The 55,283-nt window shown below is 73.4% G+C and carries 48 protein-coding genes (2 of these 48 running past the window's edge); 21 read left to right on the top strand and 27 right to left on the bottom strand.

The genetic code is table 11. The annotated features are described in order from the left end of the window. The 3 genes from EDC50_RS08605 to EDC50_RS08595 form a co-directional block, all read right to left on the bottom strand. Nucleotides 1-1,379, bottom strand: the 5' portion of a protein-coding gene (locus EDC50_RS08605) for an OprO/OprP family phosphate-selective porin (protein WP_123770069.1). The gene continues 97 nt to the left of window position 1, outside the view; the window shows 1,379 of its 1,476 coding nt (coding positions 1-1,379); the start codon lies at nucleotides 1,377-1,379; its stop codon lies beyond the left edge, outside the window. A 384-nt stretch (nucleotides 1,380-1,763) separates the two neighbouring features. Further along, nucleotides 1,764-2,012: a hypothetical protein gene (locus EDC50_RS08600; protein ID WP_123770068.1), complete on the bottom strand. Its 249-nt coding sequence runs from the start codon at nucleotides 2,010-2,012 to the stop codon at nucleotides 1,764-1,766. 144 nt (nucleotides 2,013-2,156) lie between these two features. After that, on the bottom strand, nucleotides 2,157-3,155 hold the full coding sequence (locus EDC50_RS08595) for a chorismate transformation FkbO/Hyg5 family protein (protein ID WP_242003003.1): 999 nt from the start codon (nucleotides 3,153-3,155) through the stop codon (nucleotides 2,157-2,159). Between the two features lie 241 nt (nucleotides 3,156-3,396). Between EDC50_RS08595 and EDC50_RS08590 the strand changes: the two genes are divergently transcribed. After that, the gene (locus tag EDC50_RS08590; RefSeq protein WP_123770067.1) at nucleotides 3,397-3,831 is read left to right on the top strand and encodes a hypothetical protein; all 435 of its coding nucleotides are present in this window, start codon (nucleotides 3,397-3,399) and stop codon (nucleotides 3,829-3,831) included. Nucleotides 3,832-4,094: 263 nt separating this feature from the next. Here EDC50_RS08590 and EDC50_RS08585 read toward each other — a convergent pair whose 3' ends face one another. Both EDC50_RS08585 and EDC50_RS08580 read right to left on the bottom strand, forming a co-directional pair. Next, the gene (locus tag EDC50_RS08585; RefSeq protein ID WP_123770066.1) at nucleotides 4,095-4,958 is read right to left on the bottom strand and encodes a glycosyltransferase family 2 protein; all 864 of its coding nucleotides are present in this window, start codon (nucleotides 4,956-4,958) and stop codon (nucleotides 4,095-4,097) included. 178 nt (nucleotides 4,959-5,136) lie between these two features. Continuing rightward, nucleotides 5,137-6,948, bottom strand: coding sequence for a DUF885 domain-containing protein (locus EDC50_RS08580; RefSeq protein WP_123770065.1), 1,812 nt, complete (start codon nucleotides 6,946-6,948; stop codon nucleotides 5,137-5,139). Between the two features lie 119 nt (nucleotides 6,949-7,067). On the opposite strand from EDC50_RS08580, the gene EDC50_RS08575 reads away from it, so the two are divergent. After that, nucleotides 7,068-7,991: a 2OG-Fe(II) oxygenase gene (locus EDC50_RS08575; protein WP_123770064.1), complete on the top strand. Its 924-nt coding sequence runs from the start codon at nucleotides 7,068-7,070 to the stop codon at nucleotides 7,989-7,991. A 74-nt stretch (nucleotides 7,992-8,065) separates the two neighbouring features. Here the strand turns inward: EDC50_RS08575 and EDC50_RS08570 are convergent, their stop codons facing one another. Next, nucleotides 8,066-10,270, bottom strand: coding sequence for a S9 family peptidase (locus EDC50_RS08570; protein ID WP_242003005.1), 2,205 nt, complete (start codon nucleotides 10,268-10,270; stop codon nucleotides 8,066-8,068). Nucleotides 10,271-10,308: 38 nt separating this feature from the next. Further along, nucleotides 10,309-11,001: a glutathione binding-like protein gene (locus EDC50_RS08565; RefSeq protein ID WP_123770062.1), complete on the bottom strand. Its 693-nt coding sequence runs from the start codon at nucleotides 10,999-11,001 to the stop codon at nucleotides 10,309-10,311. A gap of 302 nt (nucleotides 11,002-11,303) precedes the next feature. Between EDC50_RS08565 and uvrD the strand changes: the two genes are divergently transcribed. After that, the gene (uvrD, locus tag EDC50_RS08560; RefSeq protein WP_123770061.1) at nucleotides 11,304-13,481 is read left to right on the top strand and encodes a DNA helicase II; all 2,178 of its coding nucleotides are present in this window, start codon (nucleotides 11,304-11,306) and stop codon (nucleotides 13,479-13,481) included. On the opposite strand, the gene EDC50_RS08555 is transcribed toward uvrD, so the two are convergent. From EDC50_RS08555 to EDC50_RS08530, 6 genes are all read right to left on the bottom strand, one after another. Next, nucleotides 13,457-13,753: a cytoplasmic protein gene (locus EDC50_RS08555; RefSeq protein WP_123770060.1), complete on the bottom strand. Its 297-nt coding sequence runs from the start codon at nucleotides 13,751-13,753 to the stop codon at nucleotides 13,457-13,459. The genes uvrD and EDC50_RS08555 overlap by 25 nt on opposite strands. A 27-nt stretch (nucleotides 13,754-13,780) precedes the next feature. After that, nucleotides 13,781-14,467, bottom strand: a complete 687-nt coding sequence (locus tag EDC50_RS08550) for an MOSC domain-containing protein (protein WP_123770059.1) — start codon at nucleotides 14,465-14,467, stop codon at nucleotides 13,781-13,783. Continuing rightward, nucleotides 14,460-15,008: a redoxin domain-containing protein gene (locus tag EDC50_RS08545; RefSeq protein ID WP_123770058.1), complete on the bottom strand. Its 549-nt coding sequence runs from the start codon at nucleotides 15,006-15,008 to the stop codon at nucleotides 14,460-14,462. The genes EDC50_RS08550 and EDC50_RS08545 overlap by 8 nt, the downstream gene beginning before the upstream one ends. A gap of 52 nt (nucleotides 15,009-15,060) precedes the next feature. Next, on the bottom strand, nucleotides 15,061-15,297 hold the full coding sequence (locus EDC50_RS08540; protein WP_123770057.1) for a thioredoxin family protein: 237 nt from the start codon (nucleotides 15,295-15,297) through the stop codon (nucleotides 15,061-15,063). Nucleotides 15,298-15,384: 87 nt separating this feature from the next. Continuing rightward, a complete protein-coding gene (locus EDC50_RS08535) occupies nucleotides 15,385-16,020 on the bottom strand; it encodes a MarR family winged helix-turn-helix transcriptional regulator (protein ID WP_123770056.1) in 636 nt (211 codons plus the stop codon). 266 nt (nucleotides 16,021-16,286) lie between these two features. After that, nucleotides 16,287-16,589, bottom strand: coding sequence for a DUF2782 domain-containing protein (locus EDC50_RS08530; RefSeq protein ID WP_123770055.1), 303 nt, complete (start codon nucleotides 16,587-16,589; stop codon nucleotides 16,287-16,289). A 188-nt stretch (nucleotides 16,590-16,777) separates the two neighbouring features. Here EDC50_RS08530 and polA point away from each other — a divergent pair, with 188 nt between their 5' ends. Both polA and EDC50_RS08520 read left to right on the top strand, forming a co-directional pair. Continuing rightward, the gene (polA, locus tag EDC50_RS08525) at nucleotides 16,778-19,600 is read left to right on the top strand and encodes a DNA polymerase I (protein ID WP_123770054.1); all 2,823 of its coding nucleotides are present in this window, start codon (nucleotides 16,778-16,780) and stop codon (nucleotides 19,598-19,600) included. Between the two features lie 447 nt (nucleotides 19,601-20,047). Further along, nucleotides 20,048-20,626: a hypothetical protein gene (locus tag EDC50_RS08520; protein ID WP_123770053.1), complete on the top strand. Its 579-nt coding sequence runs from the start codon at nucleotides 20,048-20,050 to the stop codon at nucleotides 20,624-20,626. An 8-nt stretch (nucleotides 20,627-20,634) separates the two neighbouring features. On the opposite strand, the gene EDC50_RS08515 is transcribed toward EDC50_RS08520, so the two are convergent. After that, nucleotides 20,635-20,997 (bottom strand): DUF6463 family protein, encoded by a 363-nt coding sequence (locus EDC50_RS08515; protein ID WP_123770052.1) that lies wholly within the window; start codon nucleotides 20,995-20,997, stop codon nucleotides 20,635-20,637. Continuing rightward, nucleotides 20,994-22,523, bottom strand: a complete 1,530-nt coding sequence (locus EDC50_RS08510) for a phytoene desaturase family protein (protein WP_242003004.1) — start codon at nucleotides 22,521-22,523, stop codon at nucleotides 20,994-20,996. The genes EDC50_RS08515 and EDC50_RS08510 overlap by 4 nt, the downstream gene beginning before the upstream one ends. Before the next feature lie 22 nt (nucleotides 22,524-22,545). Between EDC50_RS08510 and EDC50_RS08505 the strand changes: the two genes are divergently transcribed. Both EDC50_RS08505 and EDC50_RS08500 read left to right on the top strand, forming a co-directional pair. Continuing rightward, nucleotides 22,546-23,163, top strand: coding sequence for a TetR/AcrR family transcriptional regulator (locus EDC50_RS08505; protein ID WP_123770051.1), 618 nt, complete (start codon nucleotides 22,546-22,548; stop codon nucleotides 23,161-23,163). A gap of 133 nt (nucleotides 23,164-23,296) precedes the next feature. After that, nucleotides 23,297-23,803, top strand: a complete 507-nt coding sequence (locus EDC50_RS08500) for a GNAT family N-acetyltransferase (protein WP_123770050.1) — start codon at nucleotides 23,297-23,299, stop codon at nucleotides 23,801-23,803. A gap of 214 nt (nucleotides 23,804-24,017) precedes the next feature. Here EDC50_RS08500 and hemF read toward each other — a convergent pair whose 3' ends face one another. The 3 genes from hemF to EDC50_RS08485 form a co-directional block, all read right to left on the bottom strand. Further along, nucleotides 24,018-24,950 (bottom strand): oxygen-dependent coproporphyrinogen oxidase, encoded by a 933-nt coding sequence (gene hemF, locus EDC50_RS08495; RefSeq protein WP_123770049.1) that lies wholly within the window; start codon nucleotides 24,948-24,950, stop codon nucleotides 24,018-24,020. Between the two features lie 82 nt (nucleotides 24,951-25,032). Further along, entirely contained in the window at nucleotides 25,033-26,598 is a 1,566-nt protein-coding gene (locus EDC50_RS08490) for an acylphosphatase (RefSeq protein ID WP_123770048.1), read from the bottom strand. A 107-nt stretch (nucleotides 26,599-26,705) separates the two neighbouring features. Beyond that, complete coding sequence (locus EDC50_RS08485) at nucleotides 26,706-29,063, bottom strand: S9 family peptidase (RefSeq protein ID WP_123770047.1); 2,358 nt, start codon at nucleotides 29,061-29,063, stop codon at nucleotides 26,706-26,708. Between the two features lie 280 nt (nucleotides 29,064-29,343). Between EDC50_RS08485 and EDC50_RS08480 the strand changes: the two genes are divergently transcribed. The 4 genes from EDC50_RS08480 (at nucleotide 29,344) to EDC50_RS08465 (ending at nucleotide 35,611) form a co-directional block, all read left to right on the top strand. Then, nucleotides 29,344-30,765, top strand: coding sequence for a cytochrome ubiquinol oxidase subunit I (locus EDC50_RS08480; RefSeq protein ID WP_123770046.1), 1,422 nt, complete (start codon nucleotides 29,344-29,346; stop codon nucleotides 30,763-30,765). Next, a complete protein-coding gene (cydB, locus tag EDC50_RS08475; RefSeq protein ID WP_123770045.1) occupies nucleotides 30,765-31,778 on the top strand; it encodes a cytochrome d ubiquinol oxidase subunit II in 1,014 nt (337 codons plus the stop codon). The genes EDC50_RS08480 and cydB overlap by 1 nt, the downstream gene beginning before the upstream one ends. Before the next feature lie 241 nt (nucleotides 31,779-32,019). Continuing rightward, nucleotides 32,020-32,289 (top strand): YcgL domain-containing protein, encoded by a 270-nt coding sequence (locus EDC50_RS08470; RefSeq protein ID WP_123770044.1) that lies wholly within the window; start codon nucleotides 32,020-32,022, stop codon nucleotides 32,287-32,289. Then, the gene (locus EDC50_RS08465; RefSeq protein ID WP_123770043.1) at nucleotides 32,282-35,611 is read left to right on the top strand and encodes an ankyrin repeat domain-containing protein; all 3,330 of its coding nucleotides are present in this window, start codon (nucleotides 32,282-32,284) and stop codon (nucleotides 35,609-35,611) included. The genes EDC50_RS08470 and EDC50_RS08465 overlap by 8 nt, the downstream gene beginning before the upstream one ends. Before the next feature lie 81 nt (nucleotides 35,612-35,692). Here the strand turns inward: EDC50_RS08465 and EDC50_RS08460 are convergent, their stop codons facing one another. Beyond that, entirely contained in the window at nucleotides 35,693-37,516 is a 1,824-nt protein-coding gene (locus EDC50_RS08460) for a monovalent cation:proton antiporter-2 (CPA2) family protein (protein ID WP_123770042.1), read from the bottom strand. A gap of 514 nt (nucleotides 37,517-38,030) precedes the next feature. Between EDC50_RS08460 and EDC50_RS08455 the strand changes: the two genes are divergently transcribed. Continuing rightward, nucleotides 38,031-39,062: an SDR family oxidoreductase gene (locus EDC50_RS08455; protein ID WP_170167605.1), complete on the top strand. Its 1,032-nt coding sequence runs from the start codon at nucleotides 38,031-38,033 to the stop codon at nucleotides 39,060-39,062. A gap of 352 nt (nucleotides 39,063-39,414) precedes the next feature. Here the strand turns inward: EDC50_RS08455 and EDC50_RS08450 are convergent, their stop codons facing one another. From EDC50_RS08450 to EDC50_RS08440, 3 genes are read right to left on the bottom strand one after another with little or no spacing between them, the layout of a single operon-like run. Further along, nucleotides 39,415-40,206, bottom strand: a complete 792-nt coding sequence (locus EDC50_RS08450; protein ID WP_123770040.1) for an alpha/beta hydrolase family protein — start codon at nucleotides 40,204-40,206, stop codon at nucleotides 39,415-39,417. Beyond that, on the bottom strand, nucleotides 40,181-41,323 hold the full coding sequence (locus EDC50_RS08445; RefSeq protein WP_158635689.1) for a DUF3182 family protein: 1,143 nt from the start codon (nucleotides 41,321-41,323) through the stop codon (nucleotides 40,181-40,183). The genes EDC50_RS08450 and EDC50_RS08445 overlap by 26 nt, the downstream gene beginning before the upstream one ends. A 38-nt stretch (nucleotides 41,324-41,361) precedes the next feature. Beyond that, complete coding sequence (locus EDC50_RS08440; protein WP_123770038.1) at nucleotides 41,362-41,547, bottom strand: hypothetical protein; 186 nt, start codon at nucleotides 41,545-41,547, stop codon at nucleotides 41,362-41,364. Nucleotides 41,548-41,726: 179 nt separating this feature from the next. Here EDC50_RS08440 and EDC50_RS08435 point away from each other — a divergent pair, with 179 nt between their 5' ends. Both EDC50_RS08435 and EDC50_RS08430 read left to right on the top strand, forming a co-directional pair. Beyond that, nucleotides 41,727-42,347 (top strand): ferritin-like domain-containing protein, encoded by a 621-nt coding sequence (locus tag EDC50_RS08435; protein WP_123770037.1) that lies wholly within the window; start codon nucleotides 41,727-41,729, stop codon nucleotides 42,345-42,347. 20 nt (nucleotides 42,348-42,367) lie between these two features. Beyond that, nucleotides 42,368-43,036, top strand: a complete 669-nt coding sequence (locus EDC50_RS08430; RefSeq protein ID WP_123770036.1) for a DUF6766 family protein — start codon at nucleotides 42,368-42,370, stop codon at nucleotides 43,034-43,036. A gap of 217 nt (nucleotides 43,037-43,253) precedes the next feature. Here EDC50_RS08430 and ligD read toward each other — a convergent pair whose 3' ends face one another. Together ligD and ku are read right to left on the bottom strand one after the other, a co-directional pair. After that, the gene (gene ligD / locus EDC50_RS08425; RefSeq protein ID WP_123770035.1) at nucleotides 43,254-44,186 is read right to left on the bottom strand and encodes a non-homologous end-joining DNA ligase; all 933 of its coding nucleotides are present in this window, start codon (nucleotides 44,184-44,186) and stop codon (nucleotides 43,254-43,256) included. Beyond that, on the bottom strand, nucleotides 44,183-45,085 hold the full coding sequence (gene ku / locus EDC50_RS08420; RefSeq protein ID WP_123770034.1) for a non-homologous end joining protein Ku: 903 nt from the start codon (nucleotides 45,083-45,085) through the stop codon (nucleotides 44,183-44,185). The genes ligD and ku overlap by 4 nt, the downstream gene beginning before the upstream one ends. Nucleotides 45,086-45,247: 162 nt before the next feature. Here ku and EDC50_RS08415 point away from each other — a divergent pair, with 162 nt between their 5' ends. After that, nucleotides 45,248-45,679, top strand: coding sequence for a low affinity iron permease family protein (locus EDC50_RS08415; RefSeq protein WP_123770033.1), 432 nt, complete (start codon nucleotides 45,248-45,250; stop codon nucleotides 45,677-45,679). A gap of 116 nt (nucleotides 45,680-45,795) precedes the next feature. Here the strand turns inward: EDC50_RS08415 and rho are convergent, their stop codons facing one another. Together rho and trxA are read right to left on the bottom strand one after the other, a co-directional pair. Next, the gene (gene rho / locus EDC50_RS08410) at nucleotides 45,796-47,502 is read right to left on the bottom strand and encodes a transcription termination factor Rho (protein ID WP_123770032.1); all 1,707 of its coding nucleotides are present in this window, start codon (nucleotides 47,500-47,502) and stop codon (nucleotides 45,796-45,798) included. 232 nt (nucleotides 47,503-47,734) lie between these two features. Beyond that, on the bottom strand, nucleotides 47,735-48,064 hold the full coding sequence (trxA, locus tag EDC50_RS08405; protein ID WP_123770031.1) for a thioredoxin TrxA: 330 nt from the start codon (nucleotides 48,062-48,064) through the stop codon (nucleotides 47,735-47,737). A gap of 259 nt (nucleotides 48,065-48,323) precedes the next feature. On the opposite strand from trxA, the gene rhlB reads away from it, so the two are divergent. From rhlB to rpoH, 6 genes are all read left to right on the top strand, one after another. Then, complete coding sequence (gene rhlB / locus EDC50_RS08400; protein WP_123770030.1) at nucleotides 48,324-50,045, top strand: ATP-dependent RNA helicase RhlB; 1,722 nt, start codon at nucleotides 48,324-48,326, stop codon at nucleotides 50,043-50,045. 374 nt (nucleotides 50,046-50,419) lie between these two features. Then, complete coding sequence (ftsE, locus tag EDC50_RS08395) at nucleotides 50,420-51,112, top strand: cell division ATP-binding protein FtsE (protein ID WP_123770029.1); 693 nt, start codon at nucleotides 50,420-50,422, stop codon at nucleotides 51,110-51,112. Continuing rightward, the gene (gene ftsX / locus EDC50_RS08390; RefSeq protein ID WP_123770028.1) at nucleotides 51,109-52,041 is read left to right on the top strand and encodes a permease-like cell division protein FtsX; all 933 of its coding nucleotides are present in this window, start codon (nucleotides 51,109-51,111) and stop codon (nucleotides 52,039-52,041) included. The genes ftsE and ftsX overlap by 4 nt, the downstream gene beginning before the upstream one ends. Then, the gene (locus EDC50_RS08385) at nucleotides 52,038-52,886 is read left to right on the top strand and encodes a response regulator (protein WP_123770027.1); all 849 of its coding nucleotides are present in this window, start codon (nucleotides 52,038-52,040) and stop codon (nucleotides 52,884-52,886) included. The genes ftsX and EDC50_RS08385 overlap by 4 nt, the downstream gene beginning before the upstream one ends. 192 nt (nucleotides 52,887-53,078) lie before the next feature. Next, nucleotides 53,079-53,798 (top strand): uracil-DNA glycosylase, encoded by a 720-nt coding sequence (gene ung / locus EDC50_RS08380; protein WP_123770026.1) that lies wholly within the window; start codon nucleotides 53,079-53,081, stop codon nucleotides 53,796-53,798. Nucleotides 53,799-53,913: 115 nt separating this feature from the next. Continuing rightward, nucleotides 53,914-54,789, top strand: a complete 876-nt coding sequence (gene rpoH, locus EDC50_RS08375) for an RNA polymerase sigma factor RpoH (protein WP_123770025.1) — start codon at nucleotides 53,914-53,916, stop codon at nucleotides 54,787-54,789. Between the two features lie 75 nt (nucleotides 54,790-54,864). On the opposite strand, the gene EDC50_RS08370 is transcribed toward rpoH, so the two are convergent. Continuing rightward, on the bottom strand, nucleotides 54,865-55,283 hold the 3' portion of the coding sequence (locus EDC50_RS08370) for a trimeric intracellular cation channel family protein (RefSeq protein ID WP_123770024.1). 199 nt of this gene lie beyond the right edge of the window; only the last 419 of its 618 coding nucleotides appear in the window; the start codon falls outside the window, past its right edge; the stop codon is at nucleotides 54,865-54,867.

The raw sequence follows: 55,283 nt of genomic DNA, 5'->3' as shown, positions 1-55,283 counted from the left end.
GCGACGAGCTTGAAGTTGCCGTTGAGGTACCAGTTCACCCCGAGCGTCCAGGCGGCGGCGCGGCTGGCGGCGCTGGCCGGATCGGCGAACGACGGGAACGCGGCATCGTCCACGTCCAGTTCGCCGTAACGCGCGACCAGCTCCCAGGCGCCCCAGCCTGCACCGCCCGGCGTAAAAGGCCGGTTAGGCCGTGCCACGCCGCGGTAGCCCGCGTCCTCGCCGGTCAGCACGTAGCTGGCGGTGAGCTGCCAGGCGTCGTGCGCGAGCGAGGCGCGCGCGCCGCCGGCCGGCAGCGCGACCTCCTGCTCGGAACGGATGTACTCGCCGAGCAGGCCGAACGCATGGCGGTAGAAGTAGGCCTGCGGCGACCAGCGCGCGTGCGTGCCGTCGGCGTCCACCGCGCCGCGGTAGGCGAAGAACGTCGCCTGCCCCGGCGTGCGGTAGCGCGGCAGGAAGGCGTTGCCGTTGCCGTGCTTGCCGCCGCGGCTGCCGGCGAGGCCGAAGCCGAGGCCGGACAGCGCGCTGCCGGCGTTCTTCCACGGCTCGACGAACACGCGCGCGGCCAGTTCGAGGTCGTCGTCCGGGTTGGCGGTCGCGCCGTCGCGCCCGTCGGGCGCGCCGTTGTAGGCGCCGAGCGCGTAGGACACGGTCGAGGACGCGAGCTCGCCCTGCAGTTGCACGCCGATGTCGCGGCCCGGCGCGAGCTCGCCGGGGAAGCCCAGCTCGACCAACGCGGTGGCGCCGCTGTTCTGCAGGCGCTCCAGGCCGACCGGGTTCTTGCTCTTGCCGATGCGCACGGTGGCGCGCGGGTCGAACTTCAGATCGACCCAGGCATCGAGCAGGGTGACGCTGTCGCCGGCCAGCTCCGGCGTCACCCGGAAGCCGAGCAGCGGGCCCCAGGTGCCCTCCAGGGTGAGCTGCGCGCGCCGCCACAGGAAGGTGTCGTTCTGCGGCCGCTGCGCGTCGTCGAAGAAGAAGCGGCCGTCGGCCTGCAGCAGCCCGCGCAGCTTCAGCTCGGCGCCGTCCTGCGCGGGCGATCTCACCGACAGGCCCTTGCTCGCGCTCAGGCCGACGCGGGTGGCGCTGGCCGCTTTCGCGGACGCTTCTTCGGCCTGCAGTTCCAGCGTGCGTTCGACCGCGCGCAGGCGCCGGTCGAGCGCGGCGAGGTCGGCGCCCGGTTCGGCGGCCTCCTGCGGCGCGCCGAGCCGGGCCTCGATCGCCTGCAGCCGGCGCGCCAGGTCTTCCACCGTCGGCGCCGACTGCGCGTGGGCGCCGCCCGGCGCGCACAGCACCGCCAGCGCCAGCAGCGCGGAGGGATGCGGGACGGCCGGGCGGTGGCCGCGGCGGACGGCGCTGCGCGCGCGGGGATGGCGGGGCATGGGGCGGACTCCGGAAGTGGGCGGGGGCGGCGTGCCGTCCGCCGGCGCATCTGAACGCGCGGCGGGCCGGCTTGGGAAAAGCTTTTGCGTCATCTGCTCATGCCGAACCGGCATGTCGCCGGCCTGGCCGGAGCGGCGATCCGGTTGCGTTCGTCCGGGGCACGCCGTGCCGCCGTGTCGCGCACCGGGTGGAGCGCTGCGGGCCTGCGCGGCTACGCCGCGGCGCACGCGCGCGCCACCGCGATGCAGGCCGGCGATGCGGGCGGCGGCCGCGGAACGACCCGGCGCGCCGCCCGCGCGCGATGCCCCCCGCCCGCACGCGATGCGCCGGCGCCGGGTGCCGAGGCGGGTATCGGGCGCGTCGCTGCGCCCGGGGGGCGGCGGTCAGAGAATGCCGCCGCCGAGGCTCAGGCGGACGATGCCGACCACGATCACCACGCCGTTGAGCCACAGCCCGGCCTTGGCCCGGCCGCGGTTCTCGGTGCGGGTGAAGAGGATGCCGATCGCGGCGATGATCGCGCCGACCGCGGCGAACGGGATCAGCAGCCAGTTGCCCCAGCCGAGCAACGGAATCAGGGCGACCACCATCCATGCCATCGCGACGATGCCCCAGAGCAGGCTGATCAGTCCCATCGCAGTTCCTCCGCGGCCGATGAAGGTCGCACGATAGCGGCTGCCGCGCGCCGCGCAAGTGGCTCCGGTCGCGGCGCCGCGGCCAGGCGCCGCGCAGGCACCGGCGACGGCCCGGGCGCGCGCATCGCGTTCGCGGCCGCCGCCTCAGGCATGCACGCCGTCGATCTCCACCCGCAGCTCGCGCCGGCACACCGCACCGTGCAGCAGGATGCGCGGCACCTGCGGGCCGAGGCGCTGGTCGAGCGCCGCCGCCACCGCCGGCATCTCCTCGGCATGGCGCACGTACACCTTCAGCCGCGCGCCGGCGCCGAACGCGGCCGGCAGCGCCGGCGCCGACCCGCGCGCGGTCGCGACCAGCGTGGCGAGGTTGGCCAGGGTCTCGTCGAGCTGGGTCAGCACCGCGCCGGCGTGGCGCGATTCGTGGCCGACGATCGCCGCGGTGCCGGACAGCAGCAGCATCGGCGCCGCGGTCGGCGGCAGCATCGCGCGGGCGAAGCCCGGCGGCTGCGGGCCATAGCGGCGCGGATAGCGCCAGGCGCTGACCTGGCGCGGGTTCTCCAGCGGCCGGCCCGGCGCGCGCGCGGCCAGCCAGTACACCTGCAGCCGGCGCGGCCCCGCGGCGTCGGCGACGCGGCCGATCGCGGTGGCGGCCGGCAGCGCCGCCGGATCCACCGCGCCCAGCCCGCGCGCGCGGCCGACGCAGAAACGGCGGTAGCGTTCGCGGTCGCCCTCGCCCTCGGTGATCGCGTCGAGGTAGTTCCAGATGCGCAGCGGATGCGGGTAGCCGCGCTCGCGCAGGAACGCCGCGAAGCGCCGGTAGGCCCGCTCCGCGGCGGCTTCGATGTCGCCGTCCGGCTCGTCCAGTTCGATCGCGCCGAACTGCAGCGTGCCGTCCTCGGCCCAGGCCACGCCGTCGCTGCGGCCGCGCGCCACCGGGCCTTGGCCGCGCCAGACTTCCAGCGGCGCGGCGCCGTGCGGACGCAGGGCGACGCGCAGGCAGCGCGGGTCGTCGGGCAGGGCGGCATCGCCGAAGCCGATCGCCGCGAGCGTGTCCGGCGCCGCCAGCACCTCCGCCGCCGGCGCGTGGACATAGTCGACCGCCAGCCGCGCGGCCGGGGCGGGGAGCGGGTCGGGCGCGCTCATGGGCAGGGCCGCGCGCGACGCGGGCGGAACGGGACGAAAGCGGGCGCGGCCGGCACGGACGCCGGCGCGGCGGGCGCGGAAAGACGATCCATGGCGCGCATGATACCCGCCGCGCCGTGCGTCCCCGGTCGGCGCCGGCTGAGCGCGGCATGACGCGCGGCCGCGCCGAGCCGCCCGCATCACGCCGGTGGAGTTAGCATCCCGCTACGTGCCGGCCGTTCCGGCCGTGGGAGCCGCCGCGATGTTCCGCCTGTCCCTCCTGTCGCTCGTCCTGCTGCTGGCCGCCTGCGCCAGCTCGCACCTGATCACCGGACGCCCGCGCCCGCCGATCGACCCCGCGCAGGTGCAGGTCTACTTCACCGCGCCGCCGGGCGGCTTCGAGGAGATCGCGCGCCTGCAGACCGCCAGCGGCCCGCTCACCTTCGGCGAGCAGAACAAGATGAACGCGGTGCTCGACAAGCTGCGGGTCGAGGCCGCCAAGCTCGGCGCCAACGGCGTGCTGTTCATCGGCACCGAGGACGGCCACGGCAACAGCAGCATCGGCGTCGGCGCCGGCGGCGGCAGCTTCCGCGGCCGCGGCTTCAGCTCCGGCGGCATCGGCGTCAGCGTCAGCCCCAGCAAGAAGTACGCGCACGGCATCGCGATCTACGTTCCGAACCCGCCGCCGGCGCGGTAGGCCCTTCGCGGCGCGTTTCGCCTCTCGCGAGGCGGCGGCCGCCTGCTCGGCGGGCGCACCCGGGCGCGCAGGCCCGGCCGAGCCACGCGCGTCGCTTTCGCGTGACCACACCCGCGACGCAGGCGGAGGCAGCGTGGCCGGGGCGCGGTACTTCGGACGCCAGGGGGCGGGATGCCGCCGGGCGCGCCGCAGGCCGGCGTGGGTCGCGGCACAAGCATCGCGTGGGTCCGGTCCCCCGCGATCCGGCCGTGCGGGCCGCGCGGCTACGGCGCCTCCGCGTCCAGCTGCGGCGCCGGCGCGAGCACGAACTCGCCGTCGCGGTCGTCGATCAGCGGCGGGTTGGCGCGGATGTCGCGATAGACCTGCAGCAGGTTGCCGTGGCGCAGCACCTGCGCGACCACGTGCGAGGTGATCCGGCCCAGGTCGTGCAGCGGCTTGAAGTGGCTCGGGCGGAAGCGGTCCTGCTGCCCGGGCGGGCCGTAGCGCGATTCGATCGGCACCGACACGCAGCGCACGCCCAGCGCGCGCGCGGCCGAGATCAGGATCTGCGCCTCGAACACGAAGTGCTCGCCCGGCACCTCGCGCAGCGCGCACACCTCGGCCGGATAGAAGCGTTGGCCGCTCTGGGTGTCGGCGATGCGGTAGCCGGTGCCCCAGGCGATGCCCCAGTCGCCGAACGCGTTGGCCAGGCGCCGGTGCAGCGGCTGGCGCTCGCGCTTCCGCAGGCGCGCGCCGATCACGATGTGCCCGGGATAGCGGTTGGCCGCATCGAGCAGGCGCGGGATGTCCTCGGCGCTGTGCTGGCCGTCGCCGTCCATGGTGATCACGCCGCGCACGCCCTGGCGCAGCGCCTCGGCGAAGCCGTCGCGCAGGCTCGCGCCCTTGCCGCGCCGGCTCAGGTGGCGCAGCAGGGTGATCGGCAGGTCGGCGATGCGTTCGGCGGTGCCGTCGTCGGAGCCGTCGTCGACCACGATCACCCGCGGGCAGTGCGCGAGCGCCGCTTCGACCACTTCGCGGATGCGCAGCGCCTCGTTGAGCGCGGGGATGACGACGGCGATCTGGTGGCGATCGAGCAGGGGCGTGCCGGTGGCCGGCGCCTGCGCGACGCAGTGCGAGAGCTCGTCCATGCGCCCGAGTATAGGCAGCCGCGCCGTGAGTGCCGCGTGGCTGGGCCGCGGGCCCGGGGCAGCGTTCAGGCGGCGGGCACGCCCGGGGCGCCGCGCCGCTTCGTTCCGGCCGGCGCCCGCGCCGCGCGCCGGTACCCCGGCGTGCGGCCCCGGGCCGTCCGCGTCCGCAACCGGCGGGTCAGCGCCGGCCGCGCTGTTGCGGCACGAACCGCTCGCGCACCGCCTTGGCCAGCAGGTCCGGCGGCAGCAGGCCCTGGTCGAGCAGGAAGTTGTTGAACGCCAGGCGGTCGAACTTCTCGCCCAGCGCCAGCTCGGTTTCCATGCGCAGCTCGAGGATGCGGCTGTAGCCGTAGAAGTAGCTGCCGGCCTGGCCGGGGGCGTTGAAGGTGTAGCGGTCCAGCTCCTGCTTGGTCATCGCCTCGGACAGGCCGACCTTGTCGCGCAGCACGCGGCCGGCCGCCTCGCGGTCGATCAGGCCCAGGTTGAGCATCGGGTCGAGCATCGCGCGGGCAGCGCGCATCAGCCGGAACTGCAGCGCGATCAGCTGCCCGTCCAGCGGCTCGTACGGCACCATTTCGGCCTCGGCGTACAGCGCCCAGCCCTCGACGTTGACCGAGTTGAACGCGAACATCGTGCGCGCCAGCGACACGCCGCGCTCGACCATGGCGGTGAACTGCAGCTCGTGGCCCGGGCGGCCCTCGTGCGCCGACAGCGTCCAGCGCACCGCGTCGAAGTTGAAGTCGTCGTAGGCCAGCGCCTTGCCGTCGGCGGTGGGCACCGCCACCGGCAGCACGAACTGTCCCTGCTGGCCGGTGTTGCCGATCAGCGGCGCGGGCAGGAAGTGCGGCGCCGGCTGCGCCGCGGACTCGGCCTCGCTGCCCAGGCGCATCACCATCGGCCGGTTCGGCACGTCGACGATCTTCTCCTTGCGGATGATCGGATCGATCGCGTCGATCACCTCGCGGTAGCGCCGCTCGAGCTGGTCGTTGGGCATGCTCTGGCGCTTGAGCGCGCCGATCACCGCCACGTAGTCGCGCGGGTCGGCGACCTGCAGGTTCTTCTCCTTCGCCACCAGCGGCGCCAGCTGCCGCATCGCCGCGCGGGTTTCCATGAACTCGACCTGGGCGCGGCGGATCAGCAGTTGCGGGTCGATGTCGATGCCGTACTGCTTGAGCTGGTTGGCGTACAGCTCCGGCGGCAGCCTGGTGTCGGCGCGCGCCTGCGGCAGCACCTCGGCGCGGGCCCAGGCGGCGTAGTCGCGCAGCTGGGTCTTCAGCGCCGCCAGCGCGGGGGCGGCGCCGTCGATCTTGTACTTGGCGAACAATTGGTCGATGCCGGCCAGGTACGTGTCGACGTTGGCGAGGGCCTGTTCGACCTCGAGCCGGGTGGGACGCAGCAGCCTGGCGTTGCCGGCGCGTTCCTCGTAGCGCTGCCGCGCCAGTTCGGCGATCGGGCGCGTGCCCGGGGCCTGGCCGGCGTAGGCCTTGAGCCGGTCGAGCGCACGCGCGCGGCGTTCGGGCGGGGTCTGGTCGGACAGCAGGCCGCGCAGGCCGTTGAACACCAGCTGCGGCGCGTCGGTCCAGGGCAGGGTCAGGCGCTCGCCCAGTTCGCTGCTGGCGATGTTCTCGTCCGCGGCGCGGATCATGATCTCCAGGTCCTGGCGCACGTTCGCATCGCGCTCGCCCGCCAGCCTGGCCTGCAACTCGGACCTGGCCTTGGCCAGCGCCGCGCGGAAGCGGCGGCCGTTGTCCGGGCCGAGGTCGGCGACGCGGTCGTCGTAGCCGGGTACGCCGAAGAACGACATCTGCTCGGGCGCGAACTCGGCCTGCGCGGCGAGCAGGATCTGCGCGTATGCGTTGCTCTTGGCGACCCAGGCCGGCTGCGCCGGCGCCGCCGCGGCGGGCTTGGCCGCGGGCGCGGCGTCCCGGGCGAGCGCGGGCGCTGCCGCGGCGAGGGTCAGGGCGATGGCGAGAGCGAGCGGCTTGGTCATGGCGTTCGTCGCGGAAGGAAGACGGCCCAGCATCCCAGCGCCGCGGCGGAGGACCAAGCGCCGAAGGTCATGGCGGGGCGCGGGCGGCATAATGGGCGTCCTTGCCCAAGGATGAGCCGATGTCCGCCGCCAACCTGAGCCTGCTGAGTCCGCACGTGATCGACCGCGTCGAGGCCTGGCGCGAGCGCTTCTTGAATGCCGCGCCGTTCCGGCACGTGGTGATCGACGGCTTCTTCGCGCCCGAGCGCGCCGAAGCCCTGCTGCGCGCGTTCCCGCCGTTCGAGCGCGGCAACTACATCGGCGACGACGGCAAGCCCGGCGGCAAATCCACCCTCGACCGCATCCGCGCGCTGGGGCCGGACTACGCGGCGCTGGACGAGACCATCCGGGCGCCGGCCTTCCTCGACCTGGTCGGCCGCATCACCGGCATCCCGGAGCTGCTGTACGACCCGTTCTATCTCGGCGGCGGCACCCACGAGAACCGCCACGGCGCGGCGCTCGATCCGCACATCGACTTCAACTACCACCCGAGCGAGCGCTGGCATCGCCGGCTCAACCTGATCGTCTACCTCAACCCCGGCTGGCGGGCCGAGTGGGGCGGCAACCTGGAGCTGTTCCGCGATCCCTACGCCGACCGCAAGCCGGCGGTGTCGGTGGTGCCGGCGTTCAACCGCTGCGTGATCTTCGAGACCACCGAGCACAGCTGGCACGGCTTCGACCCGATCCGCCTGCCGGAAGAAGAGCGCGGGCGCAGCCGCAAGTCGATCGCGCTGTACTTCTACAGCCGCGAGCGTCCGGTCGAGCAGACCGCCGGCCGCCACACCACGCATTACGTGCATCGCCAGCTGCCGGAACGGTTCGAGGCGGGCTACACGCTGGACGCCGGCGACGTCGCCGAGCTGCACTCGCTGCTGCGCCAGCGCGACTGCTACATCCGCAACCAGCACGAGGAAATCGCCCGCCTGCTGCAGGCGCAGGACCGCGGCTTCTCCGGCAAGCTGCTGTACCTGGCCAAGCGGCTGTACGTGCGCATGCGCCGCTAGGCCGCAGCCGGCCCGGGCGCGACGGCGCTCCCGGTTTCGTCCGCGGAGCGCCCGGCCCCGCCGGGCGCTTCGGCCTACGGCTTGAGGCAGCGCTCGAAGAACGCCGCGGTCAGGCGCAGCCGGTGCAGGTTGTCGGCGCCCTTCAGGCCGTGCTTCGCGCCGGGATAGGCCATCAGCTCGAACGGCCGGGCGCGCTGCTGCAGCGCGCTCATCAGCGCGGTGGAGTGGGCGAACAGCACGTTGTCGTCGGCCATGCCGTGGATCAGCAGCAGCTTGGAGCTCAGCCCATCCACGTGCTGCAGCACGCGCGCCTCGCGGTAGCCCTCGGGGTTGGCCTGCGGCAGATCCATGTAGCGCTCGGTGTAATGGGTGTCGTACAGCGCCCAGTCGGTGACCGGCGCGCCGGCGACGCCGCAGGCGTAGCGGTCCGAGGCCTTGGCCAGCAGCATCAAGGTCATGTAGCCGCCGTTCGACCAGCCGTACACGCCGATCCGCTTCGCGTCGACCCAGGGCTGCGAGGCCAGCCACTTCACGCCTTCGAGCTGGTCCTCGACCTCGACCGTGCCCTGGCGCCGGTAGAGCGCGCCGCCGAACGCGGCGCCGCGCCGCGGCGTGCCGCGGTTGTCGAGCGAGAACACCACGTAGCCGCGTTGCGCCAGGTACTGGTTGAAGTCCGGCGCCCAGGCCCGCTTGACCGTCTGCGCGGCCGGGCCGCCATAGACCAGCACCACCACGGGATAGCGCCTGGCCGGGTCGAAGCCGGCCGGCCTGAGCAGGCTGTAGTGCAGCGCGGTGCGGCCGTCGGCGGCGGTGAGGGTGCCGAACTCGATCGGCCGGTGCGCGGCGCGGAACTTCGCGTACGGATGCTGCGGGTCGGCCAGGTCGTTGCGCAGCAGCGGGGCGATCGGCGTGCCGTCGTTGCGGTACAGCTCCAGTTGCGGCGGCGTGCCCGGGTTCGACCAGTTGTCGACGTAGACGCTGGCGTTGGCGGCGAAGCTGGCGTTGTGGATGCCGTCCGTCTTCGACAGCCGCTCGACCGCGCCGCCGGCCAGCGGCACGCGGTAGACCTGCACGTCCAGCGGCGAGTCCTTGCCGGCGGCGAAGTAGACGTAGCCGCCGGCCTCGTCCAGCGCCAGCACCTCGTCCACCGGCCAGTCGCCGGACGTCAGCGCCTGCGCGTCGCGGCCGTCCTCCGAGAGCAGGTAGAGATGCTGGAAGCCGCTGCGCTCGCTGCTCCAGAGGATGCGGCCGTCCTGCAGGAAGCGCAGGTCGTCGTGCAGCGGCACCCAGGTCGGCGACGTTTCGGTGGCGAGCGTGCGCTGGCGGCCGCTGCGCAGGTCGGTCTCGATCAGCTCGAGCCGGTGCTGGTCGCGCGACTGGCGCTGGAAGGTCAGGCGCTGCGGGTCGCGCCAGTCGACCCGGGCGAGGTAGATGTCCTCGTCGGCGCCGAGGTCGATCCAGCGCGGCCGGGCGCCGGCCTGCGGCGCGATCACCCCGAGCCGGATCTTCACGTTCGGGTCGCCGGCCGCGGGATAGCGCTGTTCGACCACTTCGGTGCGGTCGGGGTAGACCTCGTAGCGCTTCTGCACCGGCACCGGCGATTCGTCGATGCGCGCGAACGCGATCGCCGAGTCGTCCGGCGCCCACCAGTAGCCGGTGTGGCGGCCCATCTCCTCGTCGGCGACGAACTCGGCCACGCCGTTGCCGACGGTCTCGCCGCCGTCGAAGGTGAGCTGGACCTGCCGGCCGCTGGCCAGCTCGATCACCCACAGGTTGCGCCCGCGCACGAAGCCGACGTAGCCGCCGCGCGGCGACAGCTTCGGATCGGTGGCGAAGCCCTCGCCGTGGGTCAGCCTGCGCACCCCGTCCTTGCCGGGCCGGCTCAGGTCGTACAGGTACAGCTCGCCGCCGAGCGGGAACAGCAGCGAGCGTCCGTCCGGCGCCCACTGGTAGTCGACGATGCCGCTCAGCGCGGCGATGCGCTGGCGTTCGCGGCGCGCCTTCTCCTCGTCGCTGAGCGTCTCCGCGCCGGAGGGCAGGACGTCGTCGGCGTCGACCAGCTTCTCGGTGCGGCCGCTTTCGACGTCGTAGGCCCACAGGTCGAGGCGGTTGCGGTCGTGCTCCTTGCCGCGCAGGAAGGTGACGCGGCTGCCGTCGGGGGCGATCTTGGCCTTGGCCAGGCTCGGCCCGGACAGCGGCGCGTCGCCGGCCAGGGCTTCGAGCGTGAGCTTCTGCGGCGCGGCCGGGTCGGCGGCGAGGGCGGGTACGGCGAGCGACATGGCGAGCAGGGCGGCGAGGCCGCGGGTCAGGGCGGTGTTCATGCCTCGGACGGGGTGCCGAACAGGTTCTTGCGCATCTCCGGCGTCATCTCGCGCTGCGTGTCGAAGCGCTCGGCGACGGCATAGGCGCGCCCGGTGGCCGGGCGCGCGGCCACGGCCGCATGCCAGCGGCGCAGGTTCGCGAACGGCGAGAGGTCGAGCGGCGCCTTCTTGTACGGGTCGATCCACGGGTAGATCGCCATGTCGGCGATGCTGTAGGCGTCGCCGGCGACGAACTCGCGGTCGGCCAGGCGCTTGTCGAGCACGCCGAGCAGCCGCAGCGCCTCGCGCTTGTAGCGGTCGCGGGCGTACTCGATCGGCTCCGGCGCGTAGACGTGGAAATGCCCGTACTGGCCGGTCATCGGCCCCAGGCCGCCCATCTGCCAGAACAGCCACTGGCTGACCTCGACCTGGCCGCGGGTGTCCTCGGCGAAGAAGCGGCCGGTCTTGCCGGCCAGGTACAGCAGGATCGCGCCGGACTCGAACACGCTGACCGGCGCGCCGCCGTCGGCCGGGGCGCGGTCGACGATCGCCGGCATCTTGTTGTTCGGCGAAATGGCCAGGAACCCGGGCTTGAACTGGTCGCCGGCGCCGATGTCGACCGGGTGGACCGTGTACGGCAGGCCGGCTTCCTCGAGGAACAGGGTGATCTTGTGGCCGTTGGGCGTGGGCCAGTAATACAGGTCGATCATGGCGGCGTCCGTCCGGGGGAGGGGCGGCCAGTGTAAGCGTCCGCCGCCGCGCCTGCCCTCACCCCTGCTCCTCTCCCGCAAGCGGGAGAGGGGATCCGTGTCCGTCTTTCCGCTTGCGGGAGCGGCGCTACGAGCGAGCCTCCCTCTTCCGCTTGCGGGAAAGAAGCTCCGAGCGAAGCCCCGCTCCGCTTGCGGGAGAGGGCTGGGGTGAGGGAATCTCGGCCCGGATGAACGCTGCGCACCCGCGTTCGCGCATCGCGCCCCATCGCAGGCGCGTGGACGCGGGCCGGTAGAATGGCGCGATGGATGTCTCCCACCTGCTCGACGCGCTGAACCCGGCGCAGCGCGAGGCCGTCAGCGCCCCGCCCGGCCACTACCTGGTGCTGGCCGGCGCCGGTTCCGGCAAGACCCGCGTGCTGACCCACCGCATCGCCTGGCTCCACGAAGTGTTTGGCGTGCCGACCCACGCCGTGTTCGCGGTCACCTTCACCAACAAGGCCGCCGGCGAGATGCGCGCGCGCGTCGAAGCGCAGTTGCGCCACGGCGCGCGCGGCATGTGGATCGGCACCTTCCACGGCCTCGCCCACCGCCTACTGCGCCTGCATTGGCAGGAGGCCAGGCTGCCGGAAGGGTTCCAGGTGCTCGACTCGGACGACCAGCTGCGCCTGGTCAAGCGCGTGGCGCAGGCGCTGGAGATCGACGAGGCGCGCTTCCCGCCGCGGCAGATCGCCTGGTGGATCAACGCGCAGAAGGACGAGGGCCGCCGCCCGCAGCACATCCAGGCGGCCGGCGGCGACCTGTGGACGGAAACCCTGCTCAAGGCCTACGCCGCCTACCAGGAGCGCTGCGAGCGCGCCGGCCTGGTCGATTTCGCCGAACTGCTGCTGCGCGCGCACGAGCTGCTGCGCGACAACCCGGCGTTGCTGGCGCACTACCGCCAGCGCTTCGGCGAGATCCTGGTGGACGAGTTCCAGGACACCAACGCGATCCAGTACGCCTTCGTGCGCGTGCTCGCCGGCGACTCCGGGCGCGTGTTCGTGGTCGGCGACGACGACCAGTCGATCTACGGCTGGCGCGGCGCCAAGGTCGAGAACATGCAGCGCTTCCTCAAGGACTTCCCCGGCGCGCAGACCGTCCGCCTGGAGCAGAACTACCGCTCCAGCGCCAACATCCTCGACGCCGCCAACGCGGTGATCGCGCACAACCCGGACCGCCTGGGCAAGAAGCTGTGGACCGACAGCGGCAGCGGCGAGCCGATCGACCTGTACGCGGCCTACAACGAGATGGACGAGGCCCGCTACGTGGTCGAGCGCCTGCGCCAGTGGGTGCGCGAAGGCGGCAGCTACGGCGAGGTCGCGGTGCTCTACCGCAGCAACGCGCAGTCGCGCGCGTTCGAGGAGGCGCTGCTGGCCGGGCAGATCCCCTACCGCGTCTACGGCGGCCTGCGTTTCTTCGAGCGCGCCGAGATCAAGGACACCCTGGCCTACCTGCGCCTGATCGCCGCGCGCAGCGACGACGCCGCGTTCGAGCGCGCGGTCAACACGCCCGCGCGCGGCATCGGCGAACGCACCGTCGACGAGGTGCGCCGGCGCGCCCGCGCCGACGCGGTCGCGCTGTGGGAGGCGGCGCGGCGGCTGGTGGCGGAGAACGCGCTGGCCGCGCGCTCGCGCAACGCGCTGGCCGGCTTCCTCGCGCTGGTCGACGATCTCGACAACGAGATCGCGGCCATGACCCTGCCGGAGAAGATCGACCACGTGCTGATCCGCTCCGGCCTGCGCGAGCACTACTTCAACGAATCGCGCGGCCAGCTCGATTCGCGCGTGGACAACCTCGACGAGCTGGTCTCGGTGGCCTCGCGCTTCGTCCGCGGCGACGACGAGGACGCCGCGGCGATGCCGGAACTGGTCGCCTTCCTCAGCTACGCCGCGCTCGAGGCCGGCGAGGGCCAGGCCCAGGCGGGCGAGGACGGCGTGCAGCTGATGACCCTGCACAGCGCCAAGGGCCTGGAGTTCCCGCTGGTGTTCCTGGCCGGCATGGAGGAAGGCATCTTCCCCAGCGGCCGCTCCAGCGAGGAGGCCGGCCGCATCGAGGAGGAACGGCGCCTGGCCTACGTCGGCATCACCCGCGCGCGGCAGAAGCTGGTGCTGACCTACGCCGAGACCCGGCGCATCCACGGCATGGACATGTACGGCGTGCCCTCGCGCTTCCTGCGCGAGATCCCGCCGCCGCTGATCAACGAGGTGCGGCCGAAGGTGCAGGTGGCGCGGCCGATGTACGGCGCGGCGCGGCGCGACCACGGCCACGCGCCGGTCGAAGGCCCGCCGGTCAAGCTCGGCGCGCAGGTGCGCCATCCGACCTTCGGCGTCGGTACCGTCACCGACTACGAGGGCAGCGGCGCGCACGCCCGCGTGCAGGTCAACTTCGACGAGGCCGGCAGCAAGTGGCTGGTGCTGGCCTACGCCAACCTGCAGCCGGCGTAGCGGCCGCCGCCGCGGCGCTCAGCCGGGCCGTCCAGCGCTTCCAGCGGCATCGGCCGCCACAGCGGCTCGCGCGCGAGCACCTCGATGCGCCCGTCCTCGGCGCGGAGCAGGCGCCGTTCGGCGTCGGCGACGGACAGGGCCAGGCGATAGCCTTCGGCGGACGGCAGGCGCGCGGCGAGGTCGGCGACGGCTTCGCGCGCGTGCGCGGCGTCGGCTTCGATGCGGCACCACAGGCGCTCGTCGCGCCACACTTCCAGTCGGTATTGCGGCATGGGGGTTCCGGGGCGGGGTTTGTTTCCTCAGCGCGGGCCGTCGATGCGGCGGCTCCAGTCCTCGATCTCGCCGCGTTGCAGGCGCGCCTCGAACAGCCTGCGCCAGGACGGCACCAACGGCAGTTCCAGCGCCTGGCGCAGTTCGCCGGGGTCGAGGCGGCGCTCGAACAGCAGCGCGCCCAGGCGCCGCAGCGGCCACTGCGGATGCGGGCGCTCCATCAGCTCGATCGCCGCGCCGGCCTGCAGCAGGCCGGGTTCGAGCACCCGGTAGTACCAGCCGGTGCGGCCGCTGGCCTGCACGCGCCGCGCCATGTCGGCGACGCCGAAGCGGTCGTTGAGCTTCCAGCACGGCTGCCGGCCCTGGCTCACCTCGAGCAGGACGCCGCCGATGCGGTAGCGGTCGCCGAGGCATACCGCGTCCTCGGTCCAGCCGCGCCCGCTCAGGTTTTCGCCGAAGCCGCCGGGCGCCCGCAGCGGTTCCAGGTCGCCCAGCTCCTCGCGCCAGGCGCGGTAGTGCTCGAACGGGTAGTGGTGCACGGCCTTGTCGGGCCCGCCGTGCACGCGGCGGTCGCCCTGTTCGTCGCCGGCCAGGCCGAGAGCGCCGACCCGCACCGGGCCTTCGACCGGGCGCTTGTCGATCGCGCTGGCGCTGCCGGGGCGGGTGTACGGGCGGGCGCGGCCCGTCAGCACCGCGTCCAGGAGGCGCTCAGCCATCGGCGGCCGCCGCGCACGCGCCGTCGGCGCAGCCGGGCGCGTCGCCGCGCGCGCGAGGCGCGCGCAGGTCGGCGCCGAGCGTCAGCGCCGCCACCTCCGCGCCCAGGTGCAGGTCGTCGATCTCGCCGAAATGCTGCGCGCGCAGTCGCCCCTCGCGGTCGATCAGGGTCCAGGTCGGGGTGCCGCGCATCGCATAGGCGCGCATCGTGCGCGGCAGCGGCGAGGCGCCGTCGTGGCGGTCGACGCCCACGGGGAACGGAATCCGGTACTCGTGCAGGAACGCGCGCAGCGCGGCCGGCGTCATCGCCTCGTGGTGCTCGAACACGGTGTGCAGGCCGACCACGGCGAGGCGCTCGCGCGGGAACAGCGCGTGCAGCCGCGCCGCCTGCGGCAGCGCGGACGCGACGCAACCGGGACACAGCATCTGGAACGACAGCAGCGCGACCGCGCGTCCGCGCAGTGCCTGCAGGGTCAGCGGGTCGGGCGTGTTGAACCACTGCACGACGGCCCACTCCGGGGCCGGGGGAGGGAGCACGGTCATGGAAGCCTCGCGGTGTCGGCGCCCGCGACGCGCGCGGGCGCCGTGGGCGGCGTCAGCGCAGGTCCTGCAGCGCCGCGCCGAAGTTGATGTGCAGCGGCGCGCCGGCCAGCACCAGGGCCGGCACCGAGCGCACGCCGGCCCGCTCGGCCTCGTCCAGCCGCTCGCGCGCCTGGCCCAGGTGGACGACTTCGACGTCGTAGCGGGCCGGGTCGAGCGCGTGCGCGAGTTGGCGCTCGGCATCGACGCAGACCGGGCAACCGGCGTGATAGAACACGGCCTTCTGCTTCATACTCGACACTCCTTCTGTTCGCGGGTAGCGGGTGGAGGGACACGGCGGCGCCCGATGGCAGTCGGGCGCCGCCCTCCTGTCGCCGGCCTAGGAAGGCGCGGCCTCGCGGAAGCGCCGGACGGTCGCGTCCAGCGCCTCCCGGGAGCGGGGGCGCTGCTCGGGGCAATCCACGCGCAGCGCGGCGTCGCCGAACGCCGCGCCGACGTAGTCGCACCAGTGCGGCTCGGCGGCATCGGTCGAGGCGTGCGGGCGGAAGAATTCGCAGCCCAGGCAGGTGCGCGGGCCGTCGGCCAGGCCGAGCCGCTGCGCCTCGAGGATCATCAGCTGCAGCGCCCGCAGCAGGTGGCCGAGATCCTGTTCCGGCAGCGCCTGCAGCAGCGGGCCCAGGCCGGCTGCCGGGTGTTGCAGGCGGCGCACCAGCGCCGCGCCCGCCGCCGTCAGCACCGCGCGGCTGGCGCGGCCGTCGTCGGGATCGGGTCGACGGCGCAGCCAACCCTTGGCCTCCAGCGCGCGCAGCGAATCGCTGACGCTGGCCGCGGACACGCCCAGTTGCGCCGCCAGCTCGCCGCCGCGCAGGCCGCCGCTGCGCCCGGCGAGCGCGAGCAGCAGGGCGCGTTGCGCCGGGTGCAACGGCGGTGTGCCGTCCTCGCCCCAGGCGCGCATGCGCAGCAGCGCGGCCAAGCGTTCGATACCGAGTTGGGCCTGCCGGCGCGCATCGTCCATGAACAAATTAGGACTCCTAATCATTCGCCTTGTCAAGCGTGGGTGCGGCTTGCCGCGTGACAGGAGCGGCCGGGCACGCGCCGCGCAAGAGGGCGGCGCCGGATGAATGCCGCGCCGGGCTCGTTCGACGGGGCTTTTCGCGGTCGCGCACCACCTTGCGCGCGTGCGGGAACGGCGCGCCGCCGTGGCGCTCGCGCCGACGCGGTCGAAGGCGGCGATGGACGGGCGCGGACGTCGCGCCGGGCGACAGCGGGCGTACGTCGCCGCTACCAGCTCAGCAGCTTGTACTGCACCGGGGTGATCGGCCCTTCGCCCTTGCTGCTGTCCAGCACGCCGTCGCCGTTCTCGTCCACCAGGTAGTAGGTCGGCCCGCGCAGCGGGGTGATCTTGACCACCCGCAGCTGGCCGGCGACGTAGTACTCCTCGATGGTGTCGCCGCCGCCGGCCGTGCGCGTGCGGACCTCCGCTCCCTGCAGCGCGGCGGTGGGATCGTCTTCGGCCGCGCCCATCGTCGCGCAGCCGGTGCCGGCCAGCATGAGCGTCAGCAGGGCGGGCAGGGCGAGGCGCATGGCGGTTCTCCGGAAGTGGACGCGCACAGCATACGGCGTCGCGGCGCAGGCGGCGGTGACGGGCGCGGAGAACGCGCGGCGGTCCCGCGCCGCCGGGCGAAGGCGGCACACCGGGCCGGCGCTTGCCTCCGAGGGAAGCGGGGCGAGGAGCCGCGGGGCGGTCCGCCGGCGCCGAGTAGAATCGCCGCATGAACGCATCCCCCACGCCCGCGCCCGCCCGGCGCCGTTTGGTCCTGATCGACGGCTCCAGCTATCTCTACCGCGCCTTCCACGCCCTGCCGCCGCTGAGCAACGAGGCCGGCGAGCCGACCGGGGCGCTGTTCGGCGTGGTCAACATGCTGCGCGCGACCTTGAACGAGAAGCCCGACTACGTCGCCTTCGTGGTCGACGCGCCGGGCCCCACGTTCCGCGACGAGATGTACCCGCAATACAAGGCCAACCGCCCGCCGATGCCGGACGACCTGCGCGCGCAGGTGCAGCCGATGTGCGAGATCGTCGAGGCGCTGGGCATCACCATCCTGCGCGTGCCCGGGGTGGAGGCCGACGACGTGATCGGCACGCTGGCGCTGCGCGCCGCGCGCGACGGCATCGACGTCACCATCTCCACCGGCGACAAGGACTTCGCCCAGCTGGTGCGCAGCGGCGGCGACGGCGGTGGCGGCATCGCCCTGGTCAACACCATGAGCGGCAGCCGCCTCGACTCGGAGGCGAGCGTGGTCGAGAAGTTCGGCGTGCCGCCCGGGCGCGTGGTGGACCTGCTCGCGCTGATGGGCGATGCGATCGACAACATCCCGGGCGTCGACAAGTGCGGGCCGAAGACCGCGGCCAAGTGGTTGAACGAGTACGGCTCGCTCGATGGCGTGATCGCCCATGCCGACGCGGTCAAGGGCAAGATCGGCGACAACCTGCGCGCGGCGCTGCCGCGGCTGCCGCTCAACCGCGCCCTGGTGACGATCAACACCGAGGTCGCGCTGGAGCAGGGGCCGGCCGATCTGGCGCTGCGCGAGCGCCACGTCGAGGCCTTGCGGGCGCTGTACGCCCGCTACGGCTTCAAGCAGGCGCTGCGCGAGCTCGACGGCGGCGCGGCGGCGGACGCGCCGGCCGCCGCGGGCGACGGCCGCGTCTCGATGCGCGGCACCGAGGCCGGCCACGCCCGCGGCGCGGCGAAACCGCTCGACGGCCTGGATCCGGCGCTGGCCGCGCCGGGCGAGTACGAGACCGTGCTGACCCGCGAACAGCTCGAGGCCTGGGTCGCGCGCCTGCGCCAGGCCGGCGCGTTCGCGTTCGACACCGAGACCGACGGCCTGGATCCGCTGCAGGCGCGCCTGGTCGGCGTGAGCCTGGCCGCCGAGCCGGGCCGCGCCGCCTACCTGCCGCTCGGCCACGACTACCCGGGCGCGCCGGCGCAGCTCGACCTCGACGCCGCGCTGGCCGCGCTGCGGCCGCTGTTCGCCGATCCGGGCCTGCGCAAGATCGGGCAGCACGGCAAGTTCGACCTGCACGTGCTGCGCCGCCATGGCGTCGAGGTCGCCGGCTACGCCGACGACACCATGCTGGAAAGCTTCGTCTACAACGCCACCGCCACGCGCCACGACATGGATTCGCTGGCCAAGCGCTACCTCGGCTACGACACGGTGAAGTACGAGCAGGTCGCGGGCAAGGGCGCCAAGCAGATCGCGTTCTCGCAGGTCGCGCTGGAGGACGCCACCCGCTACGCCGCCGAGGACGCCGACGTGACCCTGCGCCTGCACCGCGCGCTGGGGCCGAAGCTGGCCGCCGAGCCGGCGCTGGAGCGGGTCTACCGCGAGATCGAGATGCCGCTGGTGCAGGTGCTCGAACGGGTCGAGGCCAATGGCGTGATGATCGACGCCGAGGAGCTGCGCCGGCAGTCGGCCGACCTGAACAAGCGCATGCTCGCGGCGCAGCAGAAGGCCACCGAGCTGGCCGGGCGCAGCTTCAACCTGGACTCGCCCAAGCAGGTGTGCGCGCTGCTGTACGAGGAGCTGAAGCTGCCGGCGCTGGTGAAGACGCCGACCGGCCAGCCCAGCGCGAACGAGGAGGCGCTGGAGGCGATCGCGGAGCTGCACGAGCTGCCGCGGGTGATCCTCGAATACCGCGGCCTGGCCAAGCTGCGCAGCACCTACACCGACAAGCTGCCGGAGATGATCAATCCGCACACCGGCCGCGTGCACACCAGCTACCACCAGGCCGGCGCCGCCACCGGGCGGTTGGCCTCGAACGACCCGAATTTGCAGAACATCCCGATCCGCACCGACGACGGCCGCCGCATCCGCCAGGCCTTCGTCGCCCCGCCCGGGCGCAGGATCGTGTCCTGCGACTATTCGCAGATCGAATTGCGGATCATGGCCCACCTGTCGGAGGACGAGGGCCTGCTGCGCGCGTTCGAATCCGGCGCCGACATCCACCGCGCCACCGCCGCCGAGGTGTTCGGCAAGGCGATGGACCAGGTCAGCGCCAACGAGCGCCGCGCCGCGAAGGCGATCAACTTCGGCCTGATGTACGGCATGGGCGCGTTCGGCCTGGCGCGCAATCTCGGCATCGGCCGCGGCGAGGCGCAGGACTACATCGCGCTGTACTTCAGCCGCTACCCGGGCGTGCGCGACTTCATGGAGCGCACCCGCCAGCAGGCGCGCGAGCGCGGCTACGTGGAGACCGTGTTCGGCCGCCGCCTGTACCTGGAGAACATCCACGCCCGCAACGCCGGACTGCGCGCCGGCGCCGAGCGCGCCGCGATCAACGCGCCGATGCAGGGCACCGCCGCGGACATCATCAAGCGGGCGATGGTGTCGATCGACGCCTGGCTGGCCGAGCGCCGCGAGCGCGCGCTGATGGTGCTGCAGGTGCACGACGAACTGGTGTTCGAGGCCGACGCCGACTTCGTCGACGAACTGATCGCGCAGGCCACCGCGCGCATGGCCGCGGCCGCCGAGCTGCGGGTGCCGCTGGTGATCGACAGCGGCGTCGGCGACAACTGGGACCAGGCGCACTGAGGCGCCCGTGCGCGCGCCGGAGTGGCCGTGCGCGGTGCCCTGTGCCGGTGGACACGCGCGCGCGATGGCGTCGCAGAAGGCGGGGAATCGCCGTGAGCGCGTGCGCGCCGAGGCAATGAATCGCCCCTGAACCCTACAAATAATTAACGGGAATCTTCACGAACCGTGCATGTTCGGAATGGTCATATAGACCGCGACGGGTGCAACGCCCGTCGCGAGATCTCTCCCTCCCCTGGAGTGATCCCCCGGAGCGGTCAGCCCCTCCCCAGGCCCCGCTCCACCAGCCCCGCCGGCCCCCCCTGCCTGCGGGGCTTTTTATTGTCCGCGCGTTACGCGTTCGTTACGGCGGGAGCCCGGCACGATTCTGTGGCGCTGCAGCATGCGGCCCGGTCCGCATCGGCGCATGCTCTGCGCGCGGCAGGGAGCCGCCGGGAAGGGGAGCGCGACATGCGATGGGTGATCGCCGGTGTGATCGGCGGGCTGGTGATGTTCGTCTGGAGCGCGCTGGCGCACACGGCGCTGCCGCTGGGCGGGATGGGCGTGAAGGTGGCCAACGGCCAGGACGCGGCGCTGGCCGAGATCGCCACCGCGAGCGCCAACCAGGGCGCCGGCGTGTACCTGCTGCCGGGCATGACGCCGGAGCAGTGGGCCGACGACGCGGCGCGCCAAGCGTTCGTCGAGAAGTACGCGGGCAGCCCGTACGCATTCGTGGTCTACCGCCCTGAGGGCAATCCGAACGCGGCGGACATGGCGCCCAGCCTGGTCTGCCAGCTGGCCGCCAACCTGGTCGGCGGGTTGCTGCTGGCCTGGGTGCTGGCGCGCGTCGGCGGCGGCTTCGCGGCGCGCGCCTTGCTCGGCGCCGGCGCCGGGCTGTTCGCCTGGCTGGCGGTGAATCTGCCGTACTGGACCTGGTACCGCTTTCCGACCGAGTTCACCGTCGCCGCGTTGATCGAGCAGACGGTCGGCTGGGGCCTGGCCGGGGCCGCGATCGCCGCGTGGCTGCGACGAGGAGGCGTCGCGCGCTGAGCCGCCGCTCAGCCGCGGTGCCGGCTCCAGGCCCGGGCGAGCAGCGCCGCCGCCGGCGGCGCGAGCAACCACGCGCCGCTTTCCGGCAGCGCCGCGATGCTGGCCAGGGCCAGCAGCGCGAAGCCGAGGCTGGGCGCCCGCGGCGGCGGCGTGCCTCGCCGTTCCAGCCAGTCGGTCATGGCGCCGAACAGCGCGGTCAACAGCCCGGCGACGAGGAACCAGAACATCCGCGCGCGTTCCGGATCCGCATCGACCGCGCCGACCACGCCGTCGCCCACCACCGCCATGACCGCCGCGCGGTAGGCGAACAGGCCGTATCCGACGTGCAGCACGCCCACCGCGACGAGGCTGCGGCCGACCCAGCGCCTCATGCGCGCGCCCGCGGGCGCGCCAAGTCCTGCGCGGCGGCCGCCGCGGCCTGGATGCCGGAGAGGATCGCCGACGGAACCCCGTAGCCGGGAAAGGTGGTCTGGCCGGCCAGGTACAGCCCGGGCAGCGGGGTGCGATGCGGGAAGAAGCGGCCCGGCGACGCGCCCGGGGCGATACCGTACAGCGCGCCTTCGTGCAGATGCCGGTCGCGGGCGAAATCGACGGGATCGAGCACGCGCATCGCCTCGACCTCGAGCCCGGGCAGGCGCGCGCGCACCGCGGCCGTGTAGCGCGCCACCGTCGCGCGGGTCATCTCGCGCGTCCATTGCCCCGCCGAAGCGATGCCGCTCGCCGGCGCGTGCAGTTCGACGATCGTGCGGCCCGGCGGCGCCAGTTCGGGCAGCACCAAGGTCGGGCAGGTGTACGCCAGCCAGCGCGGCGTTTCGGCGCCGCCCTGATGCAGGCGCCCTTGCTCGCGCATCGATGGCACGTGGTTGACGATGAAGGCCTCGGCCCGTGCGCCGCCGGCGCCGCCGAGCTGGATCGCGACCGCGCGATGCGACAGCGGCGCCCGTCGCGCCCGCCGCGCCAGCGCCCGCGGCACCGCGTCGGCGGGCAGCAGGCGTTCGACCGCGGCGAAACCGGCGCACGTGGCGACCACCCCGTCGCAGCGCAGGCGTTCGCCGTCGGCGAGGATCACGCCGGATACGCCGTCGCGGCCGAGCTCGATGCGCTCGACCGCGCGGCCGCAGCGGACGTCGACCTGCGCCCGCCGCGCCGCGCGCAGCAGCGCCTGGCTGATCGCGCCCATGCCGCCGCGCGGCAGGTGGAAGCCCTCCTCCAGCAGCGCGACCAGGCCGACGATCTGCGTCGCCGGGATGCGCTCCGGCGCCATGCCGGTGTACAGCAGGGTGGAGGCGACCGCGGCCTGCAGGCCGGGATCGCGGAAGTGGCGGGCGATCAGGCGATCGACCGTGCCGGCCATGCGCGGCAGGTGGCGCCACAGGCGCGCGAGCGTGCGCAGCGCCGACGGCTCGGCCGGCAGCACCTGCTCGACGAGCGTGCGATAGATCGGCGCCCAGCGGCGCTGCAGCGCGGACAGGCCGTCCTGCAGCATCGCGGTGCGGGCCTGCGCATCCGCGCCTTCCACCTGCGAATCCCCGGCGCCGCCCAGCCGCACGACCGTGCCGTCGTCGAGGAAGGTCGCGTGCGGGCGGGCGATGCGCGCCAGCGCGACGTCCGCATCGAAGTCCAGGCCGAGGCGAGCGAACGCGGACCGCAGCAGCGAGGGCACGGCGACGTACACCGCGCCGTTGTTGAAGGTGTAGCCGCGCACCTCGACCGTGGAACAGCAGCCGCCGGCCGCCTCGCCCGCCTCCACCAGCACCACGTCCGCGCCGCTCTCGCGGCGCAGCGCCACGCTCGCCGCCAGGCCGGACAGCCCGGCCCCGATCACCACCACCGCCGGCCTCGCCATCGCGGCTTGCTCCTGCTCGACAATAATTGGACAATGTGCAAAATTTAACATTGTTCAATTTCCCGGACAAGCCATGACCGCCCTGTCACGCAAGCGCCAGCGCACCCGTACGCAGATCGCCGACGCGGCCGCGGCGCTGTTCGAACGCTACGGCTACGAGGCGGTGACGATGGAGCAGATCGCCGCCGAGGCCGGGGTCGCCCGCGGCACGCTGTACAACCACTTCGCGGTCAAGGAGGCCGTGCTGGCCGAATGGATGCACGCGCGCCTGGCCCAGGACCTGGCGCCGTTGATGGCGCAGGCCCTGGCGAAGCCGTCGTTCGCCGCGCGGGTCGCGACCGTGCTCGAAGCCTCGGCGCAATGGTGGGAGGACCACCGCCAGTACGCCGCGCCTTACCTCCGCTTCCGCTTCCAGGCGGTGCGCGACGGCGCCGGCGGCCACGACGGGTCGGACCTGGTCGCGGCGTACGCCGGTCTGATCGACGCGGCGCAGCGCAGCCGCGAGATCCGCGACGATGTCCCCCCCGTTCGCCTCGCCCGCTACCTGCACTTCCTCTACCTGTCCGCGCTGCTGGCATGGCTCGGCGACGCCGACGCTTCGCTGCAGGCGGAGTTCGCGCACGCGCTCGAGTTCTTCCTGCAGGGCGCGGCGTATCGCAAACCCATTCCCTCGCCGAAGGACGCCCGATGATCCGGTTCCCGACGATTCCCACCCGCGCCCTGCCGCGCCCCGCCGCGCGCGCGGCGGACCGGCTCCGCGCGGCTCCCGCCGCGCCGCACGAACGCCCGCGCGCCGTCCCCGGCCGCCCCGCGGAGGGCGCGCCGTGAGCCTGCCGATCCGCGCCGAACGGCCCGGCGAGGCCGACGCGATCGCGACGCTGATCGGCCGCGCGTTCGCGCTCGCGCCGTACAGCAGCGGGACCGAGGCGGCGATCGTCGCCGGGCTGCGCCGGGCCGGGGCGTTGAGCCTGTCGCTGGTGGCGGAGGACGAGGGCGCCATCGCCGGCTACCTCGCCGCCTCGGCGGTGGTCGTCTCCGGCGGCGCCGGCGGCTGGCACGGGCTCGGGCCGATCGCGGTCGCGCCCGAGAGGCAGCGGCGCGGGATCGGCGCGCGCCTGGTCGAGCGGGCGCTGGCGTCGCTGCGCGAATGCGGCGCCGCCGGCTGCGTCGTGCTCGGCGAACCGGACTACTACGGGCGCTTCGGCTTCCGCGCCGATCCGGACCTGGTGCTGCCCGGCGTCCCCGCCCGGTACTTCCAGGCGATCCGCTTCGCGGCGACGGGCTGCGCCGGCACGGTGGCCTACCACCCGGCGTTCGACGCGTCCGCCTGACCGGGCGGCACGCGCCACGCCGCGCCGCGCACCGCCGGTTGGAGCGTGCGGCGGGCGCCGCCGCGCGCCTCGCAGGCCGGCTGCGCGTGCCGTGCGGCGGCGGCCGGGTGCGCATTCGGCTTCCACCCGGCGGCGTTGCCAGGCCGGGGCGGCCGCCGGATCCCGTGCCCGCTCGCGCCGGCCTCGGCCACGGCGCGGGAGTACCGCGACTGGATCAGCCGCCCGCCTCCCGCAGCCAGTCGCGCGGGCGCAGGTAGTCGGCCAGGCGCGCCTCCGCGCTGCCGGGTTCGGGCGCGTAGCCGTACTCCCAGCGCACCAGCGGCGGCAGGCTCATCAGGATCGACTCGGTGCGGCCGCCGGACTGCAGGCCGAACAGGGTGCCGCGGTCGAACACCAGGTTGAACTCGACGTAGCGGCCGCGCCGGTACAGCTGGAACCGGCGTTCGCGCTCGCCGTACGGGGCGTGCTTGCGGCGTTCGACGATCGGCAGGTAGGCGTCGAGGAAGCCGTCGCCGACCGCGCGCAGGTAGGCGAAGTCGCGCTCGAAGTCCTCGTGCAGGTCGTCGAAGAACAGCCCGCCGACGCCGCGCGTCTCGCCGCGATGCCGGAGGAAGAAGTACTCGTCGCACCAGCGCTTGTGCGCGTCGTAGCGCGCCTGCCCGCCGAACGGTTCGCACAGCGCGCGCGCGGTGCGGTGCCAGTGCAGCACGTCCTCGTCGAACGGATAGAACGGGGTCAGGTCGAAGCCGCCGCCGAACCACCACGCGACGGTTTCGCCGTCGCGCATGGCGCGGAAGTGGCGGACGTTGGCGTGGGTGCTCGGCAGATACGGATTGCGCGGATGGAACACCAGCGACACGCCGACCGCGCGCCACGCCGCGCCGGCCAGCTCCGGCCGCGCCGCGCTCGCCGACGGCGGCAGCGTGCTGCCGGACACGTCGGAGAAGCCGATCCCGGCCTGCTCGAACACCGCGCCCTCGCGCAGCACGCGGGTGCGGCCGCCGCCGCCCTCGGCGCGGGTCCAGGCGTCCTCGCGGAAGCGCGCGGCGCCGTCGGCCCGCTCGATCGCGGCGCAGATGCGGTCCTGCAGGGAAACGAGATAGTGGTGGACGGCGTCGAAATCGGCGGCGGGTGCGGCGGCGTTCATGGCGCGCATTCTACGGCGCGCACACGCTCGGGGCGCCCGCAGGCGCCCCGGTTGCGACTCGCCGGCGTGCGGCAGCCGCCGCTCACTCCATGCCGGCGTCTTCCTCGCCGTCGCCGCCGGCTTCCTGCGCTTCCAGCTCCTCGGCGGCCTGGCGCAGCGCGTTGGCGAAGCCGAGCAGCTCCCACTGGGTGGTTTCGAGCACGTCGCAGGCGACGTGGCGCGCGTCCTTGGCGCAGAGCTTGTGCAGGTCCTCCGGCACGCTCTCGTCGCCGCCTTCGGAATAGACCTGGCGCAGGTTCTCGCAGCCGACGCGCACGCCCTGCCGGCACAGCTTCAGGTACTGGGCCTTGGCCCCGGCCCAGTCGCCGTCCAGCGCCAGCTGGTTGCCGAGGCTGTTGCAGCCGTGCAGGTTGCCGCGCTGGCAGCAGGCCTCGGCGTCGCCTTCCTTCAGCACCGGGCAGTCCAGCGCCAGCGGCTTTTCCTTGTAGGCCACCGGCGGCGCGCAGCGGCCGGCCTTGCCCTGCGCCTCGTACACGGCGAACCGGTTCCAGCTGTCGACGCCGAGCAGGCGCCCGCCCGCCACCGGCTTCAGCACGAAGTCGCCGCCCTTGTCGTGGCGGATGCGGATGTCGCCGTTCTCGATCCGCGCGCGCAGTACCGTCGCGGCGCCGGCTTCGACCAGGCCGCGATCGCCGAAATTGAGGTCGCCGATCAGGCCGTTGCCGGCATAGGCGCCGCAGGGCAGGGCCTTGGCCGGCTTGGCGGCGAGCGCGGCGGCGTCCAGGCCGGCCAGCGGCGCGGCCAGCTCGCAGGCCTGCGGATCGCCGCCGCGTTCGCAGGCGACCTGCAGCGCGTCGCGCGCCGGCAGGTAGCGGCCGCCGTCCCACAGCGCCTCGGCCGCCTTGTTGCAGACCGCGGCCGAGCCGTCGCGCGCGCACAGCGCCGGCAGCGCGTCCAGCCGCGCCGCCGGCAGCGGCTTGGGATCGGAGTTGAGCTCGCCGGCGATGTCGGCCAGCTCCTTCGCCATGATCTGGCCGAACGCCTCCTTGGCCGCCTGCTCGCAGGCCTGCGCATCGAACTGGCGGGTGCCTTCCTTGCACACCGCCGGTTCCGGGAACTCCGCCTCGTAGGAGCGCTTCCTCGCCTCGTCTCCGGACGGAGCCCAACCGTCGATCATCCGCACGCAGGCGAACGACATGCCCTCCTCGCACCAGCCGCGCAGGGCGTCGGCATCGGCGTCGTCGCGCTCGAAGCAGGCGGCGAGGTCGGCGCGGCACTCGCCCGGCGGCGGCAGCCGCACCGGCTGGCAGGCCGCGGCCTCGGCGAGGCGGTAGCTGCCGTCCATGCCCTCCTGCGCGCGCAGCTGCTTGCCGCCGCGTTCGAGCTTGTACTCGCTGGCGTGGCCGTCGTCGAGATCGTACAGATACAGGCGCTTGCCCCGGGCCTGGTAGAGGTAGCGCTGCGGCGCCCGTTCGGGTGCGCGCACCAGCGCCTGTTGTTCGTTGAGCACGACCAGCGTGCGCTGGTCGTCCGCGTCGGTGCTGCGGTATTCGCCGCAGGCCAGCGGCGCGGCGGCGTGCGCCTGCGCGGCGAAGCCGAGCGCGAGCGCGCCGCCGAGGGCGAGGAAGAGCCTGTCCAATGCATCCATGTCGTCGTCCGGGTAGCGAGTGGGGTTCCGATAAAAAAAGCGCCGGGCGAGCGGCCCGGCGCCTGCATTCTAGCAATCCGGCGCGCGTTGGCCGCGCCGGCGCGCCATCACTTCAAGGTGCGCTCGAACAGCTCGTAGATGCGGCGGTACTCGTCGTACCAGCTGTCCGGGTGGACGAAGGAGTGCCGCTCCATCGGGTAGGGCGCGAGCTCCCACTTGTCCTTGCGCAGCTCGATCAGGCGCTGCGCCAGCATCACCGAGTCCTTGAAGAACACGTTGTCGTCGATCATGCCGTGGGCGATCAGCAGGTGGTCCTGCAGCCTGTCGGCGTACTCGATCGGCGAGGAGCGCTTGTACGCCTCCGGGTCCAGCGTCGGCGTGTTGAGGATGTTGCTGGTGTACTCGTGGTTGTACTGCGACCAGTCGGTCACCGGCCGCAGCGCGGCGCCGGCCTTGAACGTGCCGGGCGCGCGGAACAGCGCCATGAACGTCATGAAGCCGCCGTAGGAGCCGCCGTAGATGCCGGCGCGGTCGCGGTCGCCCTGCTTGTTCGCGGCCAGCCAGTCCAGGCCGTCCAGGTAGTCCTCCAGCTCCGGGTGGCCCATCTGCCGGTAGATCGCGGTGCGCCAGTCGCGGCCGTAGCCCTCGCTGGCGCGGTAGTCGAGGTCGAGCACGATGTAACCCTGCTGCACCAGCAGGTTGTGGAACATCTGCTCGCGGAAGTAGTTCGGATAGCGGTCGCTGACGTTCTGCAGGTAGCCGGCGCCGTGCACGAACATCACGACCGGGTACTTGCGGCCCGGCTCCGGGTTCTTCGGGCCGTAGAACTTGCCCCAGATCGTGCCGGCGCCGTGCTTGCTCGGCACCTGCACGTACTCGGGCTCGATCCACTCGCGCGCCTTGAACTGCGGCGTGCGGGTGTCGGTCAGTTGGACCAGGCCGCTGCCGTCGGCGTTCAGCACCGCCAGCTGCGGCGGCAGGTAGCTGTCGGAATGGCGCACCAGCAGCTTGCCGCCGTCGGGCGACAGGGCGAAGTCCTCGACCCCGTCGAGCGCGGTCACCTCGCGCACCGCGCCGCCGTCGCGGTCGACCGCGCAGACCTCGTAGTCGCCCGGCCAGCTGCGGTTGCAGACGAAGTAGAAGGTGCGGCCGTCGGCGCCGAGCTGCGGCGCCGACACCTCCCACTTGCCGGAGGTCAGCGCGCGGGTGCGGCCGTTCTCGTTGAGGTACAGGTGCGACCAGCCGCTGCGCTCGGACAGGAACCACAGCGCGCCGTCGGGGGTCCAGCCGAAGTCGTTGAAGTTCCAGTTGATCCAGGCCGCGTCGGTGAGGCGGTCGCGCGGCACCAGGCGCCCCTTGGCCAGGTCGACGCCGGCGATCCAGCGGTCCTTGTTGTCGATCGCGCGCACCAGCACGGCGACGTTGCGGCCGTCCATGCTCCAGTGGATCGCCGGGCCGGTGCCGTCGCCGTCGGTCTCGATCCGCACCGGGCGCTCGCCCTCGAGCGGCTCCTGCTTGGCCGCCTTGCGCAGCGCCGCGAGCGGGTCGTCGCCGATCCCGGGCAGCGCGTCGAACTTCAGCTCGCTGGTCTTGCCGTTCGCCACGTCGACCAGCCACAGCTTGTGCGGCAGCGGCGGGTTGCGCCCGACCCGCGTGCGCACTTCCTCGAACTCCTCGTAGCCCGATTCGGTGACGTACTTGGGCATCTTGCCGCCTTGGCCGGCGTCGCCGTTCTTCGGCTCGGTCACCACCAGCAGCCAGGCGCCGTCGGGCGAGAGCGCGCTGTCGACGATCTTGACCTCGTCGCCGAGGTAGACCGGCGCCGGGGCGCGGGTCGGGTCGGCGCGGCGCCACTGTTCCTCCTGCGCGCGCAGCGCCTCGCGGCGCTCGCGCTCGCCGCGCAGGGTGGCGATCATCGCCAGCTGGCGCTCGCGCAGGTCGTCCGCCTTCGGCGGCGCGGCCGGGTCCTTCTCCGCCTTGACCAGCGCGGCCTGGGCCACGCCCTGGCCGGCGCGCCACCGGTACCAGTCGTTGCCGGCGCGGAACACCAGGTCGCCGTAGAGGCTCCACTGCGGGCGCGACTCGGCGGCGTCGGTGCGCGTCACCTGGGTCAGCGCGCCGCTGCGCAGGTCGCGCACGAACACGTCGCCGTTGCGCACGAAGGCCATGCGCGCGCGCTGCGCGTCGTAGGCCGGCGCGGCCGCGTCGAGGTCGGCGCGCGCGGCGCCGTCGACCACCGCGGCGGCGCCGCCGTCGACCGGCTGCTGCCAGGTGTCGCGGATGTTGCTGCCGGCGCGCTTGAGCGCGTACTGCACGCGGCGGCCGTCCCAGGCCCACCACGCCCGCTCCACGGGCGGGCCGATCCAATCGGGATCGGCCATGGTCTGGTCCAGCGTGATCGGCGTCTGCGCGTGCGCGGCGGGAGCGAGGAGGGCGAAGGCGAGGGCAAGCGTGGTTGGGCGCATGGAGGGACGATGGATTGCGGAAGGGACGCCCGCTCTTCCCTGGCTCGCAGGGACGCCGGGAGAGGCGAAGTGGATCGCCGCGATCGCGCGTCGGATCGCCGATGTGCGCTTCACCCTCCGGCCCTCCCCGCTGCGCCGGGAGGGAGCGAAAGCCGGCGCAGGGTAGCAGGGCGCGGCGCCATCGGCTTGGGCTATCGGTCATGCCCGGTGGTCGTTTTGTCCAATTAACGCGCCGCGGCGCAGGCTATAGGCTGCCGCCGGCGAATCGGGAGCATCGACCGTGGATGCATTGCTGTTGTCGCGGATCCAGTTCGGCTTCGTGGTGTCGTTCCACATCCTGTTCCCGGCCTTCACCATCGGCCTGGCGAGCTGGCTGGCCTTCGTCGAATGGCGCTGGCTGCGCACCCGCGACCCCCTGTGGCGCGACCTGTTCTTCTTCTGGACCAAGATCTTCGCCGTGTCCTTCGGCATGGGCGTGGTCTCCGGCATCGTGATGAGCTTCCAGTTCGGCACCAACTGGGCGGTGCTCAGCGAACGCGCCGGCAACGTGCTCGGGCCGCTGCTCAGCTACGAGGTGCTGACCGCGTTCTTCCTGGAGGCGACCTTCCTCGGCGTGATGCTGTTCGGCTGGAACCGGGTCAGCGAGAAGCTGCATTTCCTCGCCACCTGCATGGTCGCGCTGGGCACGCTGATCTCGGCGTTCTGGATCCTCTCCGCCAACAGCTGGATGCAGACGCCGCAGGGGCACGCGATCGTCGACGGCGTGTTCCACCCGGTCGACTGGTGGGCGATCGTGTTCAACCCGTCGTTCCCGTACCGGCTGGCGCACATGGTGCTGGCGGCGTTCATCACCACCTGCTTCGTGATCGGCGGCGTGTCGGCCTCGTACCTGCTGCGCGGCGCCCACCTGGACGCGGCGCGGCGCATGCTCAAGGCCTCGGTGCTGTTCGCCGCGATCGCGGTGCCGGCGCAGGTCGTGGTCGGCGACCTGCACGGGCTGAAGGTGCGCGACTACCAGCCGGTCAAGCTCGCGGCGATGGAGGCGCACTGGGAGCACAAGCCCAAGGGCGAAGGCGTGCCGCTGGTGCTGTTCGCCGTGCCCAACGAGGCCGGGGAACGCAACGACCACGAGATCGCGATCCCGCGGCTGGGCAGCCTGATCCTCACGCACAGCCTCGATGGCGAGATCCCGCCGCTGAAGGCGGTGCCGCCAGGCGAGCGGCCGCCGGTGGCGCCGGTGTTCTACGCGTTCCGGGTGATGGTCGGGCTCGGCCTGGCGATGCTGGCGCTGGCGCTGGCGTCGCTGTGGGCGTGGCGGCGCGGGCGCCTGTTCGAATCGCGCGCGGTGCTGCAGGGCTGGCGCTGGATGACGCTGTCGGGCTTCGTCGCGATCCTCGCCGGCTGGTACGTGGTCGAGATCGGCCGCCAGCCGTACGTGGTCTACGGCCTGCTGCGCACCGCCGACGCGGTCAGCCCGATCCTGCGCGCCCCCAGCGTGCTGGCCTCGCTGATCGTCTACGTGCTGGTGTACGCGGTGGTGTTCGGCGCCGGCACCTGGTACCTGCGGCGGCTGGTGCGCAAGGGGCCGGTGCCGCACGAGCCGCCGCCGCGCAGCGAGCACGGCGAGCGCACCCCGGCGCGGCCGCTGTCGGCGCCGGAGGAAAGCCTCGAAGACGAGGCTGCGGCGCGGGAGGGCGCGTGATGGACCTGCAGACCGCGCTGCCGGTGGTGTGGTTCGGCGTGATCGGCTTCGGCGTGCTGATGTACGTGCTGCTGGACGGCTTCGTCCTCGGCCTGGGCATCCTGGCGCCGTTCTCCGAGAACGAGCGCCAGCTCGACCAGATGATGAACACCGCCGCGCCGATCTGGGACGGCAACGAGACCTGGCTGGTGCTCGGCGGCGCCGGGTTGCTGGCGGCGTTCCCGAAGGCCTATGCGGTGGTGCTGTCGGGCCTCTACCTGCCGGTGCTGCTGATGGTGATCGCGCTGGTGTTCCGCGGCGTCGCCTTCGAGTTCCGCTTCAAGGCCCAGCGCAGCAAGCCGGCCTGGGGCGCCGCCTTCGCCCTGGGCTCGATGCTGACCGCGTTCGCCCAAGGCGTGATCCTCGGCGCGCTGGTCGAGGGCATGCCGCTGCGCGAGGGCAAGTACGTGGCCGGCGCGTTCGGCTGGTTCAGCCCGTTCTCGATGCTGACCGGCGTCGCGCTGATGTTCGGCTACGCGCTGCTCGGCTCGACCTGGCTGATCCTGAAGACCGAGGGGCGGCTGCAGCAGATCGCGCGCACCCTGGCGCGGCCGCTGGTGCTGGTGGTGGTCGCGTTCATGGGCCTGGTCAGCGCCTGGCTGCCGTTCCTGGACTCGCGGATCATGGCGCGCTGGTTCGAAGGCGGGAATTTCTGGTGGCTGGCGCCGGTGCCGCTGCTGGCGCTGCTCAACGCGTTCGCGCTGTGGCGCGCGGCGTGCCGGGAGGGCCGCGACATGGCGCCGTTCCTGCTCACCCTGAGCTTCTTCTTCCTCGGCTTCGTCGGCCTGGTGCTGGGCCTCTGGCCGTACATCGTGCCGCCGGGCCTGACCATCTGGGAGGCGGCATCGCCCGCGGTCTCGCAGGGCTTCGTCCTGGTCGGGGTGGTCGTGCTGCTGCCGGCGATCCTCGGCTACACCTACTGGTCGTACCGGGTGTTCCGCGGCAAGGTCGCGGATGCCGGCTACCGGCATTGAGCGGGGAAGCGCGGGGGGAAGGAACGGGTAGCCAAACGAGAAGCGGGAAGCGGCGAGGAACGCGAGAGGAAGTCGCCGCGCCGCCCTCCCGTTCCAGGTTCCCCCCCTCCGGTTCCTCCCGCGGTGACGCCGGCGCCCGCGCCGTCCAGCTTCAGCTTCCCGCCGCCCAATCCCGGATCGCCGCGGGTATGCTGTGCGCGAGATCACGCCGCGCCTTCCCCCGGGCGCGCTGCCCCGAGCGATGCAAGCCTACGTCTACAAGAGCCTCCGCAAGGCCGACACCTACGTCTATCTCGCCGCGCGCGACGACTTCGCGCGCCTGCCCGAGCCACTGCGCACGCAACTGGGCCGGCTGCAGTTCGTGCTCGAAGTGGCGCTGACGCCCGAGCGCAAGCTCGCCCGCGAGGACGCGGCGGTGGTGCGCGCGAACCTGGCCGCGCGCGGCTTCCATCTGCAGTTCCCGCCGACCGCGCACGATCCGTTGACCGAGGACTGGGGCCCCGATGCCTGAGCCGACGCGTCCGCGCGCCGCCGCCGCTCGCGCGCTGCCCTGGGCCGGGCTGGCGGCCGCCGCCGGCCTGTTGCTGAGCCTGCTCGCCGGGTTCGGCGGTGCCGTGGCCGCGCTCGCCGGCACCCTGGCGCAGCCGGCCTATGCGCTGGCGCTGCGCGGGCTGCGCGACCGCGACGCGACGGGGCACGCCGCCTGGCGCCGCGACGGCTTGGCGCTGGCCGGGCTGTGGGCGGCGGCGGTGGCCGGCTTCGGCCTGGCCGCGGCCTGGCCGCTGGCGGCGTTGCTGCGCACCGGCTCGCTCGGCGCCGCGCTCGGCCTGAGCGCGGCGGTCGGCCTGGCCCTGCTCGCGCTGTGGCGGCTGTGGCCGCTGTGGCGCGGGTTGGAACGCGAGGGCGGGCCGTTGCGCGAACATTGGCAGGCGCTGCCGGCGTTGGACCTGGGCGCGTGGCGCGGGCTCGGCGTGGCGGCGGCGGTGCTGGCGCCCGCCGCGGCGATCGTGCTGCTGGCCTGGCCGGGCCTGCTCGCGGGCGGCGTGCGATGGGCCCTGGCCGCGGCGCTGGCGCTGCTCGCGCCGGCGCTGCACCTGTGGCTGCAGCGGGTCGCGCCGGCCGAACCGCTGCCGGGCTTCGCCGCGCTCGACGCCGCCGACTCCGCGATCGACGCGCCGCCGCCCGGCCTCGACGAGCCGCTGGAACCCGCGCTCTACGCCGCCGCGCGCGCCGGCCGGGTCGACCGCGCGCTGGAACTGATCGAACTCGGCGCCGACGTGGACGCGCCGCCGCCGGCCGAGGACCGCGACCAGCGCAGCCTCGCCGTGCTCGCCGCGGTGCTGCCGGACCTGCGCCTGCTGCGCGCGCTGATCGCCCGCGGCGTCGACCTCAACGCCGCCCACGCCGGCATGACCCCGCTGCTGGCCGCGACCCGCGACAGCTGGCACGGCCGGCCCGAGGCGGTGATGACCCTGCTCGCCAACGGCGCCGACCCGCGCCTGACCGATGCCGAGGGCAACACCCCGTTGCATCATGCGGCGCGCAGCACCGACCCCGGCGTGGCCGCGCTGCTGCGCGACGCCGCGGCCGAGCTCGATCCGCTCAACCGCGACGGCCTGTCGCCGCTGGGCGTGGCCTGTTCGGTCGGCAACTGGCGCCTGGCCAAGTTCCTGCTCGAGCGCGGCGCCAAGCCGGAACCGGCGGGCGGCCAGCCGGCACTGCTCGCCGCGGCCGGCGGCGAGGAGGACGACCCGGCCGGCGTCAACCTGCTGCTCAAGTTCCGGGCCAAGGTCGATGCCCGCGACGCGCGCGGCCGCAGCGCCCTGCACGAGGCCGCCCATGCCGGGCACGCGGAGATCGCCGCCGCCCTGCTCGCCGCCGGCGCCGACGCCGATGCGCGCGACGGCGAAGGCCGCACGCCGCTGCTGGAGGCGGCGCACGGCGGCCACCTGGCGGTGCTCGAACGCCTGCTCGAACACCTGCCGCGCGGCGGCGCCGATGCCGCCGCCGCGGTCGATGCGCGCGGCCGCAGCGCCCTGCTGCTGGCCTGCCAGGGCGAGCGCGCGAGCCCGGCGCTGGTGCAGAAGCTGCTCGCGCTCGGCGTCGATCCGGAACGGCGCGACGCCGAAGGCAAGCGCGCGGTCGACCGCGCCGCCGAGGCCGGGCGCTGGGCGCTGGTGAGCGCGCTCGATCGCGCCTACCCGCTGCCCGCGGCGCTGACCGACGAATTCGGCGACGCCGCGGACCTCGACGCGCCGCTGCCCGACCGCGCCCCAGCCGAGCTGCTGCGCGAGGGCCTGCGCGACGGCCGCGGCGAGGAGCTGCGCGGCCTCGCCCGGCTGCTGTCGCCGGCCGAGCTCGGCGCGCTGCTGCACGAGGCGGACGCGCTCGCGGCGCCGGCGCGGATCGACTGGCTGCTGGCGCAGGGCGCCGATGCCGAGGCGCGCGACGCCGCCGGCGACACCCCGCTGTTCGCCCTGCTCGGCCGCGGCCGGCCGGCGTTGCCCGCGCTGCAGGCCTTGCTGCGGCGCGGCCTGTCGCCCGCCGGCGCCGGTGGCCTGGCCCGCTTCCTCGGCGCCTGCTGCACCGGCGGTGCCGCCGCGCGCGAACTGGAGCCGGTGGCGCTGGAGCTGCTCGAGCGCGGCGCCGACCCGTTCGCGCCGTCGCCGGCCGGCGACCCGCCGCTGACCCTGGCGGTGCGGCTGGGCTGGGCGCGCCTGTTCGAACGCCTGCTCGCCGCCGGCGCCGACCCGGACGTGCGCGACGGCCACGGCATGAGCGCGCTGCACCTGGCCGCGGCGCTCGGCCGCGACGGCATGCTCCGGCGTCTGGTCGCCGCGGGCGCGGCGCCGGACCTGCGCGCCGCCGACGGGCAGACGCCGCTGGGCGTGGCCCTGGCCTCCGGCCGGCGCGACCTGGCCGACTGGCTCGACTGGCGCGGCTGGCCGCTGCCGCGCCGTCCGCTGCGCGAGCCCGACGTGCCCGCGGCGGCGATCGTCGGCGACGCCGACGCGGTGCGCCGCCTGCTCGAGCTCGGCCTGCCGGTCGACGCCACCGACGCGCAGGGCTGCACCGCGCTGCTGCGCGCGGCCGGCGGCGGCCACCGCGCCGTGGTCGACCTGCTGCTCGCGCGCGGCGCCGACCCGACCCGCGCCGCCGCGTCCGGCGCCACGCCGCTGTCGGCGGCGGTGAGCATGCGCCACGTCGAGATCGTCGATCGCCTGCTCGCCGCCGGCGCGCCGCTGGAGCAGCGCCTGCCCGGCGGCCTGACCGTGCTGATGGTCGCCAGCGCGCTCGGCCTGACCGACCTGGCCGCGCGCCTGCTCGCCGCCGGCGCCGACATCCACGCCTGCGACGCGCAGGGCCGCCAGGCGCTGCACTGCGCGGCGATGTACGGCTTCGGCGCGCGCGAGCGCTCGCGCCTGGTCGCGCTGTTCGACACCCTGCTGCTGGCCGGCGCCGAGCCGGACCGCGCCGCCGGCGGCGCCACGCCGCTGCTGCTGCTGCTGGGCGCGCGCGCCGAGCCCGGCACCGCCGCCGACGAGGAGGTGCTGATCGCCGGCCTGCAGCTGCTGATCGACAACGACGCCTCGCTCGACGCGCAGGACCCGCGCGGCTTCGGCCCGCTGCACCTGGCCGCGCTGCACGGCCTGCTGCGGACGGTGCAGTTCCTGCTGCGCGCCGGCGCCGACCCGGATCGCCGCGACACCCTCAACCGCACCCCGCGCGAGATCGCGGTGATGCGCGGCTTCGTCGACATCGCCGCCGAATTCGCGCCGCCGGCACCGGAGCAGGGCGTGTCGATGGCGCGCTTCCTGCGCGAACCGCGCTGAAGCGGGCGATCAGGAAACAGGCGCCAGGGTGGGGAACGCGGGCGCGGCGGCGCCTGCGTCCCGTTCCCCGCCTCCCGTTTCTCAGCTCTCGCTCTTCGCCTCCCGCTCCTCGCGCGCGATCTCGCCCAGCAGGCCCTCGCCGCGGTCGGCGTCGAACAGCTGCTCCAGCTCGCGCCGCGCCTCGGCCGCGGACTGCGCCAGCGCGGTCTCGTCGTCGTGGATCAGGTACTGCGCGTTGAGCAGGCGTTCGTCGTGCTCGCGGAAGCGCTTGGCGTGGTCGTGGGCGACGTCCTCGGGCAGGCCCAGTTCGACCAGCACCTGCTCGCCGATCCGCAGGCTGGAATGGAAGGTCTCGCGGACCGCGTGCGCGCCCAGGTCCATCAGCTCCCAGGCATGGCGGCGGTCGCGCGCCCGCGCCAGCACCTTCGCGCGCGGGTACAGGCGGCGGATCGCCCGCACCGTGCGCACGTTGTCGGCGACGTTGTCGATCGCGACCACGAACACCTTGACCTCCGCCGCGCCGGCCGAGCGCAGCAGCTCGGCGCGCGCCGGATCGCCGTAGTACACCGGGTTGCCGAAGCGGCGCACGAAGTCGACCTGGTCGGCGCTGTGCTCGATGCCGATGAAGCGGATCTTCTGCGCCACCAGCAGGCGCGCGACGATCTGGCCGAAACGGCCGAAGCCGGCGATCAGCACCTGCGGCTGGTGGTCGGGGATCGCATCGTAGGCGCGCGGCGGCGCCTTGCCCGCGCCGCGTTCGATCGCGCGCGTCACCAGCGACAGCAGCGGCGGGGTGAGCGCCATCGACAGGCCGACCGCGGCGACCAGCCGCGCGCGCAGCGCGGCGTCGATCAGCCCGGCCTTGAGCGCTTCGTTGAACACCACGAACGCGAATTCGCCGCCCAGCGCCAGCACCGCGCCCAGCTGCAGCGCCTCGCGGCGGTCGAGCCCGCCCGGGCGCAGCCCGACCGCGTACAGCAGCGCGAACTTGACCGCCATCAGTCCCAGCACCAGCGCGCACATCGGCAGCGGCTCGGCCGCGACCAGGCGCAGGTCGATGGTCATGCCGACCGCCATGAAGAACAGGCCCAGCAGCAGGCCCTTGAACGGGTCGAGCTGCGCTTCCAGCTCGTGCCGGTACTGCGAGTCGGCCAGCAGCACCCCGGCCAGGAACGCGCCCAGGCCCGCCGACAGCCCGGCGCTCTGCATCAGCCAGGCGGTGCCGAGCACGGTCAGCAGCGCCGCGCCGGTGAACACCTCCGGCATCTGCGTGCGCGCCACCGCGCGGAACAGGTAGCGCAGCAGCACGCGCCCGCCCAACGCCACCAGCGCGATCGCCAGCACCGCCTTGGCCGCGACCCGCCAGTCCATCCCGGCGTCCGGCGCCTGCGCCAGGCCGAGCAGCGGGATCGCCGCCAGCAGCGGGATCGCGGCCAGGTCCTGGAACAGCAGGATCGCGAACGCAAGCCGGCCGTAGTCCGCGGTCAGCGCCTTGCGCTCGGACAGCAGCTGCAACCCCACCGCGGTCGACGACAGCGCCAGGCCGAGGCCGATCACCAGCGCGGTCTTCCAGCCCAGGCCGAGGAACATCGCCGCCGCGCCCAGCGCCAGCCCGGACAGCGCCACCTGCGCGCCGCCGGCGCCGAACACCGGCTTGCGCATCACCCGCAACCGCGCCGGCGACAGCTCCAGGCCGATCACGAACAGCATCATCACCACGCCGATCTCGGACGCGGCCAGCACCTTGTCGGCGTTGGGCACCAGCTTGAGCCCGTACGGCCCCAGCGCCACGCCGGCGGCGAGATAGCCCAGCACCGCGCCCAGCCCGAAGCGCCGGAACACCGGCACCGCGATCACCGCGGCCAACAGGAACACCAACGCCAATTCGAGACCGCCGCCGTGCATCGCCACCTCCGAGTCTGCCGCGATTATGCCGCCCCGGGCGCGGGCTCTTGCAGCGGTGGCGCCAACGACCGCTCGGAACCGGTGCGCGAAGACCGAAGCGGACGAGCGGTTCGCCTGCAACGGCCTCAGGCCCGAGGTGTCGCCGGCGCCAGGCGCAACCCGGCGGCGGCCACGGGCCCAATCCGTCGCCGCGCAGGCGCGTTCCATGGGCTTCGGCGAAGCCCGTCGAAAGCGCCGGCGGATGAGGCAGGCGTTGATGCGCGCCCAGGAGGCTTGCCAAGCGGCGCTGCGAGAGACCGGGAAGGCAGTAGCGACCCGATTGCGCTCGACAGTCCGTTCGTGCCTCCGGCGGAAGGTCGACGCGACGCGGCGGATCGAGCGGGCTCATCCCGCTTTCACCATGCTGAGCCGGCGCTGTTCGCCGCCGCGCGCACGGCGGTGATTGACGCGGGTTTAGCGGCCGCGATGCGAGGCTCGGGCGTCACGAATCGGACGCAACGCACGAGGAGCCGCCGTGGCCACCAAAGCCAGCAAGAACAAGACCGCATCCCGGGGCGCCGCCCGTCCCGCCCAGGGCGCCTCGCGCACCGCCCAGCGCCAGCGCGAACTCCAGCGCCAGGCCGACGAGCGCGAGAAGAAAAAGGCGCCCGCCAAGCAGGCCGCGAAGAAGAAGCCGGTGCAGGCCGGCGCGCGCGAACAGCCGGAAAACCCGATGCCGGCGCAGCACCTGCGCAAGCCGGGCAACGAGCACGAGCTGGCGCTGGCGCCGCGCTTCGAGGCCCCGGACTACCGCGGCAGCGGCAAGCTCGAGGGCATGGCCGCGCTGATCACCGGCGGCGACTCCGGTATCGGCCGCGCGGTCGCGGTGCTGTTCGCGCGTGAGGGCGCGGACGTGGCCATCGTCTACCTGGACGAGCACGAGGACGCGCGCGTCACCGCCGAGCACGTCGAGGCCGAAGGCCGGCGCTGCCTGGCCATCGCCGGCGACGTCAAGGACCCGGCGTTCTGCGCGGAGGCGGTCGCGCGCACGGTGGAGGCGTTCGGCCGCCTCGACGTGCTGGTCAACAACGCCGCGTTCCAGCAGCACGTCACCGACCTGGAGGACCTCAGCGACGAGCAGCTGCGGGAGACCCTGCTGACCAACATCGGCGGCTACTTCCACATGGCCCGGGCGGCGCTGCCGCACCTGGAGCGCGGCGCCTCGATCATCAATACCGGCTCGGAGACCGGCCTGTTCGGCAACAAGCAGCTGCTCGACTACTCGGCCACCAAGGGCGCGATCCACGCCTTCACCAAGTCGCTGGCGAGCAACCTGCTCGAACGCGGCATCCGCGTGAACGCCGTCGCCCCGGGGCCGGTGTGGACGCCGCTGAACCCGGCCGACCGCCCGCCGGAGGAGACCGCGAAGTTCGGCCAGTCCAGCGACATGGCGCGGCCGGCGCAACCGGAGGAGCTCGCCCCGGCCTACGTGTTCCTGGCCTCGCCGGTGTGCGCCAGCTACATCAACGGCATCGTGCTGCCGGTGATGGGCGGGCCGTACGGCTGAGCGCACCACGCCACGTCGTCGTTCCCGCGGCCGGGCGGCCGTCATTCCCGCGAAAGCGGAAATCCAGCGTCTTGCGCCACGTTCGATCTGCGCAACCGCCCGATCGCCCCCGCCGCATCGCCGGCCATGGGCGACGGGAGAGCGGCGTCATGCCGGCGCTTGCCGGGGTGCCGGTCGGGTCAGGCCTGCGCGAAAGACGGGATGGCGCCGCCCTTCAGCGGCCCCTCGCTTCCGCGGGGATGGCGGGCCAAGGGTGCCGCGTCCGCGAGCCGGGCAGCGCCGGCGATGGGCAACACGGACGGGGGGGCGCTTCCGGCCGAGCCGCGTCCCTCCGCGCGGAGCCGCGAAGCCCCTATCCGCCCGTATTGGCCCGCTTGCGCTCGCTCAGCCGCGACTGCGCGGCGTCCTCGCGCGCGCCGACCACCATTTCGGTCAGCCAGTTGATCAGCACCGCGGTGTAGGCCTTCTGCGCCGGCTTGTCGGTGAAGCCGTGGTCGGCGCCGCCGATCATGCGCCGGGTCAGCGAGCGGGCCCGGTGGAACGCCGCGGCGTAGTTCTCGATCACCCGGTGCGGCACGGTCTCGTCGTGCTCGGCCTCGACCAGCAGCACGTCGCCGCGGTACTCCGCGCAGGCCCGCAGCGCCAGGTTGTCCTGCCAGCGGATGCGGCTGCGGCGGTAGGCGCGCAGATCCTGCGCCTTGTGCAGCTGGCGCTTGGGCAGTTCCCAGCCCTCGTCCCGGTACAGCGCCGGCGAGCGCAGGGCGAGCCAGCGTACCGGCCGCTGCGCGCTCAGCAGCGCGGCCAGGTAGCCGCCGTAGCTGATGCCGACCACCGCGATCGACCGCGCATCGACCTGCGGTTGCGCCGCGAGCCAGTCGTAGGCGGCGGTGAGGTCGGCGAGGTTCTGCGGCCGGGTGATGCGCTCGCGCGCCTGCGCGGTGCGCTCGTGGCCGCGCAGGTCGAAGGTCAGGCAGACGCAGCCCAGGCCCGCGGCCTCGCGCGCGCGCGCCAGGTCGTGTTCCTGGCTGCCGCCCCAGCCGTGCACGAACAGCACGCCGGGCATCTCGGTGGCGGGCGCGAGCACGGTGCCGCAGATGCGTTCGTCCTCGACCGCCAGTTCAATCGTCTCGAGTCGGATCTCCATCGGTGTCCACGATCGCGTACTTGGTCAGCGGCCCCGCTGTCGCGTCGATGCCGCGGAACGACACCGCCGCCCGCGCCGGCGGCTCGATCAGTTGCGGGATCTCGTGGCAGCGCGCGCGGACCCAACGGCGATGCGGCGCGTCGCGCAGGGCCTCCAGCGCGAGCAGCTCGGCCGGGGTGGCGCCGCCGACGCGCCAGGACTGCTCGAGCACGCCGCAGCGCGGCGCGCCGTCCGGGGTGCGGCCGAAAGCGACGTCGTAGTTGCGCCGCGAAGCGAACACGGCCGGGTAGGCGCGTTGCAGCGCGGCGTCGTAGCGCAGCGCCAGCTCGACCGCGCGCCGGCGCTCGTCCGGCAGCGGCAGGTCCGCGTCGAGCAGGTCGTGCAGCTCGCCGCGCACGCACAGCAGCGTGGAGCCGCCGTAGACGGTGCGCCCGTCCGCCCCGGGCGCCTGACGCTGCGTGCCGCAATAGGCGATGCGCAGCTCGCCCACCGCCACCCGGCCGACGCTGTAGGTCAGCACCTCGTCCAGGTCCTGCTCGAGCACCACGCCGTAGCGCTGCAGCAGCGACGGCCCCAGTTCGGCCAATGCGGCGTCGAGTGCGTCGGCCGACGCGATCCGGCGCTGGCCGTGCCCGCCGAGTCCGCCGCCGGGCTTGAAGCGCACGCGGTGGCCGGCGGCGGCCAGCCGCGCGCAGGCGCGGCGCGCGTCGGCCGGCGAGAACGCGGCGTAGCCGGTCAACGTGGCGCCCGCGAGCGCCGCGGCCGCCCGCGGCGCCCAGCCCGGCGGCACCGCCTCGGCGTCCTCGAGCAGCCGGTGGCCGACGGTCTTGGCGGCTACGAACGCATGCGGCACCACGCCGCCGAACAGCTGGCGCTCGGCGAAGATGCCCAGCCGCTGCGCTTCGGTCCAGGTCAGGGTGGCGTCCGGCACGAAGTACGGCGGCACGTCGTAGCGCGCCCCGGCCGCGTGCGCGCCGGCGTAGTCGTAGCCGAGCAGCGCGGCCAGGCGCCGGGCGATCCAGCGCAACGTGGCGGCCTCGTGCGAATCCGGCGGCCGCGCCAGCGTCTGCAATTCCACGACCAGGCCGCGCGCGTCCGTCGCACGCCCGTGCGCCACGGCGTTGCCTCCCCGGACCGTGCGCCCGGCCTGCGCCGTCACTCCGGGGCCTTGGCCGGGACGAACGGCGAGACCGGGTCGCTGGCGGGGAAGGTTTCCTCCAGCGCCTCGTCCTGGTTCTCGTCTTCGTGCTGCTTGCGGCGCTCGCGCTCGCGGTCGCTCTCGCGCGGCGCCTCGCGGTCGCGCCGGTCGATCGGCGGATCTTTGCGGTCTTGCGTCGACATGAGGCCTCCATGACGGCTGCGCACGCATGCGGCGTTCACGACGACGATACCCGCGCGCCGCGATAAGAGCGCGTGATGCCGGCGCTGCGCGTCCTTCACCGTTGCGGAACTAGGCTTCGGGGAAGGTCGGCCGTGCGCGGCCGCGCCGCGTCACGACGTATCCACGAAGGAGAATGCATATGGCCCGCAAGTCCCACGATCCCGCGCAGGTGCAGGAGCTGCTCTACCAGGCGCTCGAAACCGAGCTCGGCGGAATCCGCGTCTACGAGACGGCGATCGAATGCGCCGTGAACCAGGACCTGCGCGAGGAGTGGCAGGAATACCTGGAGGAGACCCGCCGCCATCGCGACATCCTGCTGGGCGTGTTCGACGAACTCGGCCTGGACCCGGCGCGGAAGACGCCCGGGCGCGAGGTGGTCGCGCACCTGGGCGAGTCGCTGGTCGAGGCGATGCGGATGGCGCGCGAAGCCGGCGATCCGGCCGCGGCGGAGCTGGTCGCCAGCGAATGCGTGGTCCTGGCCGAGACCAAGGACCACCAGAACTGGAGCCTGATCGGCCGCCTGGCCGAGCATCTCGGCGGCGCCGAGGGCAAGACCCTGCTCGCCGCGTACGAGGAGGTCGTGCCCGACGAGAACCACCACCTCTACCACACCGCCGGCTGGAGCCGCGAACTGTGGCTGCAGTCGCTCGGCGTGCCCGCGGTGCTGCCGCCGCCCGAGGAGGTCAAGCACGCGGACACCGTGGTGGACGCGATCCGCGCCCAGCAGCAGCGCGAGTCGCTGCTGAAGAAGCGCCACTGAGCGGCGGCGCGGAGGCCAGGATGGAGGGTGAGAGCGTGTCCGAGGCGCCGGGCTTCGTGCGCCGCAACGGGCTGTCGCTGGTGCTGCTGGCGCTGTTCCTGGCCAGCTTCGCCGGCCAGGCGATCAGCGGCCGCATGGTGCTCAACCGCGAGCGCCTGGCCGAGGGCGAGCCGCCGGTCGGCTGGCTGCAGTATTTCGGCGAGGGCCAGTTCGTCTCGGCCACGTTCGAGAACTGGGAGAGCGAATTCCTGCAGATGGGCGTCTACGTGCTGCTGACGGTCTGGCTGCGGCAGTGGGGTTCGGCGGAGTCGCGGCCGTTCGGCAAGGAGCCGCCGCCGGAGATCGAGCCGGGGCCGACGCCCTGGCCGGTGAAAGTCGGCGGCTGGGTGCGCAAGCTCTACGAGAACTCGCTGTCCATCGCGCTGCTCGGCCTGTTCGCCTGCGCCTTCGTGGGCCACTGGCTGGGCAGCTGGGAGCAGAACGCCGAGGAGATGCGCCGCAACGGCGAGGCGGTGCCGAGCCATCTCGCCTATCTGGCTGACCCGCAGTTCTGGTTCGAGTCGTTCCAGAACTGGCAGAGCGAATTCCTCGCGGTGTTCGCGCTGGTGATGCTCTCGATCGTGCTGCGCCAGCACGACTCGCCGCAATCCAAGCCGGTGGAGGCGCCGCACAGCCAGACCGGTGCCTGAAGCTCCGCGCCGCGCCGTGTGGATGGATGTGCGCGGGCGCGTCCTGCGCGGGTGCGGGATGCGCGGCGCGTTCCCCGGGCCTGCGCCCGCGAGGCGGCGCGAAGCCGAGCCGGTGCGCGGCGCGGGCAGGCAAGGGCCCGCCGGTCCAGCGCGGCGAGGCACGACTCTGCCGCCGCGCGCGCGGCCGCTTCGGGCGGAGTACGCCGCGGCGCGGCGCTCAGGACAGGGTCGGCAGCGTCTGCCGCGTGCGCGCGAACCCGGCCCAGGGGTCGCGCCGCAGGCCGCGCGCGCGGCGCAGCGCGCGGCGCAGGTCGTAGGCGGCGGCACCCGACGTGCGCGCCAGTTCCTCCCAGCGCAGCGGCATCGCCACCGGCGCGCCCGGGCGCGCGCGCAGCGACCAGCTGGCGACGCTTGTGGCGCCGCGGGTGTTGCGCAGCCAGTCGACGAAGATCCGCCCGGCGCGTTCGGCCTTGCTCGCGCTGGCGAGATAGCGCTCCGGCGCCTGCTCGGCCAGGCGCCCGGCGAAGGCCTCGCTGAACGCCTTGACCTCGGTCCAGCTCGGGCCGGGCCGGAGCGGCACCACCACGTGCAGGCCCTTGCCGCCGGACAGGCGCAGCCAGCTGCGCAGGCCGAGCCCGGCCAGCGCGTCGCGCACCTCGCGCGCGGCGTCCCGCACCTGGTCCCAGGGCACGCCTTCGCCGGGATCGAGGTCGAACACCACCCGGTCGGGTTGCTCCGGGGCATCGTGGCGCGCGGCCCAGACGTGGAACTCGATCGCGTTCATCTGCACCAGCGCGAGCACGCCGTCGATGTCGCGCACGTAGAAGTAGTCGTCGCGGCCGCGCTTCTCCCGCAACTCGACCGCGTGCACGTGCGGCCCGAAGGCGTCGGCGTGATGCTTCTGGAAGAAGCAATCGCCCTCGACGCCGTCCGGGCAGCGCAGCAGCGACAGCGGCCGCTCGATCAGCTCCGGCAACAGCCAGCGCGCGATCTGCCGGTAGTAGGCGGCGACCTCGCCCTTGGTCACGCCGAGCTCCGGGTAGACCACCCGCTCGGCGCTGGTCAGGCGGCGCGCGCCGGGGCGCCCCGGCCGCACCGCATCGGCGGCGCCGGAACGCGCTGCGTCGGGGGCCGTGGCGGTGGTTCTCATGAGGCGCTGCTGCTGCGGCTGCCGCGCTTCTTGGCCGGGCCCTTGCGCGCGGCGCGTTTCGCCGGCGGCCGCGCCGGTGTCTTCGCCGCCGGCTTGGCGCCCTTCTTCTCCAGGCTGCGCTTGAGCAGCTCACCGAAGTCGATGACGTTGGTCGCCGCGTTCTCCGGCAGGCCCTCCTCCTCGGCGGCCGGCGTGCGCACGGTCTGCTTGCCGCGGATCCGCTTCTCGATCACCTTCTGCAGGCGCTCGCGGAAATCGTCCTGGTAGGCGTCCGGCTTCCACTCCGAGCTCATCGACTCGATCAGCTGCTGGGCCATCTCCAGTTCGCGCGCGCTGATCTTCCACTTGTCCAGCTTGCCCTCGGGCAGCTTGTACTCCTCGGGATCGACCAGTTCCTGGGCGAAGCGCAGGATCACCAGCTGCAGCGCGTCGCCGCGCGGCATCACCGCCGCCAGGTACTCGCGGGTGCGGATCACCACCCGTCCGATGCCGACCTTCCGGGTGCGCTTGAGCACCTCGCGCAGCAGCACGTAGCCCTTCTCCGCCTTCTTGCCGGGCTCGAGCACGTACGGCTTCTCGTAGAACTCCGGGCCGATCGCGTCGGCGTCGACGAAGGTGTCGATGTCGACCGTCTCCTTGTGGTCCGGCGAGGCGGCCTGGATGTCGCCCTCTTCCAGCACGACGTAGCTGCCCTTGTCGTACTCGAAGGCCTTGACGATCTCCTTCCACGGCACTTCCTCGCCGGTCTCGGCGTTGACGCGCTCGTAACGGATCGGCGCGTTGTTGCGGCTGTCGAGCATGCGGAAGTGCAGGTCGACCCGGCGTTCGCCGGTCATCAGCTTGATCGGGATGTTGAGCAGACCGAACGACAACGTTCCGGTCCAGATCGGGCGCGCCATGGCGGCTCTCGAGAAAACCTCGGAATTGCCCTCGAATGTCGTCCCGGCGGCGTCGTCGGTCGGTGAAAAAAGCGCCGTTAATGCCGCGTTCGGGCGGCCGTCACCGCTGCTGCACGTACGCCGGGGTATTCGTCGGCTCAATCGATCCGCCGCGAGAGCGTCATGAAAGGCTTCACCAAACTGGCCAAGGAAGCGTCGCGTTTCACCGGGCAGCCGCTGTGCTTCGGCCTCGCCGTGGGCGTCGTCCTGGCGTGGCTGGTCTCCGGGCCGCTGTTCGGCTTCAGCGACACCTGGCAGCTGATCATCAACACCGGCACCACCATCGTCACCTTTCTGATGGTGTTCCTGATCCAGAACACCCAGAACCGCGACACCGAGGCGATGCACATCAAGCTCGACGAGCTGATCCGCGCGACCAAGGCCGCGCACAACGCCCTGCTCGACCTGGAGGAGATGGACGAGGAGGCGCTGCAGCGGATCCGCAAGCAGTACGAGGAGATCGCGCGGCGCGCGCGGGCGCGCGAGAGCGGCGGCGGGCCGGGCGCGCACGCGCAGGGCCAACGCGAAGCGCCCGACGACCACGCGCCGCGCTGAGCCGCGCGCCGGCCAGGGGCATCGGGACGGCCCGGCGTGCGGTGCGCGCCATGCCGGATCCGGCCGCTTCCCGCGCGGCCGGCCCGGGCGCGCGCCGCGCCGCGCGCGGGCGGCGCTCAGCGCTTCATCGAGCTGAAGAACTCGTCGTTCGACTTGGTGTTCTTCATCTTGTCCAGCAGGAACTCCATCGCCGCGATCTCGTCCATGCCGTGCAGCAGCTTGCGCAGGATCCAGATCTTCTGCAGCAGCTCCGGCTCGATCAGCAGGTCCTCGCGGCGGGTGCCCGAGCGGTTGATGTTGATCGCCGGGTACACGCGCTTCTCGGCGATCGAGCGGCTCAGGTGCACCTCGGAGTTGCCGGTGCCCTTGAACTCCTCGTAGATCACCTCGTCCATCTTGCTGCCGGTGTCGATCAGCGCGGTGGCGATGATGGTCAGCGAGCCGCCTTCCTCGACGTTGCGCGCGGCGCCGAAGAAGCGCTTCGGGCGGTGCAGGGCGTTGGCGTCGACGCCGCCGGTCAGCACCTTGCCCGAGCTCGGCACCACGTTGTTGTAGGCGCGGGCCAGGCGGGTGATCGAGTCGAGCAGGATCACCACGTCCTTCTTGTGCTCGACCAGGCGCTTGGCGCGCTCGATCACCATCTCGGCCACCTGCACGTGGCGCGCGGCCGGCTCGTCGAAGGTCGAGCTGATGACCTCGCCGCGCACGGTGCGCTGCATCTCGGTCACTTCCTCCGGGCGCTCGTCGATCAGCAGCACGATCAGGTGCACGTCCGGATGGTTGGTGGTGATCGCGGTCGCCACCTGCTGCATCATCATGGTCTTGCCGGCCTTCGGCGGCGAGACGATCAGCGCGCGCTGGCCCTTGCCCTGCGGCGCCATCAGGTCGAGGATGCGGCCGGTGATGTCCTCGGTCGAGCCGTCGCCGCGCTCCAGGCGGAAGCGCTTGCGCGGGAACAGCGGGGTCAGGTTCTCGAACAGGACCTTGTTCTTGCTCGCCTCCAGCGGCTCGCCGTTGATCGTATCGACGATCGACAGGGCGAAGTAGCGCTCGCCGTCCTTGGGCCAGCGGATGCGCCCGGACAGGTGGTCGCCGGTGCGCAGGTTGAAGCGGCGGATCTGGCTGGGGCTGATGTAGACGTCGTCCGGGCCGGCGAGGTAGCTGGCCTCGGCGCTGCGCAGGAAGCCGTAGCCGTCCGGCAGGATCTCGAGCACGCCGTCGGCGGCCACGCCCTCGCCGTGCCGGGTCAGCACCTTCAGCACCGCGAAGATCACGTCCTGCTTGCGCGCGCGGGCGACGCCGTCGTGGATCTGCAGCTGCTCGGCGATCTCCAGCAGCTTCGGCGTCGGCATGCGCTTGAGGTCGCCCAGCGAGTACTGCGGGAAGCCCTCCGGCACCTGCGGGTGCGGGCGCGGCACGAAGCCCTCGCCGTTGCCGCCTTCGTCCTGCGCCCCGCCCTCGCGGTCGCGGAAGCGCTCGCGGTTGCGCTCGCGGCGGTTGCGGAAGCGGTCGCGGCGATTGCGGCCGCCGCCTTCGTAGTTGTTGTCGCGGCCTTCACGCGCGGCCGGGGCGTTGCCGTTGTCGCCGGAAGCGTTCTCGGCCGCCGCGGGCGCCGGGCCGGCAGCGGATTCGGCGCGCGCCTCGGGCGCCGGCGGCGACGCCTCGGGAGCGCGCGGCGCGGGCGCCGCGGCTTCGGCGGGGGCCGGGGCGCTCACCGGCAGTTCGGCCTGGAGGGCGGGAGCGGCCGTTTCGGCCTTGCTGACGCGCGTCTTGCGCACGCGCTTCTCGGCGGTATCGCCAGCGTCGGGGGTGGTATCGGACAAGCGGGGTTTCCTCGCTAAGCGGCGAGCGCTCGCAGACGGCGAGCGGGGACTGTTCGGGAACGAAAGGTTCGGGAGTGGGGTGCGGCGCCGGAAAGGGACGGCCGGCCGCCGGGTAGGACGAAACTAGCACCGCGCAGGCGCCGCGGCAAGCCTCGCGCGGGCCGCCGTTCATGCGCCGGAGGCGGCGCCGGCGGGGGGCGGCCTGCGTCGGCGGGCGCAGGCCGCGGGGACTTCAGTTCAGCGCGCTCTCGATCATCTTGCCGATCTGCGCCTTGCCGACCGCGCCGATCTGGGTGGCCTGGACCTGGCCGTTCTTGAACAGCAGCAGCATCGGGATCGAACGCACGTGGTACTTCATCGCGGTGGCGCGGCTGTGGTCGACGTTGACCTTCACGATCTTGGCCTTGCCGTCGTAGGCCTCGGCGAGCTCGTCCAGGGCCGGGGCGATCATCTTGCACGGGCCGCACCATTCGGCCCAGAAATCGACCAGCACGGGCTCGGACGACTGCAGTACGGCGCTGTCGAAATCGGCATCGCCGACGTGCAAAATTTTCTCGCTCACGGGGTTCTCCTGCGGAATCAAACGGATGGCCGGGCGGCACGCCCGCGGCGGGCGCGGGCGTGCCGGTTTGCCGAATTCGGGGCATGGCCGGGGCGTTACGGTAAACTGGGGCGTTTCCGGACGGCCTCAAGGCCGCCGCGACGCCCGAATCCGAGAGCTGGCGCCCGCCGGAACCGGCCCCGGCAGTCTGCGATGCGGACGCCACCCACGCAAGCGCACGGCGCCGACTCAGCGTTCCGCGCGCACAGCCAAGCAGCCAATGAGCGACAAACCCCTAACCGACGTTTCCTTCTCCTCCTTCGACCTGCATCCGAGCCTGCTCGCCGGGCTCGAGGCCGCCGGCTTCACCCGCTGCACGCCGATCCAGGCGCTGACCCTGCCGATCGCGCTGACCGGCCGCGACGTCGCCGGCCAGGCGCAGACCGGCACCGGCAAGACCCTGGCGTTCCTGATCGCGGTGATGAACCGCCTGCTCACGCGCCCGGCGCTGGCCGAGCGCCAGCCGGAGGACCCGCGCGCGCTGATCCTGGCGCCGACCCGCGAACTGGCGATCCAGATCCACAAGGACGCGGTGAAGTTCGGCGCCGACCTCGGCCTCAAGTTCGCCCTGGTCTACGGCGGCGTCGACTACGACAAGCAGCGTGCCCAGCTGCAGGCCGGCGCCGACATCATCATCGCCACGCCCGGCCGCCTGATCGACTACGTCAAGCAGCACAAGGTGGTCAGCCTGCACGCCTGCGAGATCTGCGTGCTCGACGAAGCCGACCGCATGTTCGACCTCGGCTTCATCAAGGACATCCGTTTCCTGCTGCGGCGCATGCCGATCCGCACCGAGCGGCAGACACTGCTGTTCTCGGCCACCCTCAGCCACCGCGTGCTGGAGTTGGCCTACGAGCACATGAACGAGCCGGAGAAGCTGGTCGTCGAGGCCGAGACCGTGACCGCCGCGCGCGTGCGCCAGCGGGTCTACTTCCCGTCCGACGACGAGAAGATCCCGCTGCTGCTGGGCCTGCTCTCGCGCAGCGAGGGCGCGCGCACGATGGTGTTCGTCAACACCAAGGCCTTCGTCGAGCGCGTCGCGCGTGCGCTGGAGAAGGCCGGCTACCGCGTGGGCGTGCTGTCCGGCGACGTGCCGCAGAAGAAGCGCGAGTCGCTGCTGAACAAGTTCCAGAAGGGCCAGCTGGAGATCCTGGTCGCCACCGACGTCGCCGCGCGCGGCCTGCACATCGACGGCGTCAGCCACGTCTACAACTTCGACCTGCCGTTCGACGCCGAGGACTACGTCCACCGCATCGGCCGCACCGCGCGGCTGGGCGCCGAGGGCGACGCGATCAGCTTCGCCTGTGAGCGCTACGCGATGAGCCTGCCGGACATCGAGGCCTACATCGAGCAGAAGATCCCGGTGGCCGCGGTCGAGCCGGAATTGCTGGTGCCGCTGCCGCGCGCGCCGCGCGCGCAACCCGCCGGCGAAGGCGAGGAGGCCGAGAGCATCGGCGCGATCTTCAAGGAAGCGCGCGAGCAGCGCGCCGCCGACGAGGAACGCCGCGGCGGCGGTGCCGGCAAGCGCCGCCGCCGCAGCGGCGGCGAACGCGAACGCGGCGAGCGCCGCGACGGCGAGCGTCCGGCACGGCCGGCGCGCGCCGAGGGCGAGGCGCGGCCGCCGCGCGCGGAGCGGGCGCCTCGCGGCGAGAGCGCGGTGCCGGCGCCCGAGTCGCCGTCGCCCGCAGGCGAGGGCGAGGGCGAACGCAAGCGCCGGCGCCGGCGCCGCCGCGGCGGGCGCCGCGGCGAGGCGGGCGAGGGCGGCGCCAACCCGGCCGCGGCGGCGCCGCAGCCGTCGGCCGCGCGCGAGCCGAAGCCGCAGGCCAAGCCCGCGGCCAAGCCGGCCGCGCAGCCCGCGCCGACGGATCGGCCCGGCCTGCTCAAGCGCCTCGGCCGCAAGCTGAAGTCGCTGGTGACCCGCGCCCCGCGTTCGCAGCACTGAGCGCCGCCGGCGGCAAGAGCGCGGGAACAAGCGCCGGGAGGACCGGCGCGCGGACGCGACGCTCGTTTCTTTCGGCGTGCGGGCGGTGAAATGGACGACCCGCTGCGCCGGGACGGCAACGCGCAACGTCGGCGGACGCCGGCCTCGCCCGGACCAGCGAGAAGTCCGGGCCACGGCCGTCGTCCGGCGGGGGCGGCACCGCCGGATCCGCGCTTTGCGCGGGGACGCCGGCCGTCGTCCGGACCTTCGCTGACGCACGCGCTGGGAAAGAACGGCTGGGCTCGGCATCCGGCGCCGGCCGCCCGCGGCGCAGTCCGCCATTGCCGCTGCAATCGCCGCCTTGCCATACTTCGGCATCCGCCCCGAGTGCCGCCATGCCGACGCCCGTCCTGCGCTTCGACCACGTCAGCAAACGCTACGGCGACGGCCGCGAGGCGTTGAGCGAGGTCAGCTTCGAGGTCGCGGCCGGCGAGATGCTGTTCGTCACCGGCCATTCCGGGGCCGGCAAGAGCACCCTGCTCCGGCTGATCCACCTCGCCGAGCGCCCCAGCCGCGGCGCGGTGCTGTTCGGCGAGAAGAATCTGCTCAAGGTGCGCGGCCGCCGCATCGCGCTGCATCGGCGCGAGATCGGCGTGGTCTACCAGGACCATCGCCTGCTCGCCGACCGCAGCGTCGCCGACAACGTGGCCCTGCCGCTGATCCTGCGCGGCCTGCGCCGCGGCGAGATCGGCAAGCGCGTGCGCAGCGTGCTGGACAGGGTGGGGTTGGGCGCGCGCGCGAACGCGCTGCCGGCGCAGCTGTCGGCCGGCGAGCAGCAGCGCGTCGGCATCGCCCGCGCGATCGTCGCCGAGCCGCGGCTGCTGCTCGCCGACGAGCCCACCGGCAACCTCGACCCCACGCTGTCGGCGGAGATCATGGCGCTGTTCGAATCGCTGCCCGGGCGCGGCACCAGCGTGCTGGTCGCCAGTCACGACCTGGCGCTGGTCAAGCGCATGAAGAAGCGCGTGCTGGTGCTCAACCAGGGGCGGCTGGTCGACGACATCGCGCCGGAGGACTTGGCCGAATGAGCGCCGAAGCGAAGTCGCAGTCGCGCCTGGCGATGTGGCTGGACCACCACGCCTACAGCCTGGTCGCCAGCCTCGGCCGGTTGCTGCGCAAGCCATGGGCGAGCCTGCTCACGGTCGGGGTGATGGCGGTGGCGATCGCGCTGCCGCTGGGGCTGTGGGCGGCGCTGTCCAACGTCGAACGTCTCGCCGGCACGGTGCAGCAGTCGCGCCAGGTCGGCGTGTTCCTCAAGCCGGAGATCGCGCCCGGGCGCGCCCGCGCGCTCGCCGACGAACTGCGCGGCCGCGCCGACGTGGCCGCGGTCGAGTTGCGCACGCCGGAGCAGGGCCTGGCCGAGCTGCGCCAGGCCGGCGGCTTCGGCGAGGCGCTGGACGCGGTCGGCGAGAACCCGCTGCCGAGCCTGCTGCGGGTGACGCCGCGCGGCGACGAGGCCCTGCTCGCCGAATCGCTGAAGGCCCTGCCCGAGGCCGATCTGGTGCAGCACGACGCCGCCTGGCGCCGGCGCCTGGATACCTGGCTGCGCTTCGGCGGCCGCCTCGCCTGGGTACTGGCGGCGCTGCTCGGCCTGGGCGCGTTGCTGGTGGTCGGCAACACCGTGCGCCTGGACATCCAGGCGCGCCGCGAGGAGATCGGGGTGCTGCAGCTGCTCGGCGCCAGCGACGGCTTCATCCGCCGGCCGTTCCTCTATCTGGGCGCCTGCTACGGGCTGCTTGCCGGCGCGCTCGCGCTGGCCCTGCTGAGCGCGGCCGAGCTGGCCCTGCGCGAACCGCTGGCCGAACTGGCGCGCAGCTACGGCAGCCGCTTCGCCCTGCAAGGCTTCGCGCCGCTGCAGGCCGGCGCGGTGGTGCTGGCCGCGGGCCTGCTCGGCTGGCTCGGCGCCGGCCTGGTCGCCGGCCATTTCCTGCGCCAGAGCCGGGCGGACGCGCGATGAGCGCGGACGCGCGCGAGCTCCGCCACCTGCACAGCGCCGCGCCGCGGATCATGGTCGTGGACGGTTCCAGGCTGGTGCGCAAGTTGATCGGCGACGTGCTCGCGCGCGAGCTGCCGGAGGCGCGGGTGGTGCCCTGCGGCGGCGTGGCCGAGGCGCGCGCGGCACTGGCCGAGGGCGCGGTCGACCTGGTCACCACCGCGTTGGTGCTGCCCGACGGCGACGGCATCGCCCTCGCCCGCGCGGTGCGCGAAGCGGCCGGCCAGGCCTACGTGCCGGTGGTCGTGGTCTCCGGCGACGCCCAGGCGCACCTGGAGGCGCGCCGCTTCACCGAGGACGTGACCGACTATTTCGACAAGGCGCTCGGCCACCACGCGCTGGCCGCGTTCGTGCGCGGCTACGTGCAGCCGCAGCCGATCCCCGGTGCGCGCGTGCTCTACGTCGAGGACAGCAAGGTCGTGGCGCTGGCGACCAAGCGCATGCTCGAGCGCCACGGCCTGAGCGTGCTGCACTTCATCGGCGTCGAGGAAGCGCTCGATTACCTGGAGACGCACCGCGGCCGGGACGACCCCGGCGCCGACCTGGTGCTCACCGACGTCTACCTGAAGGGCGCGCTGGACGGCAACGACCTGCTCGCCCGGCTGCGCGGCGACTTCGGCTACGGCAAGCGCCGCCTGCCGGTGCTGGTGATGACCGGCGACGCCAATCCCGACAACCAGAGCGCGCTGCTGCGCGCCGGCGCCAACGACCTGGTGCTCAAGCCGATCGAGGAACGGCTGCTGGTGACCAAGGCGCTGTTCCAGCTGCGCCTGGCGCGCCAGCCGGAGCAGCGCGCGTTCGACGCCTGACCGGCACGTCGCCGCGCGGCCGGCCGCGCGGTTCCGCGCACGGTCGGGCGAGGAGCGGCGTGGCGCGGATGCGGCGCCTGGCCGGGCGCCGCCGGGCCTCTCGCGGCGCGTGCGCCGGCCCTGGCGCGGGCGGACAGCCCGCCGGCTTTCCGCAACAATGGGGCTTTCCGCAGCTTCTCCGTTTCCGAGCGCATGAACGACGCCGCCACCGCCGACCGCATCCGCCTCGAGCCGTCGTGGAAGGCGCGCGTCGGCGACTACCTGCTGCGCCCGGAGATGCGGGCGCTGTCGGCGTTCCTGCGCGAGCGCAAGGCGGCCGGCGCGCGCATCTTCCCGCCCGGGCCGCAGATCTTCGCCGCGCTGGACGCCACGCCGTTCGACCGGGTCAAGGTGGTGATCCTCGGCCAGGACCCGTACCACGGCTTCGGCCAGGCGCACGGGCTGTGCTTCTCGGTGCAGCCCGGCACCGCGGTGCCGCCGTCGCTGGAGAACATCTTCAAGGAGCTGGAGCGCGACCTCGGCCTCCCGCGGCCGGACCACGGCTGCCTGCAGCACTGGGCCGAGCAGGGCGTGCTGCTGCTCAACGCTGTGCTGACCGTCGAGGAGGGGCGCGCCGGCGCGCACCAGGGCAAGGGCTGGGAGGGCTTCACCGACCGCATCGTCGAGGTCCTGGACCGCGAGCGCGAGGGCCTGGTGTTCATGCTCTGGGGCAGCTACGCCCAGGCCAAGGGCAAGGTCATCGACCCCCGGCGGCACAAGGTGCTCAAGGCCCCGCACCCCTCGCCGCTGTCCGCTTACCGCGGCTTCATCGGCTGCGGCCACTTCTCGGCCGCCAACGAGTACCTGGTCCGCCGCGGCCAGGCCCCGATCGACTGGTCGTTGCCGCCGCGGGCGCGGTTGACCGGCCATTAACAGCCGATTTGGCATCATTCGGCTTCCCCGTCCCGTAGATCGTTCCGTCCGCGGAACGCTCCGGAACTTTTCCCGCCTTTAGCAGTCACAGGAAGCGACTGCTAAGATGCCCGCCATGACCCAGAACAGCCTGTCTACCGCTCTCGTCGCCAACAACCTGCCGGTGCCGAGCGCGCTCGGCTCGCTGGACGCCTACATCAGCGCGGTGCACCGCATCCCGGTGCTCAGCGCCGAGGAGGAGCAGCGCCTGGCGCGCCGCTACCGCGACCACAACGATCTCGACGCCGCCCGCGAGCTGGTGCATTCGCACCTGCGCTTCGTCGTCCACGTCGCCCGCGGCTACAACGGCTACGGCCTGCCGATGGGCGACCTGATCCAGGAGGGCAACATCGGCCTGATGAAGGCCGTCAAGCGCTTCGATCCGGACCAGGGCGTGCGCCTGGTCAGCTTCGCGGTGCACTGGATCCGCGCCGAGATGCACGAGTTCATCCTGCGCAACTGGCGCATCGTCAAGGTCGCCACCACCAAGGCGCAGCGCAAGCTGTTCTTCAACCTGCGCAAGAGCAAGCAGCGCCTGGGCTGGATGAACGCCGAGGAAGTCAGCGCGGTGGCCCGCGACCTGAACGTGTCCGAGCGCGAGGTGCTGGAGATGGAGTCGCGCCTGTCCGGCCGCGACATCGGCTTCGACGCCCCGGACGAGGACGACGACGGCGCGCCGCCGTCGCCGGTCGCCTACCTGCGCGCCGACGGCGAGGACCCGTCGCAGGCCTACGAGCGCGAGAACGAAGAGGAGAACCAGCTCGAGGTGCTGCGCGAGGGCCTGGAGAAGCTCGACGCGCGCTCGCGCGACATCGTCCGCCGCCGCTGGCTCGACGGCGAGGGCAAGGTGACCCTGCAGGAGCTGGCCGACGAGTACGGCGTCTCCGCCGAGCGCATCCGCCAGATCGAGGCCAACGCGCTGAAGAAGATGCGCGCGCTGTTCGTGGCCTGATCGCGGGTCGAAGAACCCCTCGCGCAGACGGCCCGGCATCGCCGGGCCGTTTCGTTTTCGCGGCCGGTGGGCCGGCTATGGCCCGGGCGGCCGCGCCACCGGCAACTGCCAGCCGTGGCGGATCGCCATGAAACGCAGGCCGAAACAGGCCGCGGCGCCGGCGGCGAGCGGCCACGGATCCGGCACGCCGGCCAGGCGCCCCAGCGCGACCAGTCCGCCGCCGGCCAGCGCGGCGACCGCATACAGCTCCGCCTGCAGCACGACCGGCGTGCGCGCCACCAGCAGGTCGCGGGCGATGCCGCCGCCGATGCCGCTGAGCATGCCCAGCAGCGTCGCGCTGAGCGGGCCGAGGCCGTAGTCGAGCGCCTTGCCGGTGCCGGACGCGGCGAACAGCGCCAGCCCGGCGGCGTCGAGGATCTGCACCGGATTGCGCAGCCGCTCCACCAGCGCATGCCAGCGGAAGCCGGCGAGGCCGGCCGCGCAGGCGACGACCA

This window comes from Vulcaniibacterium tengchongense (assembly GCF_003814555.1).
Classification (GTDB): domain Bacteria; phylum Pseudomonadota; class Gammaproteobacteria; order Xanthomonadales; family Xanthomonadaceae; genus Vulcaniibacterium; species Vulcaniibacterium tengchongense.
This window is presented reverse-complemented; position numbering and strand designations above follow the sequence as displayed.

Excerpts from the sequence above, each read along its gene's own strand:
- EDC50_RS08600 (WP_123770068.1), bottom strand. The coding sequence starts at position 2,012 with ATGGGACTGATCAGCCTGCTCTGGGGCATCGTCGCGATGGCATGGATG.
- EDC50_RS08595 (WP_242003003.1), bottom strand. The coding sequence starts at position 3,155 with ATGAGCGCGCCCGACCCGCTCCCCGCCCCGGCCGCGCGGCTGGCGGTC.
- EDC50_RS08590 (WP_123770067.1), top strand. The coding sequence starts at position 3,397 with ATGTTCCGCCTGTCCCTCCTGTCGCTCGTCCTGCTGCTGGCCGCCTGC.
- EDC50_RS08585 (WP_123770066.1), bottom strand. The coding sequence starts at position 4,958 with ATGGACGAGCTCTCGCACTGCGTCGCGCAGGCGCCGGCCACCGGCACG.
- EDC50_RS08580 (WP_123770065.1), bottom strand. The coding sequence starts at position 6,948 with ATGACCAAGCCGCTCGCTCTCGCCATCGCCCTGACCCTCGCCGCGGCA.
- EDC50_RS08575 (WP_123770064.1), top strand. The coding sequence starts at position 7,068 with ATGTCCGCCGCCAACCTGAGCCTGCTGAGTCCGCACGTGATCGACCGC.
- EDC50_RS08570 (WP_242003005.1), bottom strand. The coding sequence starts at position 10,270 with ATGTCGCTCGCCGTACCCGCCCTCGCCGCCGACCCGGCCGCGCCGCAG.
- EDC50_RS08565 (WP_123770062.1), bottom strand. The coding sequence starts at position 11,001 with ATGATCGACCTGTATTACTGGCCCACGCCCAACGGCCACAAGATCACC.
- uvrD (WP_123770061.1), top strand. The coding sequence starts at position 11,304 with ATGGATGTCTCCCACCTGCTCGACGCGCTGAACCCGGCGCAGCGCGAG.
- EDC50_RS08555 (WP_123770060.1), bottom strand. The coding sequence starts at position 13,753 with ATGCCGCAATACCGACTGGAAGTGTGGCGCGACGAGCGCCTGTGGTGC.
- EDC50_RS08550 (WP_123770059.1), bottom strand. The coding sequence starts at position 14,467 with ATGGCTGAGCGCCTCCTGGACGCGGTGCTGACGGGCCGCGCCCGCCCG.
- EDC50_RS08545 (WP_123770058.1), bottom strand. The coding sequence starts at position 15,008 with ATGACCGTGCTCCCTCCCCCGGCCCCGGAGTGGGCCGTCGTGCAGTGG.
- EDC50_RS08540 (WP_123770057.1), bottom strand. The coding sequence starts at position 15,297 with ATGAAGCAGAAGGCCGTGTTCTATCACGCCGGTTGCCCGGTCTGCGTC.
- EDC50_RS08535 (WP_123770056.1), bottom strand. The coding sequence starts at position 16,020 with ATGGACGATGCGCGCCGGCAGGCCCAACTCGGTATCGAACGCTTGGCC.
- EDC50_RS08530 (WP_123770055.1), bottom strand. The coding sequence starts at position 16,589 with ATGCGCCTCGCCCTGCCCGCCCTGCTGACGCTCATGCTGGCCGGCACC.
- polA (WP_123770054.1), top strand. The coding sequence starts at position 16,778 with ATGAACGCATCCCCCACGCCCGCGCCCGCCCGGCGCCGTTTGGTCCTG.
- EDC50_RS08520 (WP_123770053.1), top strand. The coding sequence starts at position 20,048 with ATGCGATGGGTGATCGCCGGTGTGATCGGCGGGCTGGTGATGTTCGTC.
- EDC50_RS08515 (WP_123770052.1), bottom strand. The coding sequence starts at position 20,997 with ATGAGGCGCTGGGTCGGCCGCAGCCTCGTCGCGGTGGGCGTGCTGCAC.
- EDC50_RS08510 (WP_242003004.1), bottom strand. The coding sequence starts at position 22,523 with ATGTTAAATTTTGCACATTGTCCAATTATTGTCGAGCAGGAGCAAGCC.
- EDC50_RS08505 (WP_123770051.1), top strand. The coding sequence starts at position 22,546 with ATGACCGCCCTGTCACGCAAGCGCCAGCGCACCCGTACGCAGATCGCC.
- hemF (WP_123770049.1), bottom strand. The coding sequence starts at position 24,950 with ATGAACGCCGCCGCACCCGCCGCCGATTTCGACGCCGTCCACCACTAT.
- EDC50_RS08490 (WP_123770048.1), bottom strand. The coding sequence starts at position 26,598 with ATGGATGCATTGGACAGGCTCTTCCTCGCCCTCGGCGGCGCGCTCGCG.
- EDC50_RS08485 (WP_123770047.1), bottom strand. The coding sequence starts at position 29,063 with ATGCGCCCAACCACGCTTGCCCTCGCCTTCGCCCTCCTCGCTCCCGCC.
- cydB (WP_123770045.1), top strand. The coding sequence starts at position 30,765 with ATGGACCTGCAGACCGCGCTGCCGGTGGTGTGGTTCGGCGTGATCGGC.
- EDC50_RS08470 (WP_123770044.1), top strand. The coding sequence starts at position 32,020 with ATGCAAGCCTACGTCTACAAGAGCCTCCGCAAGGCCGACACCTACGTC.
- EDC50_RS08465 (WP_123770043.1), top strand. The coding sequence starts at position 32,282 with ATGCCTGAGCCGACGCGTCCGCGCGCCGCCGCCGCTCGCGCGCTGCCC.
- EDC50_RS08460 (WP_123770042.1), bottom strand. The coding sequence starts at position 37,516 with ATGCACGGCGGCGGTCTCGAATTGGCGTTGGTGTTCCTGTTGGCCGCG.
- EDC50_RS08450 (WP_123770040.1), bottom strand. The coding sequence starts at position 40,206 with ATGGAGATCCGACTCGAGACGATTGAACTGGCGGTCGAGGACGAACGC.
- EDC50_RS08440 (WP_123770038.1), bottom strand. The coding sequence starts at position 41,547 with ATGTCGACGCAAGACCGCAAAGATCCGCCGATCGACCGGCGCGACCGC.
- EDC50_RS08435 (WP_123770037.1), top strand. The coding sequence starts at position 41,727 with ATGGCCCGCAAGTCCCACGATCCCGCGCAGGTGCAGGAGCTGCTCTAC.
- EDC50_RS08430 (WP_123770036.1), top strand. The coding sequence starts at position 42,368 with ATGGAGGGTGAGAGCGTGTCCGAGGCGCCGGGCTTCGTGCGCCGCAAC.
- ligD (WP_123770035.1), bottom strand. The coding sequence starts at position 44,186 with ATGAGAACCACCGCCACGGCCCCCGACGCAGCGCGTTCCGGCGCCGCC.
- ku (WP_123770034.1), bottom strand. The coding sequence starts at position 45,085 with ATGGCGCGCCCGATCTGGACCGGAACGTTGTCGTTCGGTCTGCTCAAC.
- EDC50_RS08415 (WP_123770033.1), top strand. The coding sequence starts at position 45,248 with ATGAAAGGCTTCACCAAACTGGCCAAGGAAGCGTCGCGTTTCACCGGG.
- rhlB (WP_123770030.1), top strand. The coding sequence starts at position 48,324 with ATGAGCGACAAACCCCTAACCGACGTTTCCTTCTCCTCCTTCGACCTG.
- ftsE (WP_123770029.1), top strand. The coding sequence starts at position 50,420 with ATGCCGACGCCCGTCCTGCGCTTCGACCACGTCAGCAAACGCTACGGC.
- ftsX (WP_123770028.1), top strand. The coding sequence starts at position 51,109 with ATGAGCGCCGAAGCGAAGTCGCAGTCGCGCCTGGCGATGTGGCTGGAC.
- EDC50_RS08385 (WP_123770027.1), top strand. The coding sequence starts at position 52,038 with ATGAGCGCGGACGCGCGCGAGCTCCGCCACCTGCACAGCGCCGCGCCG.
- ung (WP_123770026.1), top strand. The coding sequence starts at position 53,079 with ATGAACGACGCCGCCACCGCCGACCGCATCCGCCTCGAGCCGTCGTGG.
- rpoH (WP_123770025.1), top strand. The coding sequence starts at position 53,914 with ATGACCCAGAACAGCCTGTCTACCGCTCTCGTCGCCAACAACCTGCCG.